Source organism: Sphaerisporangium sp. NPDC051011 (genome assembly GCF_040653595.1).
GTDB lineage: Bacteria > Actinomycetota > Actinomycetes > Streptosporangiales > Streptosporangiaceae > Sphaerisporangium.
This window is the reverse complement of record NZ_JBFAGG010000029.1, coordinates 1-57671: the sequence shown is the minus strand read 5'-3', so window position 1 is coordinate 57671 and position 57671 is coordinate 1. Positions and strand designations below refer to the sequence as shown.

49 protein-coding genes and 1 pseudogene (1 of these 50 running past the window's edge) are annotated in these 57671 nt (G+C 69.2%); 31 read left to right on the top strand and 19 right to left on the bottom strand.

The window, feature by feature from the left end; genetic code table 11:
* Together AB0H21_RS39365 and AB0H21_RS39360 are read right to left on the bottom strand one after the other, a co-directional pair.
* Nucleotides 1-1139 carry the 5' portion of a dihydrodipicolinate synthase family protein gene (locus AB0H21_RS39365; RefSeq protein ID WP_358526920.1) on the bottom strand. Its footprint begins 25 nt before the window's first position, so the window shows 1139 of its 1164 coding nt (coding positions 1-1139); the start codon lies at nucleotides 1137-1139; its stop codon lies off the left edge, out of view.
* Entirely contained in the window at nucleotides 1136-2287 is a 1152-nt protein-coding gene (locus AB0H21_RS39360) for a Gfo/Idh/MocA family oxidoreductase (RefSeq protein WP_358526919.1), read from the bottom strand. The genes AB0H21_RS39365 and AB0H21_RS39360 overlap by 4 nt, the downstream gene beginning before the upstream one ends.
* 118 nt (nucleotides 2288-2405) lie before the next feature.
* On the opposite strand from AB0H21_RS39360, the gene AB0H21_RS39355 reads away from it, so the two are divergent.
* Nucleotides 2406-3428, top strand: a complete 1023-nt coding sequence (locus AB0H21_RS39355) for a LacI family DNA-binding transcriptional regulator (protein WP_358526917.1) — start codon at nucleotides 2406-2408, stop codon at nucleotides 3426-3428.
* A gap of 170 nt (nucleotides 3429-3598) precedes the next feature.
* Here the strand turns inward: AB0H21_RS39355 and AB0H21_RS39350 are convergent, their stop codons facing one another.
* On the bottom strand, nucleotides 3599-6631 hold the full coding sequence (locus AB0H21_RS39350; protein ID WP_358526916.1) for a family 16 glycoside hydrolase: 3033 nt from the start codon (nucleotides 6629-6631) through the stop codon (nucleotides 3599-3601).
* Nucleotides 6632-7149: 518 nt separating this feature from the next.
* On the opposite strand from AB0H21_RS39350, the gene AB0H21_RS39345 reads away from it, so the two are divergent.
* From AB0H21_RS39345 to AB0H21_RS39330, 4 genes are all read left to right on the top strand, one after another.
* On the top strand, nucleotides 7150-7995 hold the full coding sequence (locus tag AB0H21_RS39345; protein WP_358526915.1) for an ABC transporter permease: 846 nt from the start codon (nucleotides 7150-7152) through the stop codon (nucleotides 7993-7995).
* Nucleotides 7996-8047: 52 nt separating this feature from the next.
* Nucleotides 8048-9055 carry an ABC transporter substrate-binding protein gene (locus tag AB0H21_RS39340; RefSeq protein WP_358526913.1) on the top strand — a complete coding sequence of 336 codons (1008 nt, stop codon included), beginning with the start codon at nucleotides 8048-8050 and terminating at the stop codon, nucleotides 9053-9055.
* Between the two features lie 7 nt (nucleotides 9056-9062).
* Complete coding sequence (locus tag AB0H21_RS39335) at nucleotides 9063-9857, top strand: ABC transporter ATP-binding protein (RefSeq protein ID WP_358526912.1); 795 nt, start codon at nucleotides 9063-9065, stop codon at nucleotides 9855-9857.
* A 307-nt stretch (nucleotides 9858-10164) separates the two neighbouring features.
* On the top strand, nucleotides 10165-10908 hold the full coding sequence (locus AB0H21_RS39330; protein WP_358526911.1) for a cupin domain-containing protein: 744 nt from the start codon (nucleotides 10165-10167) through the stop codon (nucleotides 10906-10908).
* 151 nt (nucleotides 10909-11059) lie between these two features.
* On the opposite strand, the gene AB0H21_RS39325 is transcribed toward AB0H21_RS39330, so the two are convergent.
* Complete coding sequence (locus tag AB0H21_RS39325) at nucleotides 11060-11962, bottom strand: LysR family transcriptional regulator (RefSeq protein WP_358526909.1); 903 nt, start codon at nucleotides 11960-11962, stop codon at nucleotides 11060-11062.
* A gap of 107 nt (nucleotides 11963-12069) precedes the next feature.
* Between AB0H21_RS39325 and AB0H21_RS39320 the strand changes: the two genes are divergently transcribed.
* From AB0H21_RS39320 to AB0H21_RS39305, 4 genes are read left to right on the top strand one after another with little or no spacing between them, the layout of a single operon-like run.
* Complete coding sequence (locus tag AB0H21_RS39320) at nucleotides 12070-13233, top strand: FAD-binding oxidoreductase (RefSeq protein ID WP_358526928.1); 1164 nt, start codon at nucleotides 12070-12072, stop codon at nucleotides 13231-13233.
* A gap of 46 nt (nucleotides 13234-13279) precedes the next feature.
* Nucleotides 13280-13975 carry a hypothetical protein gene (locus tag AB0H21_RS39315; RefSeq protein WP_358526908.1) on the top strand — a complete coding sequence of 232 codons (696 nt, stop codon included), beginning with the start codon at nucleotides 13280-13282 and terminating at the stop codon, nucleotides 13973-13975.
* Nucleotides 13876-14643, top strand: coding sequence for a DUF1338 family protein (locus AB0H21_RS39310; RefSeq protein ID WP_358526907.1), 768 nt, complete (start codon nucleotides 13876-13878; stop codon nucleotides 14641-14643). The genes AB0H21_RS39315 and AB0H21_RS39310 overlap by 100 nt, the downstream gene beginning before the upstream one ends.
* A gap of 30 nt (nucleotides 14644-14673) precedes the next feature.
* A complete protein-coding gene (locus AB0H21_RS39305) occupies nucleotides 14674-16203 on the top strand; it encodes an aldehyde dehydrogenase family protein (RefSeq protein ID WP_358526905.1) in 1530 nt (509 codons plus the stop codon).
* Here AB0H21_RS39305 and AB0H21_RS39300 read toward each other — a convergent pair.
* Nucleotides 16190-16714, bottom strand: coding sequence for a helix-turn-helix domain-containing protein (locus AB0H21_RS39300; protein WP_358526903.1), 525 nt, complete (start codon nucleotides 16712-16714; stop codon nucleotides 16190-16192). The two genes, AB0H21_RS39305 and AB0H21_RS39300, sit on opposite strands and share 14 nt — an antisense overlap.
* Nucleotides 16715-16811: 97 nt before the next feature.
* On the opposite strand from AB0H21_RS39300, the gene AB0H21_RS39295 reads away from it, so the two are divergent.
* Nucleotides 16812-17927: a hypothetical protein gene (locus AB0H21_RS39295; protein ID WP_358526902.1), complete on the top strand. Its 1116-nt coding sequence runs from the start codon at nucleotides 16812-16814 to the stop codon at nucleotides 17925-17927.
* A gap of 616 nt (nucleotides 17928-18543) precedes the next feature.
* A complete protein-coding gene (locus tag AB0H21_RS39290) occupies nucleotides 18544-19998 on the top strand; it encodes a DUF2079 domain-containing protein (RefSeq protein ID WP_358526900.1) in 1455 nt (484 codons plus the stop codon).
* 158 nt (nucleotides 19999-20156) lie between these two features.
* On the opposite strand, the gene AB0H21_RS39285 is transcribed toward AB0H21_RS39290, so the two are convergent.
* The 4 genes from AB0H21_RS39285 to AB0H21_RS39270 form a co-directional block, all read right to left on the bottom strand.
* Nucleotides 20157-21434, bottom strand: a complete 1278-nt coding sequence (locus AB0H21_RS39285) for an alpha/beta hydrolase (RefSeq protein WP_358526899.1) — start codon at nucleotides 21432-21434, stop codon at nucleotides 20157-20159.
* Between the two features lie 186 nt (nucleotides 21435-21620).
* A complete protein-coding gene (locus AB0H21_RS39280) occupies nucleotides 21621-22274 on the bottom strand; it encodes a response regulator transcription factor (protein ID WP_358526897.1) in 654 nt (217 codons plus the stop codon).
* A gap of 78 nt (nucleotides 22275-22352) precedes the next feature.
* Complete coding sequence (locus AB0H21_RS39275; protein WP_358526896.1) at nucleotides 22353-24770, bottom strand: histidine kinase; 2418 nt, start codon at nucleotides 24768-24770, stop codon at nucleotides 22353-22355.
* 112 nt (nucleotides 24771-24882) lie between these two features.
* Nucleotides 24883-25233: a zinc ribbon domain-containing protein gene (locus tag AB0H21_RS39270; protein WP_358526894.1), complete on the bottom strand. Its 351-nt coding sequence runs from the start codon at nucleotides 25231-25233 to the stop codon at nucleotides 24883-24885.
* A 730-nt stretch (nucleotides 25234-25963) separates the two neighbouring features.
* Here AB0H21_RS39270 and AB0H21_RS39265 point away from each other — a divergent pair.
* On the top strand, nucleotides 25964-26149 hold the full coding sequence (locus tag AB0H21_RS39265; RefSeq protein WP_358526892.1) for a hypothetical protein: 186 nt from the start codon (nucleotides 25964-25966) through the stop codon (nucleotides 26147-26149).
* Between the two features lie 7 nt (nucleotides 26150-26156).
* Nucleotides 26157-26984 carry a Crp/Fnr family transcriptional regulator gene (locus tag AB0H21_RS39260; protein ID WP_358526891.1) on the top strand — a complete coding sequence of 276 codons (828 nt, stop codon included), beginning with the start codon at nucleotides 26157-26159 and terminating at the stop codon, nucleotides 26982-26984.
* Here AB0H21_RS39260 and AB0H21_RS39255 read toward each other — a convergent pair.
* Nucleotides 26897-28114 carry a hypothetical protein gene (locus AB0H21_RS39255; protein WP_358526889.1) on the bottom strand — a complete coding sequence of 406 codons (1218 nt, stop codon included), beginning with the start codon at nucleotides 28112-28114 and terminating at the stop codon, nucleotides 26897-26899. The genes AB0H21_RS39260 and AB0H21_RS39255 overlap by 88 nt on opposite strands.
* 301 nt (nucleotides 28115-28415) lie before the next feature.
* Here AB0H21_RS39255 and AB0H21_RS39250 point away from each other — a divergent pair, with 301 nt between their 5' ends.
* The 3 genes from AB0H21_RS39250 to AB0H21_RS39240 all read left to right on the top strand — a co-directional run bounded on the left by AB0H21_RS39250 (nucleotide 28416) and on the right by AB0H21_RS39240 (nucleotide 31110).
* Complete coding sequence (locus tag AB0H21_RS39250; RefSeq protein ID WP_358526887.1) at nucleotides 28416-28610, top strand: hypothetical protein; 195 nt, start codon at nucleotides 28416-28418, stop codon at nucleotides 28608-28610.
* An 812-nt stretch (nucleotides 28611-29422) separates the two neighbouring features.
* Nucleotides 29423-29854 (top strand): hypothetical protein, encoded by a 432-nt coding sequence (locus AB0H21_RS39245; protein WP_358526886.1) that lies wholly within the window; start codon nucleotides 29423-29425, stop codon nucleotides 29852-29854.
* A gap of 350 nt (nucleotides 29855-30204) precedes the next feature.
* Nucleotides 30205-31110, top strand: coding sequence for a VCBS repeat-containing protein (locus AB0H21_RS39240; RefSeq protein WP_358526884.1), 906 nt, complete (start codon nucleotides 30205-30207; stop codon nucleotides 31108-31110).
* Between the two features lie 323 nt (nucleotides 31111-31433).
* On the opposite strand, the gene AB0H21_RS39235 is transcribed toward AB0H21_RS39240, so the two are convergent.
* Together AB0H21_RS39235 and AB0H21_RS39230 are read right to left on the bottom strand one after the other, a co-directional pair.
* Nucleotides 31434-31793, bottom strand: a complete 360-nt coding sequence (locus tag AB0H21_RS39235) for an STAS domain-containing protein (protein WP_358526883.1) — start codon at nucleotides 31791-31793, stop codon at nucleotides 31434-31436.
* Nucleotides 31794-31931: 138 nt separating this feature from the next.
* Nucleotides 31932-32801 carry an aminoglycoside phosphotransferase family protein gene (locus tag AB0H21_RS39230; RefSeq protein ID WP_358526881.1) on the bottom strand — a complete coding sequence of 290 codons (870 nt, stop codon included), beginning with the start codon at nucleotides 32799-32801 and terminating at the stop codon, nucleotides 31932-31934.
* 161 nt (nucleotides 32802-32962) lie between these two features.
* Between AB0H21_RS39230 and AB0H21_RS39225 the strand changes: the two genes are divergently transcribed.
* The 4 genes from AB0H21_RS39225 to rox all read left to right on the top strand — a co-directional run bounded on the left by AB0H21_RS39225 (nucleotide 32963) and on the right by rox (nucleotide 38217).
* A complete protein-coding gene (locus tag AB0H21_RS39225; protein ID WP_358526879.1) occupies nucleotides 32963-34138 on the top strand; it encodes a histidine kinase in 1176 nt (391 codons plus the stop codon).
* Nucleotides 34135-34797 (top strand): response regulator transcription factor, encoded by a 663-nt coding sequence (locus AB0H21_RS39220; protein ID WP_358526878.1) that lies wholly within the window; start codon nucleotides 34135-34137, stop codon nucleotides 34795-34797. Before AB0H21_RS39225 ends, AB0H21_RS39220 begins: the two co-directional genes overlap by 4 nt.
* Before the next feature lie 108 nt (nucleotides 34798-34905).
* Nucleotides 34906-36348, top strand: coding sequence for a serine hydrolase domain-containing protein (locus AB0H21_RS39215; protein WP_358526876.1), 1443 nt, complete (start codon nucleotides 34906-34908; stop codon nucleotides 36346-36348).
* A 444-nt stretch (nucleotides 36349-36792) separates the two neighbouring features.
* On the top strand, nucleotides 36793-38217 hold the full coding sequence (gene rox / locus AB0H21_RS39210; RefSeq protein ID WP_358526927.1) for a rifampin monooxygenase: 1425 nt from the start codon (nucleotides 36793-36795) through the stop codon (nucleotides 38215-38217).
* A gap of 184 nt (nucleotides 38218-38401) precedes the next feature.
* Here the strand turns inward: rox and AB0H21_RS39205 are convergent, their stop codons facing one another.
* Nucleotides 38402-39790, bottom strand: a complete 1389-nt coding sequence (locus tag AB0H21_RS39205) for an MFS transporter (RefSeq protein ID WP_358526874.1) — start codon at nucleotides 39788-39790, stop codon at nucleotides 38402-38404.
* The gene (locus tag AB0H21_RS39200; RefSeq protein ID WP_358526872.1) at nucleotides 39787-40344 is read right to left on the bottom strand and encodes a MarR family transcriptional regulator; all 558 of its coding nucleotides are present in this window, start codon (nucleotides 40342-40344) and stop codon (nucleotides 39787-39789) included. The genes AB0H21_RS39205 and AB0H21_RS39200 overlap by 4 nt, the downstream gene beginning before the upstream one ends.
* A gap of 160 nt (nucleotides 40345-40504) precedes the next feature.
* On the opposite strand from AB0H21_RS39200, the gene thrS reads away from it, so the two are divergent.
* A complete protein-coding gene (thrS, locus tag AB0H21_RS39195; protein WP_358526870.1) occupies nucleotides 40505-41788 on the top strand; it encodes a threonine--tRNA ligase in 1284 nt (427 codons plus the stop codon).
* 112 nt (nucleotides 41789-41900) lie between these two features.
* Here the strand turns inward: thrS and AB0H21_RS39190 are convergent, their stop codons facing one another.
* Complete coding sequence (locus AB0H21_RS39190) at nucleotides 41901-42536, bottom strand: transcriptional regulator (protein WP_358526869.1); 636 nt, start codon at nucleotides 42534-42536, stop codon at nucleotides 41901-41903.
* Complete coding sequence (locus AB0H21_RS39185; protein WP_358526867.1) at nucleotides 42533-42928, bottom strand: DNA-binding protein; 396 nt, start codon at nucleotides 42926-42928, stop codon at nucleotides 42533-42535. The genes AB0H21_RS39190 and AB0H21_RS39185 overlap by 4 nt, the downstream gene beginning before the upstream one ends.
* Before the next feature lie 75 nt (nucleotides 42929-43003).
* On the opposite strand from AB0H21_RS39185, the gene AB0H21_RS39180 reads away from it, so the two are divergent.
* Both AB0H21_RS39180 and AB0H21_RS39175 read left to right on the top strand, forming a co-directional pair.
* On the top strand, nucleotides 43004-44221 hold the full coding sequence (locus AB0H21_RS39180; protein ID WP_358526866.1) for a PEP/pyruvate-binding domain-containing protein: 1218 nt from the start codon (nucleotides 43004-43006) through the stop codon (nucleotides 44219-44221).
* 261 nt (nucleotides 44222-44482) lie between these two features.
* Nucleotides 44483-45097, top strand: coding sequence for a histidine phosphatase family protein (locus AB0H21_RS39175; RefSeq protein WP_358526864.1), 615 nt, complete (start codon nucleotides 44483-44485; stop codon nucleotides 45095-45097).
* Between the two features lie 646 nt (nucleotides 45098-45743).
* On the opposite strand, the gene AB0H21_RS39170 is transcribed toward AB0H21_RS39175, so the two are convergent.
* A complete protein-coding gene (locus tag AB0H21_RS39170; RefSeq protein WP_358526862.1) occupies nucleotides 45744-48134 on the bottom strand; it encodes an excinuclease ABC subunit UvrA in 2391 nt (796 codons plus the stop codon).
* A gap of 94 nt (nucleotides 48135-48228) precedes the next feature.
* Between AB0H21_RS39170 and AB0H21_RS39165 the strand changes: the two genes are divergently transcribed.
* From AB0H21_RS39165 to AB0H21_RS39130, 8 genes and pseudogenes are all read left to right on the top strand, one after another.
* The gene (locus AB0H21_RS39165; protein ID WP_358526860.1) at nucleotides 48229-48528 is read left to right on the top strand and encodes a MerR family DNA-binding transcriptional regulator; all 300 of its coding nucleotides are present in this window, start codon (nucleotides 48229-48231) and stop codon (nucleotides 48526-48528) included.
* Between the two features lie 1147 nt (nucleotides 48529-49675).
* On the top strand, nucleotides 49676-49876 hold the full coding sequence (locus AB0H21_RS39160; RefSeq protein WP_358526859.1) for a DUF4158 domain-containing protein: 201 nt from the start codon (nucleotides 49676-49678) through the stop codon (nucleotides 49874-49876).
* Complete coding sequence (locus AB0H21_RS39155; RefSeq protein ID WP_358526857.1) at nucleotides 49873-50325, top strand: DUF4158 domain-containing protein; 453 nt, start codon at nucleotides 49873-49875, stop codon at nucleotides 50323-50325. Before AB0H21_RS39160 ends, AB0H21_RS39155 begins: the two co-directional genes overlap by 4 nt.
* On the top strand, nucleotides 50303-50998 hold the full coding sequence (locus AB0H21_RS39150; RefSeq protein ID WP_358526856.1) for a DUF4158 domain-containing protein: 696 nt from the start codon (nucleotides 50303-50305) through the stop codon (nucleotides 50996-50998). The genes AB0H21_RS39155 and AB0H21_RS39150 overlap by 23 nt, the downstream gene beginning before the upstream one ends.
* Nucleotides 50976-51275 (top strand): hypothetical protein, encoded by a 300-nt coding sequence (locus tag AB0H21_RS39145; RefSeq protein ID WP_358526854.1) that lies wholly within the window; start codon nucleotides 50976-50978, stop codon nucleotides 51273-51275. The genes AB0H21_RS39150 and AB0H21_RS39145 overlap by 23 nt, the downstream gene beginning before the upstream one ends.
* Nucleotides 51193-52566, top strand: a pseudogene (locus tag AB0H21_RS39140) (transposase); the annotation flags it as partial. The gene AB0H21_RS39145 and the pseudogene AB0H21_RS39140, both read left to right, overlap by 83 nt.
* Nucleotides 52567-52621: 55 nt before the next feature.
* Nucleotides 52622-54709: an ISAzo13 family transposase gene (locus AB0H21_RS39135; RefSeq protein ID WP_358526852.1), complete on the top strand. Its 2088-nt coding sequence runs from the start codon at nucleotides 52622-52624 to the stop codon at nucleotides 54707-54709.
* Nucleotides 54693-55235, top strand: a complete 543-nt coding sequence (locus tag AB0H21_RS39130; RefSeq protein WP_358526851.1) for a transposase — start codon at nucleotides 54693-54695, stop codon at nucleotides 55233-55235. The genes AB0H21_RS39135 and AB0H21_RS39130 overlap by 17 nt, the downstream gene beginning before the upstream one ends.
* A gap of 83 nt (nucleotides 55236-55318) precedes the next feature.
* Here the strand turns inward: AB0H21_RS39130 and AB0H21_RS39125 are convergent, their stop codons facing one another.
* Nucleotides 55319-56845, bottom strand: a complete 1527-nt coding sequence (locus AB0H21_RS39125; protein WP_358526926.1) for an ISL3 family transposase — start codon at nucleotides 56843-56845, stop codon at nucleotides 55319-55321.
* Between the two features lie 549 nt (nucleotides 56846-57394).
* Nucleotides 57395-57517, bottom strand: a complete 123-nt coding sequence (locus AB0H21_RS39120; RefSeq protein WP_358526849.1) for a hypothetical protein — start codon at nucleotides 57515-57517, stop codon at nucleotides 57395-57397.
* Nucleotides 57518-57671 lie beyond the last annotated feature (154 nt).

Here is a 57671-nt window from a genome sequence, read left to right as displayed (position 1 = left end):
AGGTACCGCTCCATGCGCCGTGCGGCGAGTTCGGGGTCGCGCAGCAGTCCGGCCGCGTCGGCCAGGCGGAACGTCTGGGTCAGATGCCGGACGCTCCGGCCGCTCTGCAGGCCCCCGACCATGGTGAATCCGGGTTGAAATCCGTTGAGCCAGGCGAGGAAGGCGATGCCGGTCTTGTAGTACTGCGTGGGCGTGGAGAAGACGTGGCGCGACAGCGGCACGGTGGGCCGGAGGATCTCCAGGAACCCCTCGTCGTCGCCCTGGTCGAGCCGCTGCAGGGCGGCCGACGCGGCCGGGGCGATCGCCGAGAACGCGCCGAGCAGCGCGTGGCTGAACCGCTCGCCGTCGCCGAGGATCAACTCCGGATAGTTGAAGTCGTCTCCGGTGTACACCCGTACCGTCGGCGGCAGCAGCTCACGCAGCCGTGCCTCGCGCTCGGCGTCCAGGAGCGACACCTTGACGCCGTCGACGACGGAGGCGTGGGCGTGGACCAGCGTGACGAACGTCTTGGTCGCGGCGTCGAGATCGGTGGAACCCCAGTAGCCGGTCAACGCAGGGTCGAACATGTCGCCAAGCCAGTGGAGCACGACCGGGGCCGCGACCTGGGACAGGATGCGATCGTAGACTCCCAGATAGTCATCGGGGCCGGCGGCCAGCGCCGCGAGTTGGCGGCTCGCCATGATGACGGCCGTCGCTCCGGTACCCTCCACGAACGCGACCTGCTCCTCGTAGGCGGCGACGACTTCCGGGAGGCCGTTCAGCACGGGCGGAGCCTGGTCTGTCGCCGCTCCCGCCACCACACGTCCGCCGCACGCGCGAGCCTCGGCGGCCGTCCGCCGGACGAGCTCCCGCGTCGCCGTCCAGTCCAGCCCCATCCCGCGCTGCGCGGTGTCCATCGCCTCGGCGACCCCCAGTCCCCATGACCAGAGGTCCCGCCGCACCGACATCGTGGCTTCCCAGTCGAGGCGGGCCGGCAGCCCCGGCGCGTTGTGGCCGAGTGGGTCGGCGACGACGTGGACGGCGGCATAGGCGATCCGGCTGTCCGGGGCCGTCTCTGGGCGCTGCCATCTCACGGGCTCCCGCAACACCAGCCGCTCGATCGTGCCGTCGTCGCGGGGGAGCGAGACCGCCGCGGTCACCGTCCGTCCTCCTCGACCTCGATGCGCCGTCCCTCGCGCGCCGACCGCAGGCCGAGCTCGGCCAGGCGCACCCCGCGCACGCCGGACCTGAAGTTCCATGGGAACGGCTCGTCGTCCACGACGTGACGCAGGAACGCCTCCCACTGGACCTTGAAGCCGTTGTCGAAAGGCTCGTTGTCCGGCACCTCCTGCCACTGTCCGCGGAAGTCGTCACCGGCCGGCAGGTCGGGGTTCCATACCGGCATGGGAGTGGCGGCGCGGTGCTGCACTCGGCAGTTGCGCAGGCCTGCGACCGCGCTGCCATGCGTGCCGTCGACCTGGAACTCCACCAGCTCGTCACGGTAGACACGGACGGCCCAGGAGGAGTTGATCTGGGCGATGACGCCGCCCGCCAGCTCGAAGACCGCGTAGACGGCGTCGTCGGCCGTGGCGCGATAGGTGTCACCGTTCTCGTCGACGCGCTCGGGGATGTGCGTCGCGGTGCGCGCGGTCACCGCCTCGACGCGGCCGAAGATCTGCTCGAGAAGGTAGTTCCAGTGCGGCAACATGTCGACGGTGATCCCACCGCCGTCCTCGCTGCGGTAGTTCCAGCTGGGCCGCTGCGCGGCCTGCCAATCGCCTTCGAAGACCCAGTAGCCGAACTCTCCGCGCACCGAGAGGATCCGGCCGAAGAAATCGCCGTCCACCAGCCGCTTGAGCTTGCGCAGCCCGGGCAGGAACAGCTTGTCCATGACGACGCCGTTCTTGATGCCTCTCGCCTCCGCCAGCCGCGCGAGTTCCTCGGCCGCGGGGAGGTCCTCGGCCAGCGGTTTCTCGGTGTACACGTGCTTGCCCGCCTCGATGGCGACCCGGATCGCCTTCTCCCGCTGGGCGGTGACCTGAGCGTCGAAGTAGATCTGGTTGGCCTCGTCCGCAAGCGCGGCGTCCAGATCCGTGGTGTATGACGTGAGGCCGTGGCGGGCGGCGATCTCGGCGAGCTTGGTCTCGTTGCGGCCGACCAGCACGGGTTCCGGCCATATGCGGCTGCCGTCGCGTGCCGGCAACCCGCCCTGCTCGCGGATGGCGAGCAGGGAACGGACGAGGTGCTGCCGGTATCCCATCCGCCCGGTGACGCCGTTGAGCACGATCCCGATGGTGGTGCGGGACATGCGGTGTCCTTTCTAGGTAAGCGCTTTCCCGATTTACACTAACCGCCCCCGATCGCTGCGGCAAGGGCTTTCCTGAGCGGCTATCCTGGGTGAAACCGCATGGGGAGGGGTTGGATCTGTGGCGACACTGGCTGACGTCGCACGTCTGGCCGGCGTATCGCCGGCCACCGTGTCGCGGATCATCAACGGCAGCAGCAAGCCCGTGGCCGAAGCTCTGCGTGAGCGGGTACTGGCCGCCGTCGAGGAGTTGCAGTACGTGCCCAACGCGCACGCTCAGCTGCTCGCCCGCTCTCACCGCAGCACGATCGGCGTCATCGTGCACGACGTCTCCGACCCGTACTTCGCCGAGATCACCCGTGGACTGCAACGTGTCGCCACCGAAAACGGGCGACTCGTCATCATCTGCAACAGCTACCGCAACCCAGACAGAGAACTCGAATACGTCGAGCTGCTGCGTGCCCATCAGGTCGCGGCGATCATACTCGCCGGCTCCGGTTACCACGACGACGCCTTCACCGCCAAGATGAACGGCAAGCTGCGCGTCTACCAGGCCACCGGCGGCAGAACCGTGGTCATCGGCCGCCATGACCACGTCGGCGACGCCGTCGTGCCCGACAACGAGAAGGGCGGCTACCTGCTGGGCGCCGAGTTGTACGCCCTGGGCCACCGGCGGTTCGGGGTCATAGCCGGGCCTGAGCAGATGACCACCACCACGGACCGGCTCGCCGGGCTGCGCCGCGGTGCGCGGGAGCATGGACTGAGGTTGCCGGCCCGGCGCATCGCCTACGGCGACTTCGACCGCGCCAGCGGAATGACCGCCGCCGCGGCGCTGCTCGACGCCGAGCCGAAGCTGACCGCCATTGCCGCGCTCAACGACTCGATGGCCATCGGCGCCCTCGCGCTGCTGCGCTCCCGGGGCATCACCGTTCCCGACGAGGTCAGCGTGGTCGGCTTCGACGACATGCCTATCGCGTCGGATGTCACCCCCACGCTCACCACCATCCGTCTCCCGCTCGCCGACATGGGCGCCCGCGCCGTGACCCTCGCCCTGCAACCAGCCGAAGGCGACGACGCGCCGCGTATCGTGCAGGTGGGAGCGGAGCTCATCCGCCGGGAGAGCGCCGGCCCGGCGCGGCGGTAGAACTCCTCGTTGTCCCGGGACGTACGCGGGACGAGCCGCGAGGCCTTCGCGGCGCCAGGCGGCGATGGTCTGAGGAGGGCCGCCGCGGTCCGGGCGCTTGCTGGCGCGAAAGGAACCCTTGCGACGCCTTGCGTCGCAAGGGTCACCCTCGCGGTGTCAGCGGCTCGGTGTCAGAGCCGTTCGATCCAGATGTTGCGGAATCGTGGGTTGGCGCCGGGGTCGCCGTGGTCCTGTAGCTTGATTTGGCCCGGGGCCGGGTCTTCCGGCTTGCCCGCGCCGGTCGGGCCGTCGATGGCCACGTCGTTGTGCACCAGCTTTCCGTTCCACCGCACGGTCATCCGCGCGTTCTCCACCTTCTTCCCCGCACTGTCGTAGCGCGCCGCGCGGAACTCGATGTCGTACGTCTGCCACGTGCTGGTCGGCCGCGCCGCGTTCACGTCCGGCGCCTTCTTCAGATAGATGGCACCGGCGCCGTTGAGCTCCGGGGGTCGCCCATAGGACTCCAGGACCTGCAGTTCGTAGCTCTCGTAGATGTACACGCCGCTGTTGCCGCGGGCCTGCCCGGTGACCTCCGCCGGGTAGTCCGGCTCGTACCACTCGACGTGCATGCGGAAGTCGCCGAACCGTTCCTTCGTGCGGATGTCACCGCCGAGCGACTCCATCGACCCGTTCGCCACGGGCCATGTCGCCGGGCCGCCGGACGTCTTCTCCCACGCGTCGAGGTTGGCGCCGTTGAACAGCGTGATCCGCTTCGTCGGCGTCACCGTGATCTTGTCCAGATTCACGTGTCCGGTGTCGGTCGCCTCGTAGACGTAGGAGATGGTGTTCGCGCCAGGGCTCAGCGTCACCGTCTCCACCTGGGTCGCCCACTTGTCCCAGCTGCCGGTGGCGGCGAGCCAGATCTGCTTCTCCTTCTTGCCGTTGACGTACAGGGTCATCGACTTCGATACCGGGTTGGGGCTCGGGTTCGGGCCGTTCGAGTACCGCAGTGCGATGTCGTGCCGGCCACCCTGGTCGGCGCGGACGGCGAACGTGGTGCTGCTGCCCGGTTCCCAGTTGCGGTCGACGAAACCGGCACCCGAGTAGCCGGTGTGGTTGGTGTTCCACCCGGCCCCGCCGGCCAACTTGGCGGACTCCGCCTCGTACTCGGGCGGCGCCACCGTGCCGTCGGTCAGTCGGTTGAGCGTGTACCACGCCTCGGTGCTCCACAGCTCCTCACCGGACGCCGAGGCGAACGGGCGCGGGGAGTGCACGTACACCACGTGGCCCGGCTTCAGGCCCGCGATCTTCAGCGTCACCTTCTTGCGGTCCGTCGACAGCGTCGCCGAGGTGACGCCGAGGGTCTCCTCGTCGACCTTCGGGCCGCCGTACTGGGGCGTCGGCACGTACCGCCACTGTTGGGCCTTGTACTTGGCGGCGAGGTTCTGCGCGGTCTCGTCGGACAGCGGCTGCGTGTACTCGAGCTCGAAGCCGCCGCTGATGGCCCGCATCTTGTAGATGTCGAACGCGTTGGCGCCGTTGACACTGAGCTTCTGCAGGCCGTACTTGAGCTTGCCGGCCTGGCCCCAGTTGCCCGCCCAGCCGATGCCACCGGTGTAGATCGCGCCGTCCGGGCCGAGGCTGATCCGGCTCACCCCGGACTCGAGCCCCTGGGTCATGCGGAACACGGCGCCCTGGTACTCGCCGGCGACCTTCTCCAGGTACGCGCGTTGCAGGCCGCCGTAGGTCACGTCGCCGAACACCATCTGGCCCTTGAACACGCCGTTGGGCAGCACGATCGGGTTGCTCGGCGAGTTGGAGATCTCGTTGTGCGGCAACCACAGCACGGGTTCGGTCACCGGCTGGCTGTCGTACGGGCCACTCGGGTTGGTGTAGTGGTTGTAGAAGGCGCCCTTCTTGATCCGCAACAGCTTCGACGCCGGCAGGTACATGCCCTGGTTGTCGGTGACGAAGATGTCGCCCTCCGGCCCCCAGCCGAGGCCGTTGGGCGTGCGCAGCCCACCGGCCACATAGGACACTTCACCGGTGCGCTTGTTGACCTTGAGGGTGCTGCCGCGGTTGGGTACGGGCTGCGGGTTCGCGGTCGCGCCACCGGGGACCATCGCGATGCCCGTGGTGATGTAGAAGTACCCGTCCTTGTACAGCAGGCCGAACGCGAACTCGTGGTAGTTGCCGCCGAACGGCCAGGTCGCGATCTTGCGGTACTCGTCGGCGACCTCGTCACCGGTCTTGTCGACGAGCGCGGTCAGCTGGTGCTTCTCGGACACGTAGATGGTGCCGTCGACGTACTTGAGCCCCATCGGTTCCCGCAGGTCGTGGGCGATCCGCTTCATGGTCACCTTGGACGGGTCGGTGTTGCCGGTGACGCCGTCGAGAAGGTACACCTCGCCGATCACGGTCTCCCGGTCGCCGCCCCAGGTGGCGATGGCCAGCCGGCCGTCCGGCAGCCAGTCCATGCCGGTGACCTGCGGCTCGAAGCCGTCCGGACGTAGGTTCGTCAGCGTGTAGTCCGGGTGCACATCGGTCAGCGGCAGACCGTCGCCAGGGGCGTCGGTGACGCCCTCGCACTGCTTGCGGCCGGGCGAGGTGACCCGCACGACCTCGGAGTCGGTGCTCAGCACCGAGTTCGGCACGAGGGTATAACCGGCCGCGCCCGGCGGCCGCCACTCGAGCTTCAGCCGTTGGTCGAAGTCGGCGTCGAAGTGGTCGATGTGCAGCGCGTGGTAGCCCGCGGTCAGGTCGATCGAGCCGTCCTTCGCGGTGGCGCCGTGGCGGCCGGGGTGGTCGATCACCTTGGTGCCGTCGAGCGAGAACCGTGCGCCGTCGTCGCTGGTGAGCCGGAAGTCGTAGGCCCCGGCGGTGGATATGTTGAGGTAACCGCTTACCTCGGTGACGAACCGGTCCGCGAACCCGAAGTCCGCGGTGGTCGACCAGTCGATCGTCGGCATCACCTTGTCGATGTTGGGCGTCTGGCCTGGTTTCAGCGTGCAGTAGTCGTTCAGGGGCACCTGCACGTCGAACACGCGCAACGTCACACCCGGTTCCTGGGGCGGGATGTCGGCCTGGGCGGACGCGTGGACGGGGACCTGCGTCGACGCGAGCGGCAGGAGCAACGCGGCGGCGGCCGCGGCGGCGGATGCGCCAAGCCACCGTCGCCTGCGTGCCGACCGGCTGGTGATCGGGGGGGCTGTGCTGTGATCCATCTTCCCTCACAGTGGCTGGGTGACCTCGAACGGATCTGTGACCAGGATCAACGAAGTCGGGTAAGCGTTTTCCTAGGAAAGCGCTTACGAGGTAAACAGAAGTTAGGCCGATGGTCAAGGGCCCCCTCGGAGGGTAGTTCGCGAGTTGATGTCCCTTTTGTCGTTGGGGTTGGAAGAGGCGGGCTGGTCGGGGGTTGGCTGCTCACATCCGGCGCACCGCTGTCCTCAGGGGACAGTGATGCGCATTTCAGAAGCTGCGTCCTTTCAGGGCTGAATCGATTGAAAAGAACCGTTGACGGGGGTGCGCCCGGCTGGTTACGGTCATGGCAATCGGAGCTAGGAAAGCCCTTTCCCACCCCTGTGAGACGGTCGCTCCCAGCTTCCGCCCCACGGTGATCCGACCTAGAGAAGGAGTGCCCGTGCCGAACCAAGCGGCTGACCACGGCATTGGCCTGGCTGCGAAGAACCGGTCTGAGCCGACGACTCCGACAGGGGCACGGGCCGGAACGTCCACCGAGGTGACCGCACGGGCGAATCGCCCGCCCGCCCCGACCGGGCGAGCCGACCGTCCTGGCATACGCCTGCTGCGCTTCGCCGAGGCGCTCTGGCGGCCTGCGCTTCTGCTCGCCGCCGTCTTCGCCGCCTGGTGGCTCGTCGCCGCGCTCGGATGGATGCCGAACTACCTGCTGCCCACCCCGGGCCAGGTCTGGGAGACCGTGATCGAGGACTGGTCGTTTCTGATGCGGAACACGTATGTGACGCTGTATGAGACGGTCATCGGCTTCATCCTGGCCGCCCTGCTGGGTCTGGGTACCGCCGTCCTGATCGCCTACTCGCGCACGATGGAGAAGGCCATCTACCCCATCGTCCTCTTCGCCCAGGTGATTCCGAAGATCGCGATCGCCCCGCTGCTCGTGGTCTGGTTCGGCGTGGGACTCGCGCCGAAGATCGTCCTCGCCGTTCTCATCGCGTTCTTTCCGGTCGTCATCTCGGGGGTGGCCGGCCTGCGATCGACGGATCCGGAGCTGATCGACCTGTCCGCGACCATGGGCGCCGGCCCGTGGAAGACGTTCCGCAAGATCCGATTCCCGAACTCGCTCCCGCATCTGATGGCCGGGCTGAAGGTCGCCGTGACCCTGGCGGTGGTCGGGGCCGTCGTCGGCGAGTTCGTCGGTGCCGACGAGGGCCTCGGCTACGTGCTGCTGCTGGCCAACGGCAATCTGGACGCCGCGTTGCTCTTCGCCGACCTGTTCCTGATGTCGCTGATCGGCATCGTCCTGTTCGTCGTCGTCGAGGTAGCGGAGGCACTGCTCATCCCGTGGCACGCCAGCCGCCGCACCGGCGTACCGCTGACCACGTCCTGAATCGTTCCTCGCCCCCCAACCCCCCCGTCGGATGCTTCAGGAGGCATCACCAATGAGACGTCTTGCATATATCGCCGCCGCGCTCCTGCTGGTGGGAACGGTGGCCGCCTGCGGCGGCAGCGACGGCGAGCAGTCGGGCGCCGCCGACGGCAAGAAAAAGGTAAGCCTGACCCTGAACTGGGTTCCCTACGGCGAACACGCTCCGTTCTACTACGGGCTCAAGAAGGGCTTCTACGATGCCGAGGGCATCCAGCTGACGATCAAGCCCGGCGGAGGGTCCGGGAAGACCATCCAGGCGGTGGCCCAGGAGCAGACCGACTTCGGCTGGGCGGACACTCCGCCACTGCTCAAGGGCATCACCTCGGGCATGAAGGTCAAGAGCGTGGGGGTGTTCCTGCAGAAGGGCCCGGCTTCCATCGAATCCCTCGCCGAGACCGGCATCAAGACACCCGCCGACCTCAAGGGCAGGACCGTGGGCGGCACCCCGGGCGATGCCATCTACGCCACCTTCCCCGCATGGCTCAAGGCCAACGGGCTTTCCGAGACGGACGTCAAGGTGGTCAACCTCGACGCGGCCGGGAAGATCGCCGCTCTCGCCGAGGGCAAGGTCGACGCCATCCAGGGCTTCTTCCACGATCAGGCGCCGACCATCGAGGCCAGAACCGGCAAGGACGTCGATTACCTGCTCTACGCCGACTGGGGGATGAACATGCTCGGCACCGGCCTGGTGGTCAACGAGAGCACGCTGAGCAAGGACCCGGAAGTGGTGAAGGCGTTCGTGCGGGCCACCCAGAAGTCCTGGAGCGAGGCGGCCAAGGACATCCCCGGCGCCGCCGACGCGATGGCCGAACTGGCCGAGAACGAGCCGGAGAAGGACGTACTGGTCAAGCAGCTGACGCTGGCCGTGCCGCTGCTCGACGTCGCCGCCGGCGGCACGCCAGGGGTCAACGCCGAGACGAAGTGGACCGAGACCATCAATCTGATGAGCCAGTACGCCGCCCTCGAAGACCCCGGCGCCCCGTCGAAGTACTGGGACGGCTCCTACGGCAGCAACGGGTGAGCCGGCGATGACCACAGCCGCAGCGACGCTGACCGACACCGCGATCGACATCACCGACCTGACCGTCCAGTTCCAGTCGAAACGATCCCAGACCCTGGCCGTCGACAACGTCACCCTACGGGTCGGTGCCGGCGAGTTCGTCACGGTCGTGGGACCATCCGGGTGCGGGAAATCCACCCTGCTCAAGATCATCGCCGGTCTGGTCAAGCCCACCAGCGGTACGGTCGCCCTCCTCGGCCGGCCGGTCACCCAGCCGCAGAAGAACATCGGCTTCGTCTTCCAGCGGGCGGCCCTGCTCGAGTGGCGAGGTGTGCGTAAGAACATCTTGCTGCAGGCCGAGATGCGTGGGCTGGGACGGGCGTCGGCTGCTCGGCGGGCCGACGAACTGATCGAGCTCACCGGCCTGACCGGCTTCGAAAATGCGCTCCCACACGAGCTGTCGGGCGGCATGCAGCAGCGTGTGGCCCTCTGCCGGGCGCTGCTGCACCAACCGCCGGTGCTCCTCATGGACGAGCCGTTCGGAGCGCTCGACGCGTTGACCCGAGAGCAGCTCAACACCGAGTTGAACCGGATCTGGCAAGAGACCGGGACCACCATCGTCCTGGTCACCCACTCCATCGCCGAGGCGGTGTTCCTCGGCACCCGGGTTGAGGTGATGAGCCCGCGTCCGGGCCGGATCGTGCGCACCCTCGCGGTCGACCTGCCCCCCGGCCGGGACTACGCGCAGGTGATGTCCGACGAACGGTTCGACCGGTTGGCCACGCAGATCCGCGAACTACTCGGTTCGGGAGCCAACCACTGACCGGTGGCCACGCGCCGAGGCGGCAGGCCGACGCCGGCGGGGCATGGCCCGACTCGGTACGGCACCCGCCGCGCTGATCCTGGGCGCCGGGATCGAGCACCGGCACGGCGCGGCCGTGCCGGTGCTCGGCCTGACCGGGGGTGCTGCACTGATGGCGCTGTCGCAGCCGGCAACCGGATCGCCGTGCTCACCACCCGGCGCTGTGGTACGCGGCCGATGTTGACGGTCAACGTGCGCGGCATTAGCGTCGAGCCATGGCCAGGAAAACCCTTTCCCGCGGCATGTCCCCCCGAGACAGGCGATGCCGATGAGCATTTCAACGCGGGGAGTCGTGCCCGTCGCACCGCTGCCGGGCGGGGTCGGAGTCTCCCGGCTCTGCGTTTACGACGCGGTCGCTCCGGACGGCGAGATCGGCGGCACCCCTCACCTGCACCTGTGCTGCACCGAGGCGTACGTGGTGATAGCCGGATCGGGGCTCGTGCAGACTCTCACGCTTTCCGGATATCGGGAGACCCGGTTGCATCCGGGGGCAGTTGTCTGGTTCGCTCCCGGGACGATCCACCGGCTGGTCAACAACGGTGGACTGGAGATCATCGTCCTCATGCAGAACAGCGGTCTTCCAGAGGCGGGCGACGCCGTGCTCACTCTTCCGCCGGACCTGCTCGCCGATCCGGCGACGTACGCGGCCGCCGTAGCGCTGCCCGACGGTGGTGCACCGGGTGCGGACGTGACCGTCGCATATGCTCGGCGTGACCTCGCCGTACGCGGCTTCGAGCGGTTGCGGGCCGCCGCGCTGGCGGGCGATCTCACCCCGTTGCGCGAGTTCCATGCCGCAGCGATCCGCCTCGTCCGGCCGCACGTGGACGACTGGCGGCAGAGATGGCGCAGCGGCGCGTGGCGGGCGGCCGACGAGACTGGACACCAACTCGACGCGCTCGCTCGCGGCGAAGCGCCGCACCTGGCCGAGGCGCAGGTCTACCAGATGGCAGAGCCACGCGATCGTGGCCGGTTGGGCATGTGCGGCCTGCTCGACACCTATCCGGTGAGTTGACCCGGGGGAGAACGGCACGCATGTCCGACACAGTGTCGAGCGCGGCGAGGACGGCCCGGGAACGGTTCGGGAGGGGGGTGGGAATGGCGGAACCCTAGCTGGACTGGGCAGCGGTCTGGGTGACGCCCTCGGTGCTCGCGGGGCACCGGAGTCATTCCCCGGCGGTGGCCAGCTTTCGGAGGACACCGATGAGCGCCGCCACCGTCGGACGGCTCTGCGCCGTGGCGCGCACGATGACGACAATGTGCCGCTCGAATCGCTCGGTAAGGTCGACGACCCGGAACCGGGACGGCCGCAGCCGGAGCATGAGGTCCGTGACCGGGGTGATCCCGACGCCCGCCTCGACGAGCGCGAGGGAGGCGGCGGTGTCGGTGACCTGGTGGCGGACGTGGGGTTCGACCCCCGCGCGCCGGCAGACCGTAAGGATCGCCTGCCCGTAGTGGGTGTCGAGGTCCGGCAGGATCCAGCCGAGATCACGGGCGTCGGCCAGGCTGATCTCCCGGACTCCGGACAGCATGCCTTCGGGCAGGGCGAGTGAGAACCGTTCTCGCAGCATACGGATCAACCGCAGCGCGGGGTCGCGCGGGATCGGCACGTCGGGATAGTCCAGTCCGAGGGCGAGGTCGACCGACCCGGCGGCGACGGCGTCGTAGACCTCGTCGACCACCATTTCCCGGCTGTGCACGGTCAGGTCGGGGTGCTCGTTCTGAGCGCGCGCGAGGGCGAGCGGCAGGATCTCCGCGGCGGCGGTCGCGAACAGGCCCACATGCAGCACGCCCGAGACCGTGTGGGTGGTGCGTTCCAGGGCGGCGACGGCGTCAGCCGCGATGCCCAGCATCCGCTCGGCGTGGGCGGCGAGTGCGCGACCAGCGTCGGTGAGTTCGACCCGGCGTCCCACCCGGCGCAGCAGCGCCATCCCGGCGGCCCGCTCCAGCGCCCCCAGTTGCTGGGAGACCGCGCCTGGCGTGTAGCCGAGCGCGTCGGCTGCCGCGGTGATCGTGCCCCGGCGCGTCAGTTCGACCAGTGAGCGCAGCTGCGCGCTCGTCCATTCCATTTAAGGATTCTAAATAATTCATGGAAAGAAGTGTCAATAGACGTGAACGATCTCGGGACTCACCATGGGGGAGGTCGTCCAGGCACTCCAGGAAAGGGTCGCTTTCGATGTCCCGAACTCCACTGCCCGATAGCGCCTCCGTCGTCGTCATCGGCGGTGGTGTGATCGGCACCAGTATCGCGTTCCATCTCGCCGAAGCGGGCGTCACCGACGTGGTCCTGCTCGAGCGGGGAGAGTTGGGCTGTGGTTCGACCTGTCGCGCCGCGGGCGGGGTGCGCGCCCAGTTCTCTGACAAGCTCAACATCGCACTGGGGGCGCGCAGCCTCGAAGCGTTCACCCGGTTCGGCCGGCGGCCTGGGCAGGAGATCGACCTGCACCAGGTCGGTTACCTGTTCCTGCTGTCCACTCGGGACGATGTCGCGGCATTCGAGCGCGATGTCAAGCTGCAGAACGAACTCGGCGTGACAAGCCGGATGATCGACGTGAACGAGGCGCGGCGGCTCTCGCCGGTGATCGACACCGAGGGAGTGCTGGCGGCGGCGTTCTCGCCTGACGACGGGCACTGCACTCCGGAGTCGGTGGTGCTGGGGTATGCGAACGCTGCGCGGCGGAGGGGCGCGGTCCTGCGTACCGGCACGACGGTGCTCGGCCTCGAACGATCAGGCGATCGAGTGACCGCGGTGGTCTCCGACCAGGGAAAGATCGCGACGGACACCGTCATCTGTGCCGCGGGCGCCTGGTCGGCCGCGATCGGCGACATGGCCGGCGTCGAGTTGCCGGTCCAGCCGTTGCGACGGCAGGTGATGTTCACTGAGCCGATGCCCGACCTGCCGCCCGTGGTGCCCTTCACGATCGACTTCGCCACATCGTTCTACTTCCACCGGGAGGGCCGGGGCCTGCTGCTCGGCATGTCCGATCCGGACCAGGAACCAGGATTCCACCTGGATTACGCGGAGGACTGGTTGCCGCGCCTGGGCGAGGCGATCGAGAGGCGCGCGCCGCGGTTGCTGGACGTCGGCCTGAGACCCGGTTGGGCCGGGCTGTACGAGGTCACCCCGGATCACAACGCTCTGCTCGGCCGGGCCGAGAAGACGGTCAACTTCCTTTATGCCACGGGCTTTTCCGGCCACGGTTTCCTGCAGGCGCCGGCAGTCGGCGAGGTGATCCGGGACCTCTACCTGGAGCGCGAGCCATTCCTCGACGTGAGCCCACTGAGCGCATCGCGGTTCGCGCCGGGAGCGTTCACCCGGCCTGAAACGCACATCGTGTGATCCGCGAATCGAGAGGAAAGCAGTGACGACCATCAGACAGTGGCAGTTGCGCGCCGAGTTCGCGCGCCGGCTGTCCGATATGTACGGCCGCGAGGTGCCCGCCTACACCACGTTGGTCGACGTCTCCCGCGAGGTCAACGCCGCGGTGCTGGAGCGATCGGGCGCCGACGCCGAGCGGCTCGGCTCGATAGCCCGGGTGACCGCTGAGCGGCATGGAGCGATCCGGGTCGGCACACCGAGGGAGTTGCAGCAGGTTGCCCGGATCTTCGGCGCCCTGGGCATGCACCCGGTCGGTTTCTACGACCTGCGTGAGGCCGCTACCAGCGCGGTGCCCGTCATCTCGACGGCCTTCCGCCCGATCGAGGCGGACGAACTGGCCCGTAATCCGTTCCGCGTGTTCACCTCCTTGCTCACCCCCGGGGACCCGCGGTTCTTCGACGATGATCTGCGGGCCCGCCTGGCGAACTTCCTGGCCGGACGCGAGCTGTTCCCGCCGGAGCTGATCGATCTCGCGAACCGGGCCGAACGGGAGAAGGAGCTGCCGCAGGCCCAGGCCGAGCGCTTTGTGAACCTGGCGGTGGGGTCGTTCGCGCTGTCGGGTGAACCCGTCGCGACAAGGCGTGGTACGAGACGCTGGAACAGGTGTCGGCTGTCGCCGCCGACATCGGTGGGGTGCGCAGCACCCACATCAACCACCTCACCCCGCGCGTGCTCGACATCGACGAGTTGTACCGCACGATGACCGAACGCGGTATCGAGATGATCGACGCGATCCAGGGCCCGCCACGCTGGGAGGGACCGGATGTCCTGCTGCGCCAGACATCCTTCCGGGCCCTGGCCGAACCACGCCGGATGCGCCTGGCCGACGGCAGCGTCACCACCGGAGCACTGCGGGTCCGGTTCGGTGAGGTCGAGGCGCGGGGAATCGCGCTGACCCATAGGGGGCGCGCACGCTATGACCTGCTTCTCGAGGAGACCGACCGGCGTGCCGCCGAGTCCGGGTGGGACGAAGCCGCGCGAACCGTGTGGCGGGAGGGTTTCCCCGGCACCGAACGCGGCCTCATCGACGAAGGGCTGGCGTTCTTCACCTATCGCCTGCGTGACGACCGGCCACGCCACGGACAGCCACCGACGGGTGTGACCGACCTGCTTGATCAGGGCTGGCTGCGGGCCGAGCCGATCGTCTACGAGGACTTCCTGCCCCGCTCGGCCGCCGGGATCTTCCAGTCGAACCTCAGTGGCGAAGGAACGCGGGACAACACCCGCGAAGGCGTCCGGTACGACCTGGACTGGTTGGCAGGGGAGATCGACCGGGACATTCACGACCCGTTCTCGCTCTACGAACAGCAGCAGAGCGCATCGATCGCCGAGGTCGCCAAGGCACTCGACCTCGCCGGCGAGCTCGGATGATTTCTCTTCGCGCCTTGGAAAGGACCACTGATGTCACATAACACCCTGCTCAGCACCGACGCGATCCGGGAGCGGGCGCTGGGCGCCCTCCGGCGCGTCGGCATCACGGCACCCGAAGGCACTGGCCTCACCGCACGCACTCCGATCACCGGCCGGCCACTGTCCGAGCTCGCCGCTACCACCGCGGAACAGGCCGAACAGGCGGTCACCGCGGCGGAGACGGCATTCCGCACTTGGCGGACCACACCCGCGCCTGTCCGAGGAGAGTTGGTGCGGCGGCTCGGTGATCTCCTGCGCGAGCACAAGGGCGATCTCGCCGACCTGATCACCGTGGAGGCGGGCAAGATCCGCTCCGAGGCGCTCGGTGAGATCCAGGAGATGATCGACATCTGCGACTTCGCGGTCGGTCTGTCGCGGCAGCTCTACGGCCGCACGATCGCTTCCGAGCGCCCCGGTCACCGGCTTGCCGAGACCTGGCATCCGCTCGGCGTCGTGGGCGTCATCTCGGCGTTCAACTTCCCGGCGGCGGTCTGGTCCTGGAATACCGCCATCGCCCTGGTCTGTGGTGACACGGTGGTGTGGAAGCCATCAGAGCTGACCCCATTGATCTCGCTGGCGTGCAGCCAACTGCTGGACCGTGCGGCCGCTGAGGCCGGCGCGCCTCGCGAGGTGCACCGGCTGCTGCTGGGGAACCGCGGCATCGGAGAGAAGCTCGTCGACGACCCGCGGGTCGCCCTGATCAGCGCGACCGGCTCGACCCGGATGGGGCGCGAGATCGGGCCGAGGGTGGCTGCCCGGTTCGGACGCAGCCTGCTCGAACTGGGTGGCAACAACGCCTCGATCGTGGCCCCGTCGGCCGATCTCGAGCTGGCTCTGCACGGCATCGTGTTCGCCGCCGCCGGTACGGCCGGGCAGCGGTGCACGACCCTGCGCCGGCTGATCGTGCAGCGAGACCTCGCCGACGAAGTGGTCGACCGGCTCACCGCCGCCTACCGGAAGCTGCCCATCGGTGACCCGTTCGCCGACGGCACTCTCGTCGGACCGCTGATCACCACCGCGGCCGCCGAGGGCATGCGCCACGCCCTCGCCCGGGCGGAGGCCGAGGGCGGCAAGGTCCTCGTCGGCGGCGGTCGGCGGCTGGCGGACGAGGCGCCGGACGCGGCCTACGTGGAGCCCGCCCTTGTCCGGATGCCGGAGCAGACCGCAGTGGTGCGCGAGGAGACCTTCGCCCCCATCCTGTACGTGCTGACCTATGACGACTTCGACGAGGCGATCGCGTTGAACAACGCTGTGCCGCAGGGACTGTCGTCGTCGGTGTTCACCCGGGACCAGCAGGAGGCCGAGCTGTTCGTGGCGGCGGATGGATCCGACTGCGGTATCTCCAACGTCAACATCGGCACCTCGGGCGCGGAGATCGGTGGCGCATTCGGCGGTGAGAAGGAGACCGGTGGCGGGCGAGAATCCGGTTCGGACGCCTGGCGCGCCTACATGCGCCGTGCCACCACCACAGTCAACTACTCCAGCCGGCTGACGCTGGCGCAGAACGTCAGCTTCCTCTGACGCGACAACGAGAAACCGCCACGGCCAGGTCAGCGGGCCGCGGCGGTTTCTCGTCCTGTGCCCAGCCACCGGCTGGACGACGTCGGAGTCTGCGCTCAGCCGGCCCCGAGCCGGCCCGTGCTCCGCATCGCGGCGCGCACACGGTCCTCGGCCGGCCGTCGCGCCGCCTGGTGTGGCGTGATGTTCGCGCCCGCCGCCTCCTCGAGGACCGTTCGCGTGTTACTCCGCAGCTTGGCCGAGATCGTCGTGAACACCTCCCTGGTACGGTACCGGGCCGGAATCCGGATTGACGCGCTCCCCGGGCTGAAGGCCCGGGCTTCCGCCTGTGCCGCTTGTCGGGGAAGTAGCGGAAGTAGGAGCGCCGGGTGAGTCCGGCCCGCTCGGCGATATGGGTCACCGTCACGTTGTCGTAGCCGCGCTCCAGGTACAGCTCGACAGCCGCCCGCTTCAGGCGCTCCTCAGCACCCGGATCCCATCTCGCGCAGGCCGATGGCAATGGGTGATGTCCCACCGTGTCATCAGTGGTAGCCTGCACTCACGACACACAGTGTCATCACTGAGGGATACCCGTCCCCGGTGCGGCCCGGAGCAGGCAGGGAGACGCTCACATGACGAAGACCAGCAAGACCGGCGGGACGGCCGGCGAGAGCAGGACGAACGACGAGGTGTGGATCGTCGGGGCCACCGGCCGTGTCGGCCGGGGCGTGACCGCGCGACTGGCCGCGCAGGGACTGACGGTCGTGCCGGTCGGGCGCAGCCGGGAGCGGATGGTCGCCGCCGGGGCCGAAGCCGGTCTGCCCAGGAACGCGAAGGTGGTCGTCGCCGACTCGGCCGAGCGGATCGCGGACGAGATCGCCCGGGAGCGCCCGCGGGTGGTGGTGAACACCATGGGCGCCTACGCCGCCACGGCACCGGTGATCGCCCGTGCCTGCATGCCCGGCGGCCACTACGTCGACCAGGCCAACGACGTGGCCGCCGTGCAGGGGCTGCTCGCCCTGCACGACGAAGCGGTGCGGGCGGGCAGCACCCTGGTCACCGGCGCCGGATTCGGCGTGCTGGCGACCGAGGCGGTGGTGGCGAAGCTGTGCGAAGGCCGGCCCACGCCGCACCGGGTGCGGGTCGACGCCGTGGCCTCGGTGGGCGTCGAGGCGGGCGTACTCGGTGTCGCCTTGGCGACCGGCCTCGTGGACATGCTCACCGCGGGCGGACGGCGGTACGAGAACGGGCGGCTGGTGACGTCGCGCCTCGGCGCGGACCCGCAGCAACTCGCCTTCCCGGGCGGGGAGTCGGCGAAGTCGGGAGGTGCCGCGTCCGGCGACCTCGTCGCGGCGCATGCGATGAGCGGAGCACCGTTCGTCACCGCCACTTCCGCTCTCGTGCCGACCGCTCCGCTGGTACGTGCCCTGCTCCCGCTGCTCGGCCGCCTGCTGTCCATTCCGGCGGTGGGACGCTTCGCCGTCGACCGGCTCGGCCGGGTCACGGCGAAGGCCGCACCCCGTCCGCGCAAGCACTCCTGGGGGCACGCCGTCATCGAGTGGGCGGACGGCACCCGGCACGAGGGATGGCTCCGCGCCGGCGACGGCATGGACTTCACGGCCGACGTCACCGCCACCGTCACCGAACTGCTGGCCCGCGGTGTCGGCAGCCCCGGCGTCTGGACACCGGCAGCCGCCTTCGGGCCCGACCTGGCGACGACCGCAGGCGGCACCTTCGTACTGGACTGAGGAGCGCCGATGCCCGCCGTCCGGCGGCTGCCGGGGCCCCGGCGAGTGCCCGCGACAACCGCGGGCGCGCACACGGCGGCGGACTCCAGCAAGGCGCTCCAGGACGGCGCTTCAGGACGGCGTGGATGTGGTCCTGGACCCGCTGGGCGCCGATTACAGTCCCGCTAGCTCACCCTTCTGCCGCCAGGCGGGATCGACATCGAGGCGAACTGCTGCAGCCGCTGGTCGATGTCTCCGCGGCCAATTCGAGAAGGGCCGCACCGCCTGATGATCCCCCAGAGCGACGAACTGTTGCTGTCAACAGCTCACTTTTGATGGCCGCCAACCAGGAACCGGTGGGCTTTGTGCCAGAGCCAGTTCCACGTGACCGCTCTCAGAGCGTGACGCCTGTGACCAGAGGCCGCCCGGCAGCACGTACAGAAGCACACCCGACTCAAAGACCTGTTCCACGTCCTGGTCAAGGCCCACGGTAGCCGCCCCCAACCGCTCGCTGGCGGGTGGCGTCGAGGGAGCCGTTGCCGAGGAGTTCGCCGACCAGCCCGCGAAAGTTGGGACAGCGGCGAGCAGAGTGCGATCTGCGAACAGCTTGGTACGAGCCGCGCGCTGATCTTCTACCATGATCGAAATGCGGCGTGTATGGCCTTTGGCGTGCGTGGTTCCTGCGGCGGCGGTTTACGCGATCTTAGGATTGGTCGAGTATGTGCGCTTCCGTACGGGCATCTATGACTTAGTGATCTTCGATCAGGCGCTCCGCGGATACTCCCGCTTCGAGGTTCCCGGCTCGTTCGTGAAAGATCAGTGGAATCAGCTCGGCGTGGCGGTATCGATCCTGGGTGACCACTTCTCCCCGGTCTTGGCCGTGTTGGCGCCCCTGTACTGGATCTACGACGGCCCGCAGACCCTCATCGTCGCGCAGGCGGTGCTCTTTGCGGTCGCGGCCATTCCGCTGTGGAGGCTGAGCCGACGCCGATTAGGAACGACCCCGGCCTATCTGGTCGCCACGGCTTACCTGCTGTCGTGGCCGATAGCCGAGGCTGCGGCTTTCCACTTTCACGAGTACGCCTTCGTGCCCCTGCTGACCGCTGTGCTCTTCGAACGGCTCGACGCCGATCGGCGCGGTGCCGTCATCCTCTCGGCGGCTGCGCTCCTCCTGGTCAAAGAGGACCTGGGATTCTTCGTCGCGGGACTCGGCGTGGCACTGCTCTTCCGCCCGTCATGGCGCCGCATCGGGGCGGCCCTGGTCGTGCTCGGTCCTCTGGCCGTGTGGGTGACGAGTCAGATCATCATCCCGGCGTTCGGCGGCTCGCCCGGCCGCTACTGGTATTACAGTGGCCTCGGAGCAGGTCCGGGGGAGGTCGTCACCCGGCTGCTCACCCGTCCGCTGGATGTCCTGTCAGTACTCACCTCGCCGGGCGTCAAGGTGCAGACGATGTTGCTGCTACTGGCGCTTGTGCTGTTCGTGCCGCTGCTGTCGCCGTACGCGCTGCCGCCCGCGATGCTCATCCTGGAACGGATGCTGGCCACCGATCAACCAGGCTGGTGGGGGACCGGCTACCACTACAACTCCGCCGTCGTCATGGCGTTGTTCTGCGCGTCCATCGACGCCATCTACCGCCTCCAGCGGCATCTCCGCACGGCAACGGGTGCTCACTGGCAGCTGGGCCGCACCTGGGCCGCGGCCTGTGCGGTGCTCGCCGTCGGGCTGGTTGCCGTCTTCCCGCTACGCGATGTCTTCGACCCGGCCTGGTATCGAAGTGGCACACGCGAGGACGCGGCTGCCGCGGCGATAGCCGTTGTTCCCGACGGCGCCCTGGTTGAGGCCGCCAATCAGGTTGGGCCGAATCTCTCGGCCAGGGCCAAGGTGGTCATGTGGCGTCCTATGCCACGCCGTGCCCCATGGGTCCTGGCCGACGTGGCATCACGCCAACCGATCTTCAAGTCGACCGAGGAACAACGGGCCGACGTCGCCGAATTGCAGGCTCGCGGCTACCGGCTGGTGATGGAACGTGAAGGTTACATCGTCCTGCACCTCCCAGAGAGGCAGGTGCAGGGTCGGACCCAGGTCCGCTAAATCCGGCCGGCCGAAGTAGATCGGATTGCGCCCGGCGTGTGAACGCGAGCGGCGGCCTCCTTGTCCCAAGGTGTGCGCTTGGGCGGTGACCTACCCGCCACCGGGCGACTTGTTCCGGCAATTCCATCCAGATGCTTACTTGTCGGTGTATCCCCCGGCTAGCGGGGCGGGGTCGGCGACGTGTATGCGGGCAAGGGCAGCGGCTGGTCAAGGAGGAAGGACTCCAGCAGCGCGGTGTACGTGGCCGGCTGGTCGGCGGCGATGGCGTGACCGGCGCCCTTGATGTAGACCAGCGTCGACGCGGGAAGGGTACGCCGGTAGTCGTACGTCGCCTCCCACTTGATGAAGTCGCACTCACCCCGCATGATCAGAGCGGGTACGCGAACATGCCGCAACCGGGGACGGGGATCGGCCACCTGCTGGAAATCCGCGCTCGTGACCTGGTTGACGTAGAAGCCTTGGCGGTTCTCATGGGGCGTCCTCGGCGGCGTGCCGGGGCATGAGGTGGTGTCCTTCCCGACGAGTGCCAACTCGTGGAATCTGGCGTCGGCTTCGTCGTCGCCGACCAGCGCGTGGGCGGCGCGGGGGTTGATGCCGAGGAGGAGGAACGCCGCGAGCAGCCGCGGGGCGGAGGCCAGTTCGTCGTACCGCTCCTTCTGGGCGGGCGTGAGCCGGTCCCATGGCTCGCCGTCGCCGCCGGGCAGCGCGCCGGGCCACAGGGCTCCCGGTGCGGAGAAGACGACCTTGGCCACGTGCTCCGGATGCGCGGCGAGGTACTGGGCCGCCAGCGACCCGCCCCACGACTGGCCAACGATGATCAACTTGTCGGCGCCGATGGTACGTCGGATCGCCTCGAGGTCGGCGACATGCCTGGCGACGGTGTAGCCCGTGACGTCGGAGAGCCGGGTGGAGCGTCCCGCGCCAAGCTGGTCGTAGGCGTACACCTCGAAGCCTTCCGCCGCCAGGACCTTGCCGGCCGCGGGTATCCCCTCACCGGGGGTGCCTGGACCGCCGTGAAGGAACACCACCGGCGTTGGCCTGGCTTTGCCGTTGGCGGGGGCGTGGACGTACGCGATCCTGGACCCGGTGGGCAGATCCCAGTAGAGGACGCCCGGGGCGGTGGAGGCCGGGCCGGGGATCGGTCCGGGCCGGAAGACGGTGACGGACGCGAGCCCGGCGAGCGCGAGCGTCAGGCCGACCGCGAGAAGGATCGCGGCCCCGCGGCCGCGGCGCGCCCCGATCAGGTGAAACGCCGGCCAGGCGAGGAGGACCCCCGAACCGGTGGCCGCCACCAGCCCGGTGGCCGCGAGCACCGGTACGGCGGCCGTCATGGCCGCGGCGCCGAGAAAGCCGGCGACACCGGCGAGCGGAGCCGCCACGACGCAGACGAGAAGGAGAACGCCACCGATCGCGCGGCGCGGGAGGTTAGATGCCATGCGCGTCACGCTAGAAGCACGCAGAGGACCTTTCTTGGCACTCCGGAACGAGATTCCCCAGGTCGCCACCCCGCCGCACGGCGGATACCCACCCCGCTCCACGGCGGACGCCCACCCGGTGACCCCGGGCGGCGGCTCGCGCTGGTAGGGCAGAGGTGGGTGATCTCGTGCCGGTCGCTGGTCGTGTCAGGGGACGCCGGGACGGACGAGGCCGGTCTCGTAGGCGACGATCGTCGCCTGCACTCGATCCCGTACGCCGAGCTTCCCGAGAACCGCCGCGACATGGTCCTTCACGGTCGCGGGGCTGATGCCGAGCACGGCGGCGACCTCGGCGTTCGTCAGGCCGCGTGCTACCTGCCGGAGCACCTGCGCCTCGCGGGGGGTGAGCACGGCCAGCCGGTCGGTGTCGGCCGGCCCGGGTCCGGTGGCGAAGTGGTCGATCAGGCGGCGGGTCACGGAGGGGTCCAGCAGAGCGTCGCCCCGCGCGACGAGCCGGACCGCGTCGATCACCCGCTCGGGGTCGGCGTCCTTGAGCAGGAACCCGGCGGCACCGGCGCGCAGGGCCGCGAACACATACTCGTCGAGATCGAAGGTCGTCAGGACGACGACGCGGACCGACGGGATCGCGGCGCTGATCCTGGTGGTCGCGACCAGCCCGGTGACGCCCGGCATACGGATGTCCATGAGGACGACGTCGGGACGGAGTGAGGTGGCGAGGGCGACGGCGGCCTCACCGTCCGCCGCCTGGCCCACGACTTCAAGGTCGGGCTCCGCGTCCACGATGGCCGAGATCCCCGCGCGCACCACAGCCTGATCGTCGGCGATCAACACACGGATCACGAGTCGGGCACCCTAACCTGCACCTTGGTCACGACAGGGACACCTCCGGCGGTCACTGCACCACGGCTGCCCTCGGGGTCACGGGACGAATGTCTCTGGCAGCCATACCCGTATCGTGCCGTCGTGGTCGGTCATGAGCCTACCGTCGCAGGCGTCGAGCAGGACGCGCAGTCGCCGCTCCAGGGAGGGGTCGACGGACATGGGACCTGACGACAGTGTGACGCCTTCGCCGGGAAAGGTCACCGTGAGGGTGTCTCCGCTCGCGAGCAGTTCACCGGCGACCTGATAGGCGGCGACCTCGACTGCAGGCGGTAGCGGGCTGCGCGTACCGACATAACGGGCCACGGCACCCCGCCGGGCCGCCAGGGCGGCGATGCCGTCCACGGTGGGAGGCGGGTCGTCACCGTCGTCCACACTACGCAGTTCCGCCAGGAGCTTCCGCAGCGCGGCCAGACCTGCCCTGGCCTCGGCCAGCACGGAGTCGAGGCGGCCCGCGTCGGCCTCCTCGATCACGTTCTGGGCGTGCCGCCGTGCCGTGCGGCGCAACCCGTCGGCGATCCGCCCGCGCTCGGCCGATGCCGCTGAGGCGGCGTCACGGTCGAGCAGGTCGCGACCCTGTGCGGTGGCCGCGCCGCGCCGTCGTCGCCGCGCGGCGACGTACATGCCGAGCGCCCACACGGCGACGCAGGGGATCGCCAGTGCGGTGGTGAGGACCGCCCATACCGCTGGACGGTTGCCGTGGATGCCGTCTCCGGCGGCGAGCACAAGCCCGCCGACGCCCGCGACGGCGAGGGGCGCCGGCCAGCCCCGAGCGCCCGTACGGTGGACGCCGATCGCGTAGAGCAGCGCCAATTCCACCCACCAGGACCACAGGAAGGTGTCGCTGATACGAGGTCCGGGCCAGCCGGCCAGGTCGAGGCCGAGCCAGACCACGAGGGTGGCGAGCGTGACGGTCAGGCCGCGACGCGCCGCGTTCCTCCGCCACCACAGGGGGAGAGCGTGCAGCGCGAACAGCGTTGCCAGCAGCAGGCCCGGTAGCGGCGAGGCGAAGGCATCGGGATCGTCACCCGGCGCAAGCCCCGCGCCGAGGGACAGCGCGATGGCGAGTACGACCAGCGCGGCGTCGAGCGCCGCCGCCCCCCGCCAGTGCTCCCGGCGTGGAGGCGGTGCCGAGCGGGGGGAGGAGGCGATGGGGTCGTAGGGCAGGTGGGCTCGTACTTCCCAGCCGTGCTTCGCCGGGCCCGCTGTGAAGGACCCGCCGAGGCGTGACACCGCTGAGCACAGCCCGGCCAGTCCGTTTCCCGTGCCGAGGCCGGGTGCGGCGGCCGTACCGCCTCGGTCGGTCACGGTGACGACAAGCCCTCCGTGGGTGCTCTCGACGCGGACCCGTGACGCGCCCGAGGCGTATCGCATCGCGTTCGTCAGTGCCTCGCGCACCACCCTGTAGGCGACGGCGCCGACCTCTGGAGGGGCGGCCACGGCCGTGCGCAGGTAGTCGAGGCGCCCGTGTCGGGCGACCAGCACGTCGATGTCCGCCAAGACCGGGGTGTCGTTCAGGGGCGCGGTGCGGTTCGAGCTCGTGAACCGGCTCGGATGCTCGGTGTGGTTCAGCGTCGCGGTGTGGTTCAGGCCGGTGGTCTGGTTCGGGGGCTTGGTGTTCTTCGGGGGCATGGGACCGGGCGAGGCGACGAGGCGGTCCAGTTCGGTCAGGGCCTGGCGTCCGGCGTCGGCGGCGTGACCAATGGCCTCAGCGGCGAGCCGTGGGTCCCCGAGGCGGGTCGCGGCGGCCGCGGACACGACGATCCCGGTGAGCCGGTGCGCCGCCACGTCGTGCAACTCCGCGGCGAGCCGTTCCCGTTCGGCGTCCGCCGCGAAACGCGGTATCGATGAGGCCCTCGCGTGATAGGCGGCGACCGCCGACCGGCCCGCCCGCCTGCGCCGCCTCGACCTGCCCGCCACCCAGAGCATCGCGGCGGCGCCGGCCACCAGCAGCGTGATCCCCGCGACGGTCCTCAGGGCTGCGTCGGCGGCTGTGGCGACCACGGCGGCCACCAGCGAGGTCGCCGTGGCTCCGGCGGCGGCGACCCCTGCCGTACGGTGAACGGCCAGGGAGTAGAGCGCCAGGGTCACCGCGAGTGGCCATACCACGGCGGTGCCGCCCGTGCCGATGCCGAGCAGGGCCGCCGCGAGGATGCCGCCGAGTGCCCACTCGGGCGCGACGCGCCGCAGGACGAGCGCTACGCAGGCAAGGGTGGTGCTCAGCGTCACGAGCACGATCCGCGCGGTGCCGTGGGTGACCCCGGAGAAGTCCGGGGCGAGCACCTGAGCGACCGCCGCGGACACGTCCGGCGATGCCGATACGAGCACCTGCGTGACGGCGAGGAGCGTGGGCAGCAGCGTGTCCTGCCATCTCCACTTCCGCACGGGATCGTGCGAGAGGGCAACAACACCGGGGGCCGGCGGCACGTCGCGCCGCTCCGCCTCGCCGTCCCTCACACCGTCAAGCGTATGGGCGAGGGACCGTGCGGCAGACCCCCGGATGGCCGAGCGGATCAGCGTGATCCTGAGCTGAGCGGCCACCGCGTCATAGTTGAAGCGCTCCCCACGACTAAAGAAGTCGGGGGATTCCAGCCGTCCGGGGCGCCGTCTTCGCGGTGGCTCCAGACGCTGTTGCTTGGCGGTTCGCCTTCCGGCCCACACGGTTGCGTGGTTTGCGCGCCCCAACCCGCACACCCGGCCTGGGCTGTGCGTGCTCCGCCCTCCCGGCGGTGAGGATGTTCTTGGCGGCGTTCACATCAGCATGCTCGGTGTGGTCGCACGAGGTACACCGGAAGACCGCTTGGCTCTCGCGGGACCTCCGATCCACCACCGTGCACACGCTGCACCTCTGGCCCGTGTACGCCGGATTGACACTGATCACATGGCTGCCCGTATACCGGGCCCTACGCGCGCTGGTCAAGCGCTACCAGAGCGCGGGCAAGAAGCTCATGCTCGCGGAGATGGGGTCCATGACCGACGCGATGATGTCCGACTCGGGCCCGCCTCCCCGGTCACCACCCAGCGCTACAACCGCGGCCGCCGCAAACTCGACGGCCACGCCGCCTACCGCATGGCCGCCATCCTCGGCGGCGGCGCCTGATGCCCTGGCAACCAGGCCATGGCCGCCCGGCGACGACCTCCCTCGCACCCTGCGGGCGGGCCCGGTGACGGGCGCGCACGAGGGGCCCTGGCCGCGTCATCGCCGCCGCGCGGTGGCACCGGGGGGATGTAGGTTGCCGTTGAGCTGGGGGTTCGTGGACTTGGCATCCGGGGGTGAGCTGTGCAAAGGATCGCGGGGAATCCCATACTGCAATGGGTTCTACCAGCGTTCCGCTGAGCTAATGTCCTTCTCGGGCGTCTATGTCTCTGGCTGGGATGTGGCGCTAGACGAAAGACGGTCCCTTTCGGAGGTGGAAGCCCGAAGGGCCGTCCTTTCGTCATGCCCCTAACCATTTGGTTATAGATGGGCCTCTCACCCTTCTTCCAAAGCATCCGCGTGAGCTACCGTCCCGATCAACTCGGCTGTCGGCCAGCGCGGGGATCGAAGCTTCCACTGAAGCCCGTTCAGGGCCTTCACCCTTCGTCTCTGAGCGTGCCGGTTGCGGAGCAAGCCCACATCCCAGCCACGAGGTCGGCAAGGAGACGCTTCGATGCAACAGGCTTCCTCGATGATGACCATGGCCGGAGTCCTGGTGACTTTGGCCTTATTCGTCCTCATCGGCTACGTGGTACGCACGCTAGGTACTTCGCACTCACGGCTGGCGGGCGTACTCGCCGCGATAGCCAGCCTTATCATCGCCTTCCCGGCAGTTCTGTACGCGTTGCACGGCGGATGAGCTGAGCATGGCGGGACGTTACACGGCGCCGGCGGTGGATACTCATGGCCCCATCCCGCTCGCTGAGGACCGCAGCACCGCGACGGTCGGGGATCTCGCCCAGCCCAAGGCAAGAAAACTCCCTGTCAGAGCTGACAGATGGCCATCGGGCACGCTGCTCGCCAGTCTCAACGAGGTTTCCAGACAGCGGCTTCTCACCGAGGGAGTACTACGCCAGTTCACCACCGGTGAGACTCTGATCTGGGAGGGAGACCACGCCACCGGGGTCTACGTGCTGCTTGAAGGATGCGTAAAGGTCACCGCCGACACCGAGGACGGCCAAATAGTCTTGCTCGGGATACGCGTGGGGGGCGACCTGGTGGGCGAGATCTCCAGTCTGGATGGCCAGCCACGGTCATCCACGGTCACAGCGGCCGGCCCGACGTTAGTACGGAGACTGTCCCAGTCCACCTTCATCGAGCTCCTCAGTGAGGACCCGGGCCTATCACTGGCCGTCCATCGCGCCGTCGCCGGAAAGCTCAGGGCAATGACCCGGCGTCGCATCGAGGTGACGAACTACCCTGTCCGGACCCGGCTAGCACGCGTTCTCGTCGAGCTTGCAAGCTCATACGGGCAGCAAGTCAGTGAAGGCATCATGATCGGCGTAGCGCTCACCCAGCCGGAGCTGGCGGCGCTGGTGGGCGCTAGGGAGGCAAGCGCGCATAAGGAGCTGAGCCAGCTACGACGTGAAGGGATCATCGGCACTGGTTACCGACGCATCGTCGTCCGCGACATGCCCACTCTGCTATCCATCACTGGTCTAGGACCGAGCGGGCAAGACGAAGTAATCGCCTGATTGTCCGGCCACACCTGGTCATCGGTGACCGTCCGAACGCTTGGGCTCCCGTTCGGACGGTCACCGATGACCAGCACAGACCGAGCGTGAGCGGGAGTCCTTCGAGGCCCGGATCGCCGTGCTGCAGGATCCCGGGAGGAGCTGCGCCAGCGGGCCGAACAGGCCGAGACTGAACTGGTCGCCGCCGGTGGCAAGTGCGTCAAGGGGACGGCCGGTGACCGCCCTGACCGGCGCGCGTCCCCTGCCCGCGCCGCCTGCTCGGCGCGCCGACGTTCAGCCGGGCTGAAGTCCTCGCCGATGATGATCACCTTGGCCAGGCGAAGCAGTTCGCGTTCGGCCGTATGCGAGTCCGGGCTCCCATCGTGCGGGACGGCGGTGTAGGCGCGATGGCGCTCGGACCACAGGGTGGCCACCAGCACCGCGCCGGCCTCCAGCAGAGCGCGCACGGTACCGGCCCGCAAGCCTTCCGGGCCGCCCAGGTAGCGCTGCAGTTCATCCAGCCACACCACCAGCCGCCCTGGCGGATCGGCCGCGATGCCGCGCAGCCGGCCAAGGTCATCGGGGTCGGGGTGCAGCAGCCACCAGGTGGGCACCAGCGCGCGGATGGCCTCAACGGCGTAGCGGGTCTTGCCGGACGAGGAGTCGCACACCAGCACCACCAGGGCGCCCTGTCCGCTTTCGGCCGCCGCGCCGATCACCTGCCGCACCCCGCCTGGCGCGGTGTCGGTATCCCGCTCCACATAGGCAGGCAGTTCCCCGGTCGCGCCAGGGACCTCGATCGCCGCGTGCACCCCCAGGTGCCGCGGCCGGGCCGCCGCCACCCGCACCAGCCCCGGCACATCCGTATCGGTGGAGCTCAGCGCACGCTCGCGGGCCTGCTGCCAGGCCTGCCACTGTCCGCGAGGCACCTGGCAGGCCCGCAGGAACACCTCCAGCGTCTCCACGCTGGGGCGGCCCTCACGCAGCAAATCCGACACGGTCGACTTCGGCAGCGTGCCCTCATCCCGAGGACTCTGCCTGGTCGCTGCATTGAGCTGCTCGTAGGAGCGGCCGGCACGCAGGACCTGCAGCGCGGCGATCAGTTCCGGGATGGTGTGCACCTGGCCGGGATCAGGCACCTGACCGCTCACAACCCACTCCCCTTCCCCCTGCCGGTCGGCTCGAAAACCGCGCCGTCGGCGCGGTGCTCGGGCCGTCCCGCCCGGCCAGGCCGATGCGCCGAACACGCGGCGAACGGTGCCGAACCCGCCCCCAACCCGGGTCGTTCGCCTGCTCATCATTGCCTCCCAGCCTGCCCGATCCCTCACTGGCCAGGGGTGCGGTTCGTCCGGATCGGTTCGCACGTGATGCCGAACCCCTCCCCGGCGGGATGCCCTTGACGGGCGAGGCCGCGACCACGGCGGCCGCAGACCCCTTCTCAAGGAGCACGCGATGGACCTGCTGCCCCAGCTGATCCCTCTGGCGGTCGCCACCCTCAACCTGGCCACCGCCCTGATCACCGGCCGCGCCCACCGCCGCCGCACCCAGCCACACCCGCCTGAAGTCGCCGGCGGTCTCCCCGCCACGCAGTCAAGGCCGGGCCGCCGTCGACGCCGTGGTCCGGGTGGACACGCCCGGCAGATCTGAACCCCCGGCAGTGCCGGGACGCAGAGCACTTGGGAGAGGCAAGAGCGATCTCACCGTGCCGGTCGCGGCCCGCCTGGTGCAGCGCCTGCAGCTCGGCGGCCATGCGCTCGCGCGCGGCCTCGGCCTCGGCGGCGGCGCGCTGTTGTGGGCGTCGACTCGCCGATGATCGCCACCTGGTCGACGGGCGCGGCCCCGGCGACCATGGCGCCGCAGAGCTGACCAGCACCGGCTTCCTGGGGCGGCCTCTTGCTGGGACGGCTTCTGGGGTCTTAGATCTTGCACCCATGCCTTCCAAGCTATGTATCCAGCCGGTAGCGTCAGCACGGCCCCGATGATCCCAGCGATGGCGCCGACCCAATTGGGATCCATTCACGTCGAGGGATGCCCACTTGCCGGACACCCTCTCCTCCTTTCAAGTGGTGCACGAATTCAGTGTTAGACGTGTCATCAAACGGGGCGGCACCCATCCCCGAACAGCGTGCAAGGAGTTTCAGTGCGCTTTGCTGTTGGTCATGACCACACGGTAAGTGCTAGACCACCAGTTACCAACACCTCTCGGCGCAACTCAGGCCCCCTGGTCGCTCGGGTCAGTTCCAGTGCCCGCGCCGGGACCGGTCCCGCATGGTTATGCGCGGCCTCCGCCGAGGCGTGAAGCGGCCGAGGGGTACATGTACCGCATGGCCCAGTGGCCGGACATCGTGGAGCGGGCCCGCCGGAGTATCTCTTACCTTTTCGACAGTGATCAAGCTCGAACACCTTCGTTACGCTGTGTTCGGAATATCAAGAGCAATGACACCGAACAAAGGAGACGCATGAAGGTTGCGCGCCGCGTGCTCGTGTCACTCGCCACTGCTCTTGCCTTGAGCGGCTTGCTCGCAGCTGCCCCGACGCCAGCGCAAGCGGCATTTCCGTGGCCTTCGGTCAGCCCGAGCCCTGAGCACTGGCTCACGAAGTACGGCTGGACCCAACAGCAAGCCACCGACTGGGTCAACGCATGTGCGGCCGGAAGGTTCTGCACCTGGGTTAGAGCTGGTGGAAGTGGTGATACCTACGAGCTATTCCAGTTCTACCGATGCCAGGAATACTCGTTGTCAAACTGGCTTGGGACAACGGCCTACTACAATCACCAGACCGTCCGCGTACAGCTCCTCGGATCCCGGCACGAGCACCTCAGGTATCTGTCGGTCGGACGCCAGTTCATCACGAACTGGGATGCGGTCTGGTACATCAACCTCTGCGCCTGAGCGACGGCGAGCGCGTGGACTGACCGGCCTCCTGGCTGCTGGCGCGGTGGCCTGCACCCTGGTGGCCCAGGTCAGCGACGAGCCAAGGCCGCGCCGACCGCCGCGCTGCACTTGGCCGAGGCCTTCACTCTGCTACCGGCCGGTAATGGGACAGAATCTTGTCCCGCGCGGGCTGAGAGTGGGACATCGTGGCTTATGCCGCGACTGTTCCCCTATCGCTTGAGGTCGGCCCGCGTCTCGTCCACGGCTCGCTGGCGGCGGCAGCGAGCTGCTCGCCGGGTACGGCTGATGCCGGTCAGTCTGGCCTTGGCCCTGACGCTGGTCTCGGCCGCCGCCGCGGTGTGGGCCAGATGGCCGAGGGGACTGGTAACCCCGGCTCGAAGGTGCGCTTCGCCGACGTCGACGCCGACCGGGACGCCGACTACCTGGTGGTCGGCGACAACGGCGACGTCAGTCTCTGGCGGAACAACGACGTCACCACGGGCGGCAGTTGGGGCCCGCAGGTCAAGTACGTCAGCGACCTCAACTCCGCCGGGAGAGTGGAGTTCGCCGACATCGACGGCGACAAAGACGCCGACTACCTCGTCGTCAGCCCGGGTGGCGTCGTCACCGCGTGGCGCAACGACAAGGTCGCCTCGGTGGGCGGCAGCGGCTGGCACAAGCTCGGCATGATCGCCGACGGCGTCGAAATGTTCTCGTCGGAACGGGTGACCTTCGCCGACTACGACGGTGACGGCGACGACGACGACTACCTTGTCGTGTCCGATGCCGGCAAGGTGCGGGCCTGGCGCAACGACGGCGCAAGCCCCCTCCAGGGCGGGGGCTGGGCCTGGAAGTCAGTGGGCACGATCGCCACCGGCAGCACGAGCGAAGGCGAGGTCCAGTTCGCCGACATCGACGGTGACGGCGCCGACGGCTACCTCGCCGTGGTGGGCCACAAGGCCTACGCGTGGCGCAACCACGGCACGAACGCTCCTGGAGGCGGCGGATGGGGACCCAAGACCCAGATCGCCGATCCGTCGCAGGCGAGCGCCAGCGAGAAGACGATGTTCGCCCACATCATCTCCTGCGACGGCCGCGCGGACTACATCCTCCGTGACCCCACCCAGAACAACAAGCTGACCGGCTGGAAGAACCTGGCCGGTTTCGCGAACCGATGGGACGCGGCGAAGAAGGTCGCCTACGGGTGGCCGTCGGTTTCGACGCCGAGATCCACCTGGCCGACCTCTCCGGCGACGGCCTTGACGACTACCTGATCGTCGACCCGCGCTCGGGGGCCGTGCACGCATGGCTGAACAACGGCGCCAACCAGGCCGCCCGATAGTAGGAGGTGACCCGGCGGAGACGGGTGCCCGAGGGGGCCCGTCCCCGCCGGTGCTACGGCGTGCCGTCCCTGATCGAGCACTAGAGGACACTGCGGTCACACACGGGACCTGCGGAGCGCCCGGTGCCGTGAACGTGCCGCGCCGGGTGAGGGAAGCGGCCCGAAGAAACGGACCGGTCGAAAGACCAGCACCGCGCTGCCTCATGATCGAATGCAAATTATCGGTTCTGAATTGAATAAATTATCTGTGCTGAATCAAGGCGCCCGCCACGGTGGGCGCGCCTCGCACGAGACCGGGGCATCGGTCACAGCGGCGAAGTAGGCGGCCGTCTGGGTGATGTCCAGGACACGGCGCAGCAGACCATGGACGTTGACCAGCGCCACGGTTCCATGGACCTGGCCTAACGCATCAACAGCGTGCAGCAGCGCCTCCAGGCCGTGGGAATCGCAGAAGCGAAGTCCGGCGGCGTCCACCACCAGATGCCGGCAGCCGACGCACAGCGCCGCCTCCACGGCGTCGTCCAGGTGAGGGCACGAGGCCACGTCCAGGTCCCCGGCCAGGGCGAGAACGGTGCGATCTTGCCGGTGAGACATCTGGATCGCCAAAGCGGTCATGATCCGATCCGATCCACGAGCGCCGGGTGCCAGGCGATGCCGCTCGAAGACGAGCGCGGGCACCCGTTCTCACGCCCAGGCTATGCCACCGCCGTACGAGGCCATCCTTGCACCAGGGCGACCGTCGAGCCGTCCAGGTCAGCCCTTCATCCCCTGGCGCCACCGGTCGAGAGCGGCCCCGGCCTGGGCGGCCTCGCCTGGGAAGCCGCGCGCCTTGGCGAGCATCCACAGCGCTCCCTGAAGGCGGCGCGCCCGCAGGAACGGCCGCAGCTCCGCGCCGTCGGGGTCCGCGCCGTACGCCCGCAGTGCCGCGCGCCCGTCGAGCCGCCTCGTGCCGCGCAGGCAGGCCAGGTCCCAGCCCGCCGACCCGGCGCAGGTCTCCTCGAAGTCGATCCAGCGCCACCCGGCGGGCGTGGCGAGCAGGTTGCCCGGGTGCGCGTCGCCGTGCAGCGCCTGGGTGGGACCGTCCATCGCGCTCAGCTCGGCGGTCACCCGGCCGAGGTCGTCGCGCAGCTCGGCCAGGGTCTCGGCGCCGGCTCCGGGCATCGGGCCCAGCCGGTCGAGCAGGTGGGCGGTCTCGTCCAGCGCCGGGCCGAGGTACGGCAGTCCGCCCGGATACCCGCGCAGAGCGTCGTGCAACTCGGCGAGAAGGCGACCCGCCACGGCGGCGTCCGGGCGCGCGCCCGGGTCGTGCTCCGCGTACGACCAGAAGGAGACGGCGTATCCGTCCCGTTCGAAGGGCCCAGGGGGCAGCAGGTCGCTCGGCGGGACGACCGGCGCGCCCCTGCTCGCGAGGTAGGAGACGACGGCGACCTCGCGGGCCAGCGCCTCAACGGGGCGCAGGCGGCCGAGCGCGGTGACGGTCGGGACGCGCGCCACGATCGGGGCGGGCCGGAGGTGCACCCGCAGGTTGAACGAGTCCTTCAGGATCACGGGCTCGGTGACGCGCACGCCGTGGCGAACGGCGATCGACACGGCGGCGGCCACTGCCGCTTCGGCGGAGATCACATGGAGATTGTGCCGCTACCGGAGTGACGGCGCGTCAACCACTGGCTTCGCCGGCGGGTTCGTGGCTGGGCGCCAGAATCGGCCTGCCCGTTGCTGGCTATCCTGTGGCACGTCGAGCCAGGCACGGCTCCCCACCACGAGCCCACCGGAAGGCGACGACCGTGACAGCCTCCCAGCGCCGGAGCACATGGCCGGTGACGACGGTGGTGGTGCACGTGGTCCTGGCTCTCCTGACGGTGATCATCCTGGCGGGCGTCTGGCACCTCGGCGCGGACCTGTGGCAGATCTTCGCCGCGGCGGGTGCTGCCGTCCTGCTCCATGTGGGAGCGGTGGTGGCCCATCGACGGCCGTGGGTGGGGTACGCGATCGGCGCGCTGGCAATGCTCGTCCAGGTGATGACGCCCTTCCTGGGTTGGTCACCGAGCATGCTGCCCTCGGCTGTGTGCTTCCCCCTCACGTTGTGGCGGCTGACCAGCCTGGTCTCGGTCAGGTCCTCGGTGGTCGCGTTGGCCGTCGCCGCGCTCGGGATCGTCCTCACCGAGTTGGTGGCGTGGGCCCGGCTGCCCTCTGACATCCCTGGATGGACCCGCCTGGTCGAGGGCGGGCTGCTGATGCTCGTGGTCGGCGGTGTGTGGCTTGCGGCCCTGCTGGTACGTCGCAGGCACGAGGCCGGCCGACGAGCCGAGAGCGAACGACTGGCCGCGGCGGTCGCGGACGAACGGGCCAGCATCCGCCGCGACCTGCACGACGTGATCGCCCACACGGTCACCGTCATGGTCGCGCGGATCGAGGCCGCGGCGGTGACGACGGCGGATCCGGCGACCCGCCGCGAACTCGGCGACATCGCCGAGGCCGGCCGGGACGCCCACCAAGGTCTGCGAGCGATGCTGGCCACCTTGGGCCCGGCCACCGTGGCGCCGCGCGCCGATTCCCGGCCCAGAGAGGTCCCGATCTCGCTCGATGCCCTCCCTGACCTCGTGGCCTCGGCGGCGAGCCCGCTCCATGCGGTGACGTTCGCGGAGGTGGGTGAGCGACGGCCACTGAGCCTGAGTGCCGAGGTCGCGGCGGTCCGGACCGCGCAGGAGGGCATCACCAACGCGCTGCGTCACCTCGAACCACCGGTCGAGGTGACCGTTCGCCTGCGCTGGACCCCGGCCGATGTGGTGGTGGAGGTGCGCGACGACGGCGGCAAGGCGCTTCGCGATGTCGGCAGCCAGGGGACCGGCTTGATAGGGATCGAAGAACGTGTGCGTACCGCAGGCGGCACCCTGTCTATCGACGACGGGGACGACGGGTGGGTGCTGCGGGCGCGGCTCCCCACGAAGGAGCTCCCATGACCGGGATTCATGTCATGCTCGTCGATGATCAGGAGTTGCTGCGGGCCTCGCTCCGTACGGTGCTGTCTGCCGACGAACGCATCGAGGTCACCCATGACGTCGCGAACGGCAGCGACGCGATCGAGGTCGTCCGGCGGCACCGCCTCGACGTGGTACTGATGGACATCCGCATGCCGCGCATGGACGGGGTCGCCGCCACGGCGGAGATCGTCAGGATCGCACCGGCGACCCGGGTGCTCATGCTGACGACGTTCGATGATGACGAACTGGTCGTGGCTGCCATCCGGGCCGGCGCGAGCGGCTACCTGACCAAGGACGTCCGGCCCGCCGCCCTGGCCCAGGCCGTGTGTGACGTCGCCTCCGGGACGTCGGCGCTGGCCCCGGGGGTGGCCGCGACGATCCTCGATCTCGTACGGCAGGTGCCGATGCGGAGGACGGCAGCCCTGGACGGCCTCACCCCACGCGAGGTCGAGATCTTCGGCTTGCTCGCCCGCGGCAGGTCCAACAGCGAGATCTGCGCGGAACTGGTGCTGAGCGAGAACACGGTGAAGTCGCACGTCCGGGCCATCCTGCAGAAACTGAACCTGCGCGACCGCGTGCACGCGGTGATCCACGCGTACGAGAACGGGCTTGTGGGTCGCAACGATCTGCCTGACTGAGATTCCATCCTGCCGGGTGGTGCCGTCTCACCCCTTGGGGTGATGTCGGCCGGTGACGCCCGGCCTAGGTTCGACGTCGTGCATTTCCTACGTCTGCGCTTTCCTCGTGTGACCTCCCTCCTCGTCCTCGGCGGTGTGCTCGTCGCCGTGCTGCTCGGCTGGACGGCACCGGCCCATGCCACCGGCGAACGACTGGTCGACGACTACATCTCCGTCTACGGTACGCCGGGTGTCGCGGCGGCCGTGATCGACGGGTCGTCGGTCGAGACGATCGTCCGCGGCCGGGACGGGGACGGCAACGCGGTGACGGCGCGGACTCGGTTCCGGATCGCGTCGATGAGCAAGTCGATGACGGCTGCGGCGATCATGCTGCTGGTCGACCGTGACCGCGTCTCCCTGGACGACCCGGTCATCAAGGTCCTGCCCGACTTCAGGATGGCCGATCCGCGCTTCACCGGGATCACCGTGCGCCAGGTCCTCAGCCACACCTCGGGGCTGTCGAACAGCACGAACAACGAGTATGTGTTCCCGCCTCCGCGCAGCGCGCAGGAAATCGTGGCCGGGCTGGCCGACAAGACCCTGGCCGCCGATCCGGGCACCCGTTCGGAGTACCACAACACCAACTACTCGATCGCGGCGAGGATCGTCGAAGTGGTGTCGGGGAAGTCCTTCGACGCCTTCCTCCACACCGAGCTGTTCACGCCGCTGGGCATGACCGGCACCAGTTCGACGCTGGGGTGTTCCGATCGTGCCGAGGGCCTGCCGTCCGGGTACGAGGTCGTTCTCGGGGTTGCCGTCGCGGCACCGGAGATGCCGGGATTCTGCGTCGGCAACGGCGGGGTGATCTCGACCCTGGACGACATGGTGCGCTGGCTGCGGTTCAACCAGGGAACCTTCGGGGCGGACCTGCTGAGTGCCGGCTCCCTGGCCGAGTTGCACACCGTCCAGCCGAAGGCCGGCGACTACGCCCTCGGCTGGCGGTCCCGCCCCGTCGCGGCAGACGCCCCGCCGTCGGTGATCGGCCACGGCGGAACACTGGCGACGTGGACCGGGGACATGGTCTTCTCGCCCAAGACCGGTGTGGCCGCCCTCGTCCTCACCAACAGCGGCGGCGATCCCAGCCTGCTCTCGACCAACCTTCTCGCCGAACGGATCGGGGCACCGGCAACGCCGATGAGCAACCCGCTCACCGTCGTGAACGCGGTCCTGCTCGGGCTCACGGTGGGGATGGCCGCACTGCTGGTCACCGCGGCCGTCCGAGCGCGCCGCTGGGCCTCGCGACGCCGCGCGGCGCGCCGGCCGAGGCTGGTTCTGCGGCTCGTGCCCCTTGCCCTGGTGGCGGTGCTGGGCGTGGTGCTGCCGACGCCGATCTGGGGGGCGTTCAACTTCCAGTACTGGATCGTCACCGCCTGGCTGCTGCCGCTGCTGGCGCTCTTCTGCCTCACCTGCTGCGTGCTCGGGGCGGTCGCACTCGGCCGTCGCCTCTGGTGCTTCCGCCGCGCCGGTCAGGCGACCTTCGCACCGGTACGGCCGGCCACGGCGGACAGCTGACCTGGGCGGGAACCTGGCCGGAGCCGCCTCGGGGGCAGCAAGGATCAGACCGTCGACCGTGACCGGGACCGGCCGGGCCGCCATGCCGGATTCACCCTGCAACCGCACGGGCCCGTTCGGAGTCGTGATCACGTGGCTGGGAAAGGACTGGACGGGGTGATGCTCGGGCTTGTAGCTTGCAGTTGACCGTGACACCGCCCGAGGAGGTGAGACCCATGAACGCTGTATCGATGTGGGTGCTCCCCCTTCCCGTCACGGCCGGCGATTGACGTAGGTGTCGCCGGGAGCGCCTCGCCAACAAGGCACTCCCGAAAGGCAACACCTATGCACTCTCCGCAGGTCACCGCCGAGCCGTCGTCGAACGATACGGCCGAGCGCGACTTCACCATGGGCGACGTCCCCGGACTCCGGTCACCGGCCTCCGGCGCCGATCGCACGCCCCTCATGTTCGACGTGATCATTGCCGGGTGCGGGCCGACCGGTGCGATGCTGGCCGCCGAACTGCGGCTGCACGATGTGCGGGTACTCGTTCTGGAGAAGGAAACCGAGCCCAAGTCGTTCGTCCGCATAGTCGGTCTGCATATTCGCAGTCTCGAGCTGATGGCAATGCGCGGACTACTGGATCGCATTCTCCAGCATGGAAGACGGCGTCCGGCCGGCGGATTCTTCGCCGCCATCACCAAACCCGCGCCCCAGGGCCTGGATTCCGCGCACGCCTATCTGCTGGGCATCCCGCAGCCGGTCATCGAACGCCTGCTCGAAGAACATGCGATCGAACTGGGTGCGCAGGTCCGGCGCGGTTGCGCGGTGGCCGGTTTCGAGCAGGACGACGAGGGTGTGACCGTCGAGCTGGCCGACGGGGAACAGCTGCGTTCGCGCTACCTCGTCGGCTGTGACGGCGGGCGCAGTACGGTGCGCAAACTGCTCGGCGTCGGCTTCCCCGGCGAGCCCTCACGGACCGAGACGCTGATGGGCGAGATGGAAGTGGGCGTGCCGCAGGAGGAGATCGCCGCCAAGGTGACCGAAGTCAGCGAGACCCATCAGCGATTCTGGCTCCGGCCCTTCGGCGAAGGGGTCTACAGCGTCGTCGTCCCCGCCGCGGGAGTCAGCGACCGCGCGGAACCGCCCACCCTCGAGGATTTCAAACAACAGTTGCGCACCATCGCCGGAACCGATTTCGGCGTGCACTCCCCGCGCTGGATGTCCCGCTTCGGGGATGCCACCCGGCTGGCCGAACGTTATCGGGTCGGGCGGGTGCTGCTGGCCGGCGATGCGGCACACATCCATCCACCCACCGGCGGACAGGGCCTCAACCTGGGCGTTCAGGACGCATTCAACCTCGGCTGGAAACTGGCCGCACACATCCGCGGCTGGGCGCCGGAAACACTGCTGGACACCTACCAGGCCGAACGTCATCCGGTCGCCGAGGACGTGCTGGACAACACCCGCGCCCAGATGGAACTGCTGTCCACCGAACCGGGCCCGCGGGCCGTGCGCAGGCTGCTCACCGAACTGATGGACTTCGACGAGGTGAACCGCCATCTGATCGAGAAGATCACCGCGATCGGCATCCGCTACGACTTCGGCGAAGGCCCCGACCTGCTCGGCCGCCGCCTGCGTGACATCGACGTGAAACAGGGCCACCTCTACGGTCTGCTGCATCGCGGCCGCGGCCTGCTGCTGGACCGCACCGAACGCCTGACCACCGGCGGCTGGTCAGACCGGGTCGACTACCTCGCGGATCCCACTGCGGAACTGGATGTTCCGTGCGTCCTGCTACGCCCCGACGGCCACGTCGCCTGGATCGGCGACGATCAGCAGGACCTGGACGACCACCTCTCCCTCTGGTTCGGCAAGCCCGCCAACTGATTTCGCCTGAGCACCCGAAAAGGCCCGTGAGGAGGATGGGAACGGCCAGTAGCGATTGACCATCGGAAGGCTGGAGATCTGCCGTGGTGCTCTGGCGCCAGGGTCGGCCTGCGAGGAGGGTTAGCCTCCGAACGACGACCGGAAGACGGCGGAAGAGCACCACGGGATGGATCGGCGCAGAGCTTCATTCGGGTTCGCCCGCGAGGCGAGTGGGGTCTGCGGCGGCGGCTTCGTGTGGCGGCGAGGGGACGCGGTGGTCGCGTAGAGGGCGGTTGACCAGGCCGACGGCGAGGACGGTGAACGCGGCCGAAAGGCCCCCGATCAGCAGCGCCACGGGGGCCGAGGTGAGGGAGGCGAGAAGGCCTCCGCGGAAGTTGCCGATCTCCGGCCCGGCCAGGCCGATGATGTGCTCGACCGAGGAGACGCGCCCGCGGTAACGGTCGGGCGTCTCGAGCTGCACCATGCCGCCTCGGGTGACCACGGAGATGGTGTCGGCGGCGCCGGCGAGGGCGAGGCAGCCGAGCGCGAGCCACAGCGGCCCGGCCAGCCCGAACCCGGCCAGGGCCAGTCCCCACGTGGTGGCGGCGACGAGCTGGACGAGGCCGCTGCGGCGCAGGCGGGTGACCGTCCCGGACAGCAGACCGGCGGCGAGCCCGCCGACCGCGATGGAGGACAGGAACAGCCCGAGCGTCTGGGGAGCGCCCCCGAAGCGGACCTCGTTGACCAGCGGGAACAGCGCGACCGGCATGGCCAGGACGGTCGCGGCGAGGTCGGTCGCGAAGGCGCCCCACAGCACGGGACGCCGGAAGATGATGCCCCATCCGCCCGGGGCGGGGCCGCGACGCCGGCGCGTGCCGTCCTCAGGCCGGCCGTCCGCGGGTGCGTCGTCCTCAGGTCGTCCGCCCCCGGGCCGCTCGGGCTGGTCCTCGGGCCGCTCGCGGCCGGGCCGCCGGTCGTCGCCGGAACGCAGGGCGGGCATCGACGGCAGGCGGATCACGGCGATCAGCGAAGCGACGTCGGCGAGGGCCTGGATCGCGTACGCGGCGGAATGGCTCCACCGACCGAGCACGATGCCGGCGAGGGCGGGCCCGACGAGCATGGAGGTCTGGAAGGCGATGTTGTGCAGGGCGAGCCCGGCGGTGACCTGGTCGGCGGGCAACAGCCGTACGGCGAACGTGCTCCGGGCCGGGGCTCCGAGCGCCGCGCACGCGGACTGCGCCGCGACCAGGACGAACAGGAGAAGAACGGAACGGTTGCCCGCGGCGGCCTGCGCGACCAGGCCCGCGGCCATGAGGACGTGGCCCGCCGTGGTGGCCCGGACGACGGTCCTGCGATCGACGACGTCGGCCAGCGCCCCGCCGGCCAGCCCGAACACCAGCATGGGCACGGCCGTCGCGAGGCCGATGGCGCCGGTCCACACCGGGCTGCGGGTCAGCTCCCAGACCTGCAGCAGGACGGCGACCGTGGCGATCTGCCCGCCGATCGAGGCCAGGGAGGAGCCGATCCACAGGTCGCGGAACGCCCGGCTCGTCCGGAAGGGGCGCAGGTCGATCAGCCGCTCGCGCCAGCTCACGACGACGGCTCGATCGGCGCGGAGGCGGACGTCCCCGCCGACCCGGAGCCGGGCTCCACGTCGGGCTCGGAGCCGGGCTCGACGAGGTGGGCGAGGATGCGGTCGCGCATGGGACGCCGCTCCAGGGCGCGGGTCAGCTCGGCGACGACGGCGCTGAGCGCGTGCGGCACCTCCTCGTCGAGTTCGTCGACGGCCGCCTCGGTCGCGCGCCACTCGGCCTCGAGGAAGGGGATGAGGGCGCGACTCCGGCCGGTCAGGGTGATCCGGCGTGTACGGGCGTCGGCGCCGGGCTCGGAGTCGACCAGCCCTTCGCGGCGCATCGCCGTGATCGTCTGGCTCATCGCGGAGTGGGAGCGGCCCAGGGACTCCGCGAGCTCGCGGATCGTCAGCGGTCCGGTGTGGGCGAGGCGGATCAAGGGATAGGCGAAACGGGGACGCACCCCTTCGATGCCCCGCTCGGCGTACACGGTCTCGATCTGGGCGTCCAGGGCGGCGAGCAGGGCGTGAAGCGCGTCCCACCGTCCTGGCGACGCGGTCGGGTCCAAAGATGCCACAGCACTAATATAACAGCGCTAATAGAATCGCGAGGAAAGCGCCGCGTGGCCGGCGGGCGGCTCTGCTACCGTTGGCGGCATGAAGCGCGCTGCCATGACGACGACGCCGGAGGTTGTCCCGGCGCGCTGACAGAGTCTTGAGTCCGAAGCCCCGGGGCGAGTGCCCCGGGGCTTCGGCTTGTGGTCACTCGCCCGGCGCACCCGCGAGGAGACCACCATGCACGACCATCGCAAGCTCGGCCGCGAGCTGGGCCTGTTCGACACCGACCCGCTGATCGGCGCGGGCCTGCCCTACTGGCTGCCCGACGGGGCGATCGTGCGGCACACCCTGGAGGAGTACATCCGCGACGCCGAGCGGCGGGCCGGCTACCGGCACGTGTACTCGCCGGTGCTCGGCAAACGGGAGCTGTACGAAATCTCCGGGCACTGGTCCCACTACAGCGACGACATGTTCCCGCCGATGGACCTCGGGTCGGAACAGGTCGTCCTGCGGCCGAGCCTGTGCCCCCACCACGCGGTGATCTACCGCTCGCGGTCCCACAGCTACCGTGAGCTGCCGCTGCGCATGGCGGAGCTGGGCGGCATGTATCGCTCGGAGCTGTCGGGCGTGCTCGGCGGGCTGACCCGCGTCCGCGCCATCCAGCTCAACGACGCGCACATCTTCTGCACCCTGGACCAGGTGGCCGACGAGGCGGGGGCGGCCCTGGAGATGATCCGCCGCGCGTACGGGGCGCTCGGCATCGACGCCGCGCGCTACCGGCTCTCCCTGCCGGGGCCGGGAGGCAAGTACGTCGCCGCGCCCGAGATGTGGGAACGCGCCACCGTCCTGCTGACCGAGGTCCTGGACCACTCGGGCCTGCCCTACGAGGCGGCCGAGGGGGAGGCCGCGTTCTACGGTCCGAAGATCGACGTCCAGGTCGCCGACGGCGCCGGACGGGAGTCGACCCTGTCCACCGTCCAGGTCGACTTCCACCAGCCCGCGCGGTTCGACCTGCACTACATCGGCGCGGACGGCGCCCGGCACCGGCCGGTCATGGTGCACCGCAGCATCGTCGGCAGCGTCGAGCGTGCCGTCGCGCACCTCATCGAGCGGCATGGCGGCGCCTTCCCCGCCTGGCTCGCCCCGACCCAGATGGTGATCCTCCCGATCACCGGCGACGAGCTGCCGGACGCGGCGGAGTTCGCGCGGCGGTGCGCCGAGCTGGGGCTGCGGGCCGAGATCACCGGTCCGGAGCGGGGGAGCCTGGGGGCCCGCGTCCGGGAGTCCCGTCTCGTCCCCTACCAGGCGGTGATCGGCGCCAAGGAGGCCGTCGGCGGCGAGGTGGCCCTGCGCCTGCGCGACGGCCGCCGCCTGGACTCCCTGCCCGCCGCCGACGCTCTGACCCGCGTCAACGCCCTCGTCCGGTCCCACAGCACCGACCTGTGGGACACCGGCGCCTCATGAACGGGTCAGAGATCGTCGCCGACAGCGCCGCCTGCGAGATGACGAGTCCGGCCGTGGTGCACCTGGCAGGTGACTGGAGGGTCGTCGTGGATACGGGGCGGCGGAGCGTGGGTCAGGGTTCCGCGTGCCGGTCGAGGCCGAGCGTGGCGATGAGGTCTTCGTGGAGCTCGAACCAGACACGGTGGCAGGAGTCGACGTCGGTGCGGTCGACCCAGGTGCCCTCCCCGGCTCGGGCGCGCGCTAGGGCTGTGGTGAATCGTATGTCGTATCCGCGGAACCGTGTGAGGATGCTCCCGAGCCGGTCTGCGAGTGGCGTGAGCGCGCGGTCGATGCCGGCGAGCTCGGAGAGGACTCGGGCGTCCCAGGCGTGATCGGAGTGGTCGTTGACGGCGAGCCGATCGTCGGCGGTGGGTCGGAGTTGCCAGTCGGTGCAGGCTCGCAGCAGGAGGGCGTTCAGCGGGAGGAACTCGCGGTAGACGTCGCGGACCTCGCCGGCGCCGCCGACGCGTGCGAGCTCTGCCGCGAGCTCGCGCTCGTTCTCGGCTCGGCCTCGTTCGGTCAGCGACCAGCCTCCGGTGCCGGCGAAGGCGGCGTGCTCTACCCAGCCGAGTGCCTCGGCGTCGAGCAGCAGCTCTTTCGTCTCGGCCGTGTCGAGCCCGTACCGATGAGCGATCACCGGGGTGTCCGCGAACCCGGTGATGCGCACGGCGTGCAGGACCAGGAGGCCGGGCGGAGAGTCGCGCGTCACGAGCCGGCGTCCTGTCGTGCCGCCAGGCGGGTGTAGTGCTGCTGGCACGCCTGCGGGGAGTTGAACCCCATCACGTGCGCCATCTGCGCCCAGGTCAGACCTGCGCTCCGGGCGATGAACAACAGGGCGGATTCGAGTCCTTCGACCTCGGCTCGTGCGGCGGGCAGGAGGGCGAGCGCGCTCAGGATGTCCTCCGGGTCCAGGTCGGCGTTGCGCCAGACGGCGAACTGCACAAGGTCGACCGCCGACGGCGGGACGGGCGGGGGTCGCCACGGACGGGCGTCGAGCGCATCCGCGCCCAGGTCCAGAAGACGCTCACGCGCGTCCCGCTCACACTGGGCCTGCACGTGGTCGGCGCGCGCGCTGTGAGCGATGTCCTGCTTGCGTTGCATGTGACTCATGATGCACAATCAACAAAATGTTTGTCAACAATATGTTGAAGGGTAGGGCGGATGATCATACCCCTCATGTCGGCTGTCGCCGACACCTGCGGGGGGAAGGCCGGCACGCTCGGTGCGTTGCTCCGCGCGGGCCTGCCGGTTCCTGACGGCTTCGTCGTCCCGTTCGCCGCTTACCTCGCCGCCGTCCGCGAGCTGGACCTCGGGCGGCTCGCCGGGGAGCCGGACGATCTCGACGCGGCGCGGCAGGCGATCGAGGCGCGCCCGGTCCACACCACCGTGGTCGACGCGCTGGGACGCGCACTCGGCGAGCTCGGCGATCCGCCCGTGGCGGTGAGATCGTCGGCGGCGAACGAGGACACCGGTCAGGCATCGGCGGCCGGTCAGCACGAGAGCTTTCTCGCCGTGCACGGGGTCAGCGAGGTCGCCGATGCCGTACGTGCCTGCTGGGCGTCGCTGTTCTCCCCACGTGCCGTTCACTACCGGGCTGCCGCCGGCGGCGACGACCGGCCGTCCGACGATCTTGTTATGGCCGTCATCGTCCAACGCCATCTGGACGCCGAGGTGTCCGGGGTCATGTTCACACCCGCGGACCCGAAAGATACGACCGAGATCGAGGCGTCCTGGGGCCTCGGACCCAGCGTCGTCGGGGGCACGGTCACCCCTGACGCCTACCGCGTCGCCGCGGACGGGTCGGTCACCCGCGCCGTCGCGGACAAACGGACCCGCCTTGACCGGCGCGGCAAGCGGCTCGTCATGAGCGACGTGCCCACCCGTGTCCGGGACCGACCGGCGATCGACGACGCGACCGCCACGCGGCTCGCCCAGTTGGGCAAGGAGATCGCCGCCGTATTCGGTGGACCGCAGGACATCGAGTGGGCGATCGTCGACGGCCGCACCTGGGTTCTGCAAGCACGGCCGGTCACCGCAGCACCCCCGCCGCCATCGCCTTCCGGTGCCTCGGACATACTCACCGGAACACCGGGCAGCCACGGGACGGTGACCGGCACCGCGAGGATCGTCCGCGGCCCCGGCGACTTCGCGCGCGTGCGCCCGGGCGACATCCTCATCTGCCCCTTCACCAACCCCGCTTGGACACCGCTGCTGCGCATCGCCGCCGGCGTCGTCACCGAAACCGGAGGCGTGCTCTCCCACGCCGCGATCGTCGCCCGCGAGCACGCCATCCCCGCCGTCCTCGGCATCCCGAACGCGACAATCAGGCTCCACGACGACACCCTCATCACCATCGACGGCACCACCGGCACCGTCACGGCGACCAACGCCTGACCGATCACTTCCGTCCCGGGCCGGGAGTCACTCCCACAAGCCGCACGCCGCCGAGGTGGCAAGAACGTCGGCAAGTCGCAACGGCACCCGCCCCGCCCCGTTCGCCGACGACGATCGCGCCGCCCCGGCCGCGCACGGTCTCCTCGGAGACTGCCAGACCAACGGCTGACCCCACCCAGGCATCCCGCCGCCGAACCCGCACCTGCGGATCGAAAGGAGAGGGGAAACGGTCCCGCACGGGCACCGCGCCCCCAACTGCTGATGACAACGCGACATCTCTACCTGGCACGCCACGGCGCGGCCGACGCGTTCGGGGAGCTCACCGACGTCGGGCGCCGGCAGGCGGGCCTGCTGGGCGAACGACTCGCCGGCGTACCGGTCGACGCCGTATGGCACTCTCCGCTGCCGCGCGCCGTGGCAAGCGCACGCGAACTCGCCCGGTATCTGCCGGACGTGCCCGTGGCTGAGGCCGCCGAACTCGTCGACCACGTGCCCTACGTCCCCGGTGCTGCCGAGACACCCCCGTCCTGGGCCGGCTTCTTCGACGGCTACGACGACGCCGAGGCGGCCTCGGGCCAGAGGCTCGCCGAGGCTCTGGTCGCCCGGTTCGCGAAGGTCCCCGACACGACCACGAAGGAGACCAGGCCCGACACACACGAGGTCCTGGTGACGCACGCCTACCCGATCGCCTGGCTGGTGCGGCACGCGCTGGATGCGCCGCCGTCCCGGTGGCTCGGGCTGAACAGCGCCAACACCGCGCTGACCATCATCGAGTACCGTACCGGCCTGCCGCCCACGATCGTGATGTTCAACGACATGAGCCACCTCCCGGCCGACCTGCGCTGGACCGGGTTCCCCAAAAGCGTGAGGCCGTGAGGTGGCTCCTGCTCTCCGTACGCGCTCCTCCGCTACGTGACGCCGACCGGGTACCTGTACCGGCGGCCACACGGATTCGGTCGCAGCGCGATGTTCGTGCCGACGCCGGATCGACCGCCGAGACCCCTACTCTGACGATCGGCCGTCAGGGCCGGCCTTCGGTGACCGAATCAGTGACGGTAGACGAGCCGGCACCGTCAGCATCAGCTTCAAGAAGTTGCGCTCACTCAGCCTCTGGTCATGCCTGAGTTGCATGGCGCCGACAGCCGCCACACCGATGACAGCGGCAACAGCGACAATCGGCAGGGCCCAGAGCGGCAGGCCTCGACCGGCCAAGAGAAGAACCAGCACAGTCACAACGAGCGTGACAAGGTAAAAGCTGCCCGATGCCCACGGGGTCCGGCGCTGCTCGTGACTCCGCGCCGCAATTGCTAACAACCTCGCCGACGGCGTCCTGGTCGGTCTTGGAGGCGCGGATGAGCACCTCCAAGACCTCTCGGTGGTGGCCTCCCTCCACGGGGCCCGCCCCTCACCCGGCGCGACGCCCTGCGGGCCGGTGACGGCCGCCGGGCGGAGTCCCCCGGCGGCCGGGTGATCGCCGCTCAGCGCCGCGAACGACGCCGGGGGTCCGGACCGGCTCGGGCGGTTAGGGGTGGTCGACGTAGTCGCGCAGGTGCACGGCCGTGAGGGTCGTGCCGGCGGCGACCAGGTCGGCCGGGGTTCCGGAGAAGACGACCCGCCCCCCGTCGTGCCCGGCCCCGGGGCCGAGGTCGATGATCCAGTCGGCGTGGGCCATCACGGCCTGGTGGTGCTCGATGACGATCACCGTGTTGCCGTCGTCGACCAGGCGGTCCAGCAGCTCCAGCAACTGGTCCACGTCGGCCAGGTGCAGCCCGGTGGTCGGCTCGTCCAGGACGTAGGTCGTGCCGTTCCTGGCCATGTGGATGGCGAGCTTGAGCCGCTGGCGCTCGCCGCCGGACAGGGTGGTGAGCGGCTGCCCGAGCCCCAGGTAGCCGAGCCCCACCCCCGCGAGCCGGTCGAGGACGACCCGGGCCTGGCCCGTGGTGAAGAACTCGCGGGCCTCGGCCACCGGCATGGCGAGCACCTCGCTGATGTTCTTGCCGCGCAGGGTGTAGGACAGCACCTCCGGCGTGAAGCGCCTGCCCTCGCACTCCTCGCACACCGACGCGACCTCGGCCATCATCGCCAGATCGGTGTAGATGAGGCCGATGCCCTTACAGGCCGGGCAGGCGCCCTCGGAGTTCGCGCTGAACAGGGCGGGCTTGACGCCGTTGGCCTTGGCGAACGCCGTCCGGATCGGGTCGAGCACCCCGGTGTAGGTGGCCGGGTTGCTGCGGCGCGAGCCGCGGATCGGCGACTGGTCGGCGACGACCACGCCGTCGCGCCCGGCGACGTACCCGTGGATGAGCGAGCTCTTGCCCGACCCTGCCACACCGGTGACGACCGTCAGCACCCCGAGGGGGATCTCGACGCTCACGTCACGCAGGTTGTGCAGGGACGCGCCGGTGATCGGCAGGTGCCCGGAGGGCGGGCGGACCTTCTCGCGCAGCCGCACGCGGTGGTCCAGGTAGCGGCCGGTGAGGGTGCCGGACGCGCGCAGGCCCGGAAGGTCGCCGGCGTAGCAGATGCGGCCACCCGCGGTGCCGGCGCCGGGGCCGAGGTCGACGACGTGGTCGGCGATGGCGATCGTCTCCGGCTTGTGCTCCACGACCAGCACCGTGTTGCCCTTGTCGCGCAGCTGGAGCAGCAGCTCGTTCATCCGCTGGATGTCGTGCGGGTGCAGCCCGGCGGTGGGCTCGTCGAAGACGTAGGTGACGTCGCTGAGGCTGGAGTTGAGGTGGCGGACCATCTTCACGCGCTGCGCCTCGCCGCCCGACAGCGTGGAGGACTCCCGGTCCAGGCTCAGGTAGCCCAGGCCGATGTCCACCAGCGACTCCAAGGTCTCGCGCAGCGCGTCCAGCATCGGCCCGACCGAGGCGTCGCGGATCGCGCCGACGAACGCGGCGAGGTCGCTGATCTGCATGGCCGAGCACTCGGTGATGGTGCGCCCGTCGATGGTCGCCGTGCGGGCGGCCTCGTTGAGGCGCGCGCCGTCGCAGGCGGGGCAGCGGGTGAGCTTGACCGCCCGGTCGGCGAACGCGCGCGCCCCCGGCTGCATCGACTCGCGGTCCTTGGCCAGGTAGAGGCGGCGGACCTTGGTGATCAGCCCCTCGTAGGTCAGGTTGTTGGCGCCGACCTTGACCTTGGTGGCGGGCTTGTGGAGGAAGTCCTCCCACTGGGCCGGGGTGTAGTCCTTGAGCTTGACGGCCGGGTCGAAGAACCCCGACACCGCCATGAGCTGCCAGTACCAGGTGTCCACCGCGAACCCGGGCACCTTGATGGCCCCGTCGTTCAGCGACAGCTCCCGGTCGACCAGTTCGTCGACGTCGATGTCGGAGACCTTGCCCAGCCCCTCGCATTCGGGGCACATGCCCTCGGCCCGGTTGAAGCTGAACGCGGACGGCGGCCCCACGTGGGGGGTGCCGACGCGGCTGAACATGATCCGCAGCATGGTCTGGGTGTCGGTCGCGGTGCCGACGGTGGAGCGGGCGTTGGAGCCCATCCGCTCCTGGTCGACGATGATCGCCGCGCTCAGGTTGCGCAGCGAGTCGACGTCCGGGCGGTTGAGGCTCGGCATGAAGCCCTGGATGAACGCGGTGTAGGTCTCGTTGATGAGCCGCCGCGACTCGGCGGCGATGGTGTCGAAGACCAGGGACGACTTGCCGGAGCCGGAGACCCCGGTGAACACGCTGAGCCGCCGCTTCGGGATGTCCAGGGAGACGCCGGTGAGGTTGTTCTCGCGGGCGCCGCGGACCTGGATGAGGTCGTGGCCGTCCGCGGCGGCGTGGCCCGGCCCGCGGAGCAGGCCGGTAGCGGGGGGACGGGGGCCCGGAGGGGAAAGGGCGTCGCCGGAGTGTGGCGCGGATATGTGACGAGCGGGGGTCGAAGATTCGCCGTCGTTGTCGGCAACTTTCATGCCTTCAAGTCTCTCATTAAAGTAATCGTGAAGACTTTTACGCATGTCCAGCCGCCTACACTGGGGGGATGAACACTGAACCCTCAACTCCCGGGTGAAAGCCGCGGTGGTGGGGAAGGGGCTGCGTCCGGTCGATCTGGCGCGGCTGGTGGGCGTCTCGGCCCAGCAGATCCGCAACTACGCCGACGCCGGGGTGCTGCCGCCCGCCCCGCGCACACCGGCCGGTTACCGCAGGTTCGACGAGCGGCACCGCGGCGCGCTGCTCACCTACCGCGCCCTTGCCGCGGGCTTCGGATGGGGCACCGCCCGGGCGATCATGCGGGGGGTGCACGCCGGGGACCTCCCTCCCGGCTCCTCTGTCGCCTTCAGCACCAGTTGCCACGCCTGGTCGTAGTCGCCGGCGTAGGTGGCGTTCCTGGTGAGCTCGACCGCTTCGGCGATCAGTTCCATGGGACGAAGGGTGGCGCACCGGACACCCCGCGATCCATCCAATTTCCGGGCAGGTTCTTCCCCAGCTCAGCGGGCCCGCGCTGAGACAGAACTGTGTGCTGCTGTCCGGTCAGCCACCCGCACCAGGGCGCTTGTCACCGACGGGTACCGCTGTTCCGCTTTTCCGCAAGGCCGGTTCCACGATCACGCGCCAGATCGATGAGACACCTGACCGCATTCCTTGTGCTGGCATATCAGCATGCTGCCGTGCTGGCATTGTGCTGGTCGAGTGCGGTACGGCAGGGCCTCGGGGAGACCCTGCCGGTACGGCGGTCGGCTACTGCCGGTCGAGCCATTCGCGTACAGCCGCGGAGACGGCGTCACCCGCTGTGGCCTGCGGCAACGCTCTACTTTGGGGCTCGTCGCACGAACCCGAGCGGGGGGCCGTGTAGAAGAGTTAGACCCATCCGACTCCGTACGACCAGATGGTGTCGTAGGGGTAGCAAAATGCGGTGGATTCCTGTGTTCCGGCGTACCCGTAGTTACCTTGGTTGGTGTAGAAGTGGCTTGAGTTGGTGTGATCTCTGCACTGCACCCAGGCCTGGAATCGCTCACCATCACCGTTGCACCGGCCGTTAACGTACTTGCTGTTCCCGCTCGTTCCCGTCGAAGTCGAGCAACTGCCCCGCGTGGCGTAGGCCGGCTCAGAGACTGTGAGAAGAGTCCCCGCCGCAAGAGCCGCAGCGCAAATGCCTAATAAGAGGTTGCGCACTTTTCTTTCCCTTCCCGTGATTTGCGCCAGATCCGTAACCCTGGATCGGAGGGCTTCCCTCCTGAACCTGATGATCCCATTAGCCGAAAGACGGGTCAATGTGATTCGATCTCAACCGAAAATCCCTGGTCAAGTCGTGTACAGCTTGGCGCACGCGACGATTGCTCTGGCCGGGAACACGAGGCTCGGTTAGTCGGCCCCGTAGTCCTAGCCCGGACACCAGGGAACAAGTAACCGGCCAGTAGGTTCTGGTAGTGGTCGCGTCCGCCGTTTCCCGCCTTCGGGCAAGTCGTTGAGCTGGGCGGGTGAACACCTGAGAGGTCGACGGCAAGGGGCGGATGTGCGGCAGGAGTGGTCACCGGAAGACTTGGTGGCGTGCTGGACGCTGGTGGACGGCGACTGGGACTTGGTGGCGAACAAGTCCGGTCCGACCCGGCTCGGCTTCTGCCTCATGCTCAAGTTCTTCGAGATCGAAGCCCGGTTCCCGGAGTTCCTCGAGGAGTTTCCGCAGCCCGCGGTGGAGTACCTCGCCGGGCGGTGAAGGTACCGGCGGTCGAGTTGGCGAAGTACGACCTGGCAGGCGCGAAACGGCACTGGAGGCAGATCCGCGAGGCACTGGGATTCCGACCGGCGACGCTCGCGGACGAGGAAAAACTCACGGCATGGCTGGCTGCGGAGGTGTGCCCGGTCGAACTGACGGAGGACCGGCAGCGCGAGGCCCTGCTGGCTGAGTGCCGGGCGAGGAAGATCGAGCCGCCGGGCCGGACCCGGATCGAGAAAGTCCTGGTCGCGGCCCGTGGCCGCTTTCGGGGTCGGGGAACCCAGGAACAGCCGTTGGCGGTGAGAATGATCTTGGGCGAAGCGCGACGTCGGGCTTCGGTGTGTGATCGGTTCAGGTTCGAGATCCAGATATCTGGGGCGATCGTCGCTTTGACGCTGATCAGTGACGTGTCTACCGTTATCGTCCGTGCCTGTGGGGTTTTTGTCTGATGGCCAGGTCAGGGCGTATACGGCGTTCGAGGAGTTGCCGTCGCTGTCGGATCTGGAGAAGTTCTTCTTCCTGGACGCGTTCGATCGGGATGTGATCGCGAAGTCACGCCAGGACTCGCATCGCCTGGGCGTTGCCGTCCAGATCGGGACGGTCCGGTACAAGGGGTTGTTCCTGGAAGATCCGCTGGCGGTGCCGTGGCCGGTGGTGGACTATCTGGCCGAGCAGCTGGGGATCGGTGATCCCTCGCAGGTGAAGAGGTATGGGGAACGGCTGGGGACGGCCTATGAGCACGCGTGGATGATCCGGGACGCCTACGGCTACCACGATTTCGACGACCGGGAGTCGTGGGAGGGGCGGGTTCTGGCGAAGCGGTTTCTGACGTTCCTGCACGGCCGGGCGTGGACGCATGCCGAGGGGCCGACGGCGTTGTTCGATCGGTCGGTGGCGTGGCTGCGGCGGCATCGGGTGCTGCTGCCTGGGGTGACGGTGCTGGAACGGCTGGTGGCTGGCCCGGTTCCGGTTGGGGCGGGTGCGTGTCGACAAGGTGCCGGTGCGGCGGATGAAGACGCTCGCCAAGTACGGGGCGGGCAGCAAGGCGCCGCTGCTGGCGCGTCTGCACGAGCCGAGGAAGACGGCGACGCTGCTGGCGGTGACCCGGTCGCTGGAGGCTGAGGCGATCGACGACGCGCTCGATCTGTTCGCGCTGCTGATGGCCTCGCGGCTGATCTCGCCGGCGCGCCGCAAGTCCTCGGGCGAGCGGTTGGCGATGCTGCCGAAGCTGGAGAAGGCCTCCGGGCTCCTGTCCCGGGCGGGGCGGGTGCTGGTCGAGCAGCTCGACTTGGTCGCCGAGGCGGGCGCCGACCTGGATGTCGCTGCGGCTGTGGACGGCCGTCATCGCGGAGGCCGGGGCGAGCAAGGAGCAGGTCGTGGCCGCGCTGGAACAGGTTGACCAGCTGGTGCCGGAGGACGACGGCGCGGCCGAGGCGGCGCTGGTCGACAAGTACAACACCGTCCGCCCGTTTTTGAAGCTGCTGGGCGAGTCGAAGGCCCTGGGTGCGGCGGCCGGCGGCCGCAAGGCTTTGGCCGCGGTGCGTAGGCTGCCGGAGTTGGCGCGCCGACACGTCTCCCGCAAGCCCTTGGCGCCGAAGGAGATCGATGCGTCCCTGGTGACGGCGGCTTGGAAGCGGCCGGTGTTCGCCAACCCCGACCTGGCCAAGGGTGCGGTGGATCGTGACGCTTATGTGGTGTGCGTTCTGGAGGGGCTGTTTCGGGCGCTGCAGGTCCGGGATGTTTTCGCCGCGCCGTCGCTGCGGTGGGCCGATCCGCGTGCCCACCTGCTGGACGGCAAGGCGTGGGAGGCGATCAGCGAGGACGTGCTCGCCTCGCTGTCGCTCACCGACCCGGTGGAGGCGCATCTGGACGCCAAGCTGCTGGCGCTGGACGCGGCGTGGCGGCAGATGGCCGGCCGTCTCGAAGAAGCCGGCGATGACGACCTGGTCCGGGTGGTCGCCCCGCCGGACGGGCACGCCCGCTTGTCGGTGGAGAAGCTCGGCGCGCTGGGCGAGAGCCCGTCGTTGAAGTGGCTGCGCGCGGCTTGCCAGGCGATGCTGCCGCGCATTGACCTGCCGGAACTGCTGTCGGAGGTGCACTCCTGGACCGGGTTCCTGGACGCCTATGTGCACCTGGCCGAGGTGTCCACTCGCATGCACGACCTGCCCCGATCCTTAGTGGCTCTGCTGATCAGCGAGGCCTGCAATGTCGGCCTCACCCCGATGATCAAGGCGCACGGCATGACCGTGCGCGACATCGGCCACCACCTGCGCCAGGTGTACGGCACCGAACTGTCCCACGAGTCGATCTCCAACATCACCGACCAGGTCATGGACCAGGCCCGCACCTGGCAGACCCGGCCACTGGAGGCGGTCTACCCGGTGGTGTTCCTGGACGCGATCGTGGTCAAGGTCCGCGACAACAACACCGTGGCCTCCAAACCCGCCTACCTGGCGGTCGGCATCGACACCGACGGCGACAAGCACGTGCTGGGCATCTGGCTCGCCAAAACACCGCTGGAGGCCGCCACCGCCGGCGAGGGCGCCCGGTTCTGGGCCTCGGTCACCACCGACCTGCGCAACCGCGGCGTCCGCGACATCCTCATCGCCTGCTGCGACGGCCTTGCCGGATTCGAAGACGCCATCCACCACGCCTTCCCCCACACCACCGTCCAAACCTGCGTGGTCCACCGAAGCTGTCAAGAAATAAGGCGTTGCTTTCTGATCTTGGGCTCGTTGCTCTGGTATGGCGATCTCCAGCGAGGTCCGCGATCAACTCGCGCGGAAATTCGAGGTGCTCTTACCGCATCTGAACGAGCGTCAGCGGCGCCTGGTGCTGGCGCAGGAAGCGCGGCTGCTCGGGCATGGCGGGATTCGTGCCGTGGCGGCCATGGCCGGAGTGTCCGAGACCACGGTGCGGGCCGGGGTGTTCGAACTGGAGGCCGGCGAGGATCCGCTTGCTCACGGCCGTGCCCGCCGGCCCGGCGGCGGCCGTAAGCCGGCTGAGCAACTTGACCCCGCTCTGATCCCGGCGCTGCTGGCGTTGGTGGAGCCCGATGAGCGCGGTGATCCGATGTCGCCCCTGCGCTGGACGACCAAGTCGCTGCGCAACCTGGCCGAAGAGCTGACCCGTCAGGGGCATGCGATCTCCGCGCCGACGGTCGGCCGGCTGCTACGTGAGCAGGGCTTCAGTCTGCAGGCCAATGCCAAGACCTTGGAGGGCACGCAGCACCCCGATCGAGACGCCCAGTTCCGCTATCTCAACGAGCAGGTCAAGCAGCACCAGACGGCGGGGCAGCCGGTGATCAGCATCGACGCCAAGAAGAAGGAGCAACTCGGACAGCTGCCGAACCCCGGGCGACAGTGGCGTCCGAAAGGCGATCCGGTCAAGGTGGAGGACCACAGCTTCTACTTCATCGGCCCGGATGTGGAGGTGGCGATCCCGTTCGGCATCTACGACCTGACCCAGGATTCCGGCTGGGTGAACGTGGGGACCGATCACGACACCTCGGTGTTCGCGGTGGAATCGATCCGGCGCTGGTGGCGCTCGCGCGGCCGTCTGGACCACCCGGCCGCTGACCGATTACTGATCACCGCAGACTGCGGTGGTTCCAACAGCTACCGCTACCGGCTATGGAAGGCCGAGCTCGCGGCATTCGCCGCCGAGACCGGCCTGACGGTGACGGTCTGCCACTTCCCGCCGGGCACCTCCAAATGGAACAAGATCGAGCACCGGCTGTTCTCCCACATCACCCTCAACTGGCGCGGCAGGCCGCTGACCAGCCACGAGGTCGTCGTGAACAGCATCGCGGCCACGCGCACCCGCACCGGATTGCACGTCCATGCCGAACTGGACACCGGCGCCTACCCGATCGGCATCTCCGTCAGCCGGGAGTACCTCCGCTCGCTGCCGATCACACCCCACCAGCACCGGGGAGTCTGGAACTACACCATCGCCCCCACCGGCCCAGGCGGCCAGGCCGTCACCGCCGCCGATCGCCGACAGTCCCGAGCCCAAGCTCTGGCGATGCTGGCCGACCCCCGGCTGACCGGCATGAACGCCGAGGAACTGCAGGCCCTCTGCCAACGGCTGGCGCCCGCGCAAGCCGCCCAAGCAGAGCAGCGCAAATTCCAGCAGCGGGGCCGACGACGCTTGAAAGCACCCGGAGCCCACGGCAAGCCCCTGCTGACGGACGCCGACCGCGTCCTGGTCAGCGTCATCTATCTGCGCCAAGTCTGTTCCCAGAAAGTCCTGGTCGATCTGCTCAGCACCAACCCGGTCACCATCGGCGAGGCGATCAGGCAAACGCGGACTCTCATGGATGGACAGCAGATCACCATCACGCAGACCCCGCACTACTTCTCCCGCGCCCAAGACCTACGCGACTGGTTCGACCATGGTGCAGTCACCCCCCGGATGCAGATCTCCCAGGCCTTGTCCGATCCCGAACTGACCGGTATGCCACGTGATCACTTCCACGCCATGGTCGAGCGGACCGCGGTTTCCTACCACGCCGCCATCGAGCGACGCCGACACCATCAACGCGGCGGCGAACGGCTCCCGGGATCCCGCCGCGGTGTCTTCCGGCAGAAGATCACCGACGCCGACCGCATCCTGGCCACCGTGCTGGCCCAGCGGCAACTCTGCGACCAGCAAACGCTGGCCGACCTGTTCGGCGTCAGTCGCGGCACCATCCGCAACGCCATCGACGATGTCCTGCCGCAGCTCAAGCAGGACGGCTACATTCCCACGCCGGCCACGCGTCGTTTCACCAGCGCCACCGAGCTTCTGGCCGCGGTGTCAGCAGCCCACGACGGTGACACGCCAACTTGATTCCTTACGGCTTCACCTCATCCGCAACGCGCTGCGCCCCGTCGCCCGCCGCGACACCGCGGCCGTGGCCGCCGAACTCCGCAAGATCTACACCGCCGTCGACGCCGAGCACGCCTTCGACGCCCTGGCCGAGTTCGCCTCCGGCCGGTGGGGCCGCAAGTACCCCCAGGCCGTGCGGGTGTTCGAGGCCGCCTGGGACCGGTTCACCCCGTTCTTCGCCTTCACCGCCCCGGGCCGCAAACTCCTCTACACCACCAACGGCATCGAGTCCCTGAACTACCAGCTGCGCAAGGTCACCAAGGCCCGCGGCCACTTCCCCAGCGACGACGCGGTGGTCAAGCTGCTGTGGCTGGCCATCATCAACATCGAGGACAAACGCGCCCGCGAACGCGCAGCCCACAAGGCCAAGACCGGCAAAACCGCCACCTCGGCCAGCTCCGCACGCCTCATCGAGGGACAACGCACCATCGGCTGGCGCGAAGCACTCATCGAACTCGACATCGCCTATCCCGGGCGAATCAGGTAAAGAAGACTCTCCACCTCTCAGAGATCATCTTTACACACTTCAGGTGGCTCTGTCCCGTAATCGGTGGTGGCTTTGAGTGGTCTTCATTGCAGCAGGATGCGGTGGCGCAGAAGGTCGAACCCGGCGCGGCCGTGCATCTGTCGCATGATCCTCTTCGTGCGGGTATTGACGCCTTCGGTTCGGCCGTTGTGGTGCGTGAGGGTGAGGGCGGCGTTCACGGCGTCGCGGTCGAGTTCGAGGCCGTTGGCGAAGCTGTGCAGGTGGGGCAGGTCAGCGGTTCGGATGGTGGTGATCCAGGCGGTGAGCTTGGTGTCGTTGCCTTCGGCTGGGGTGAGGAGTTCGGCGAAGCTGCGGACATGCTGGGCGAGTGCGGTCAGTTCGGGGCAGGCGGCCGTGAGCTCCTGCAACAGCCGGGTGTCGCTATCACGCAGCCGGTCGGGGTGGGTGAGCAGGAGACGGGCTAGGCAACGCGGGGTGATGACGGGCCGCTCTCCTTCGGCCCGGCCTTGGGTGATGTAGCGGTAGAGCAGGTTGAGGCTGCCGGCATAGCCGAGCTCTTTGATCTCGCGGAACAACTGGAGGACTGCAACGGCCGGGTCGGCGGCGCGCCGCTCTCGCAGGTGATCGCGGTAAGGATCGACGAGAGTGGGCCGGTAGCGCGGAGCGCGGCGCAAGACCTCGGGCTCGCGGGTGCGGGCGTAGCGCTTGACGGTGTTGAGGGACAGGTTCAGGCGGCGGGCGCACTCCAGGAGGCCGACGCCCTTGTCCAGCAGGTCGTGGATCTGCCGCCAACGCTCGCGGGTGGTCTGTTCGCGGACGCCGGCGGGCCGGGACGGGTTGACCGTGGCCCAGCAGGCGCTGTGGGAACGAATCTCGGCGAGGGTCTTGTCGCAGAGGTTCTTCCAGAGGTGCCACCGGTCACAGACCTGCACTGCATCCGGCAGGGCACGTCGAATCGCCTCGCCGTAGGCGCCCGACCCGTCGCGGCAGACGATCTCTATCCCGGGGTGGGATCGCAGCCAGGTTTCCAGGACTTCGGTACCGCGGCCGGGCAGCACGTCGATCCGCTCGCCGGTCTCGGCGTCGATGAGGATGGTGGCATAGCGGTGGCGGCGCTTGAGAGCGAAATCATCGACACCCAGCACTCGCGGGATCCGTAGCGGTGGCAGCGGCAGCCGCATGAGCAGTCGCAGTGCCGTGGACCTTGAGACCGCGACGGTGAGGACCGCCGAGAGCCGAGCACCCGCCCGGCCGGCCAGCTCTTTGACCACTGCGCCCAGTTGGCCGGTGAGCCTGCTTGTTCGACGCTGGTAGCGCTCGAGCAGCCCGGGTACCTGCTCACGGAACGTCTGCCGAGGGCAGCCCCGTGCCCGGCAGACCAGACGCCGTACCTGTACCGAGACCACGACCCGCCGCCCATCGACGGGGATATCCGTGACCGTCCGGCTGCAGTAGCCGTGCACCCGACCGGTCAGCGCCCTGCACACCGGGCACGGTACCGGCTCGTCGCGAGTACGGGCCATGACCCGAATGAGGTCGTCCTCGTCCTTTACACCCTCGATGACCAGGGCAGACAGCCCCGCAAATACTACACGCGTAAGATCGTCGATCTTTAGCACGCCCCAGCCTGGCAGTGATCACTCATCGCCACCACCGATTACGGGACAGAGCCCTTCAGGTGACAGGCTCCGGCCGGCTGCCGGCGTGGGGTGGACCGGTGGAAGGAGATCAGCGGCCGAACGTGCCCGATAGGCCCGTTGTTGGCAGGCGCGCGAGCAGTATGTGCGAGGACGTCCGGTGGCGGTGCGCTCGACCGAGCTGTCGCAGACGACGCACCGCGCGGTTTCGTCACATCCACCCGCGCGGTCGAGAGTTTCGTCACGCCATGTCTGTTGTGGCTGGTTAGGGTCGGCGAACAGATCGAACTGGTCGGTGAGCGGCTGGTTAGACCAGATGACCTCGACGGCATGGCGATCTCGGCTGCTGTGGTTCGCTGATGGGCGAGCAACCGGAAGGTCCAGCCGATGCCAGGTGGAATACAGCTCGTCGTACAGCGGACTGGCATATCCCGACAGCAGCACGGTGGCCGACGTGGCCTGCGGCGCGGTGGCGAGCTCACGATGCTCGGACTCGGTGGAGGTGTCATGGGTGTAATCACGTCAGCGTGAGCGGTCCCGGCCCGCGCGGGTGGACTCCAGATAGGGCGGATCGACGTACAACACCGCGTCGGGCAGACCGTACTTGCTGATGATCCGGGTGGCGGGCAGGTTCTCGATCAGCACGGCGGGCGCAGACGCTCCGCCGCGGCGGTGAGCTCATCGGCTCGGGCGGCGTGGTCGGGTCTGTCGGCGCCCGCCGTGCTGATCGAGAACCTGCCCGCCACCCGGATCATCAGCAAGTACGGTCTGCCCGACGCGGTGTTGTACGTCGATCCGC

Excerpts from the sequence above, each read along its gene's own strand:
- AB0H21_RS39170 (WP_358526862.1), bottom strand. The coding sequence starts at position 48,134 with ATGAAAGTTGCCGACAACGACGGCGAATCTTCGACCCCCGCTCGTCAC.
- AB0H21_RS39135 (WP_358526852.1), top strand. The coding sequence starts at position 52,622 with ATGGCGATCTCCAGCGAGGTCCGCGATCAACTCGCGCGGAAATTCGAG.
- AB0H21_RS39240 (WP_358526884.1), top strand. The coding sequence starts at position 30,205 with ATGGCCGAGGGGACTGGTAACCCCGGCTCGAAGGTGCGCTTCGCCGAC.
- AB0H21_RS39305 (WP_358526905.1), top strand. The coding sequence starts at position 14,674 with ATGTCACATAACACCCTGCTCAGCACCGACGCGATCCGGGAGCGGGCG.
- AB0H21_RS39260 (WP_358526891.1), top strand. The coding sequence starts at position 26,157 with ATGGCGGGACGTTACACGGCGCCGGCGGTGGATACTCATGGCCCCATC.
- AB0H21_RS39330 (WP_358526911.1), top strand. The coding sequence starts at position 10,165 with ATGAGCATTTCAACGCGGGGAGTCGTGCCCGTCGCACCGCTGCCGGGC.
- AB0H21_RS39340 (WP_358526913.1), top strand. The coding sequence starts at position 8,048 with ATGAGACGTCTTGCATATATCGCCGCCGCGCTCCTGCTGGTGGGAACG.
- AB0H21_RS39320 (WP_358526928.1), top strand. The coding sequence starts at position 12,070 with ATGTCCCGAACTCCACTGCCCGATAGCGCCTCCGTCGTCGTCATCGGC.
- AB0H21_RS39220 (WP_358526878.1), top strand. The coding sequence starts at position 34,135 with ATGACCGGGATTCATGTCATGCTCGTCGATGATCAGGAGTTGCTGCGG.
- rox (WP_358526927.1), top strand. The coding sequence starts at position 36,793 with ATGTTCGACGTGATCATTGCCGGGTGCGGGCCGACCGGTGCGATGCTG.
- AB0H21_RS39325 (WP_358526909.1), bottom strand. The coding sequence starts at position 11,962 with ATGGAATGGACGAGCGCGCAGCTGCGCTCACTGGTCGAACTGACGCGC.
- AB0H21_RS39350 (WP_358526916.1), bottom strand. The coding sequence starts at position 6,631 with ATGGATCACAGCACAGCCCCCCCGATCACCAGCCGGTCGGCACGCAGG.
- AB0H21_RS39185 (WP_358526867.1), bottom strand. The coding sequence starts at position 42,928 with ATGCAACGCAAGCAGGACATCGCTCACAGCGCGCGCGCCGACCACGTG.
- AB0H21_RS39335 (WP_358526912.1), top strand. The coding sequence starts at position 9,063 with ATGACCACAGCCGCAGCGACGCTGACCGACACCGCGATCGACATCACC.
- AB0H21_RS39290 (WP_358526900.1), top strand. The coding sequence starts at position 18,544 with ATGATCGAAATGCGGCGTGTATGGCCTTTGGCGTGCGTGGTTCCTGCG.
- AB0H21_RS39360 (WP_358526919.1), bottom strand. The coding sequence starts at position 2,287 with ATGTCCCGCACCACCATCGGGATCGTGCTCAACGGCGTCACCGGGCGG.
- AB0H21_RS39180 (WP_358526866.1), top strand. The coding sequence starts at position 43,004 with ATGTCGGCTGTCGCCGACACCTGCGGGGGGAAGGCCGGCACGCTCGGT.
- AB0H21_RS39295 (WP_358526902.1), top strand. The coding sequence starts at position 16,812 with ATGACGAAGACCAGCAAGACCGGCGGGACGGCCGGCGAGAGCAGGACG.
- AB0H21_RS39245 (WP_358526886.1), top strand. The coding sequence starts at position 29,423 with ATGAAGGTTGCGCGCCGCGTGCTCGTGTCACTCGCCACTGCTCTTGCC.
- AB0H21_RS39250 (WP_358526887.1), top strand. The coding sequence starts at position 28,416 with ATGGACCTGCTGCCCCAGCTGATCCCTCTGGCGGTCGCCACCCTCAAC.
- AB0H21_RS39265 (WP_358526892.1), top strand. The coding sequence starts at position 25,964 with ATGCAACAGGCTTCCTCGATGATGACCATGGCCGGAGTCCTGGTGACT.
- AB0H21_RS39235 (WP_358526883.1), bottom strand. The coding sequence starts at position 31,793 with ATGACCGCTTTGGCGATCCAGATGTCTCACCGGCAAGATCGCACCGTT.
- AB0H21_RS39285 (WP_358526899.1), bottom strand. The coding sequence starts at position 21,434 with ATGGCATCTAACCTCCCGCGCCGCGCGATCGGTGGCGTTCTCCTTCTC.
- AB0H21_RS39175 (WP_358526864.1), top strand. The coding sequence starts at position 44,483 with ATGACAACGCGACATCTCTACCTGGCACGCCACGGCGCGGCCGACGCG.